Annotated in this window: 45 protein-coding genes, 1 pseudogene and 2 riboswitches (1 of these 48 running past the window's edge); of the genes and pseudogenes, 18 read left to right on the top strand and 28 right to left on the bottom strand. The window is 65.9% G+C overall.

Translation table 11 applies throughout. The features are described 5' to 3' along the window. The 11 genes from OXS31_RS11725 to OXS31_RS11675 all read right to left on the bottom strand — a co-directional run. Window positions 1-1,049 (bottom strand): universal stress protein (locus tag OXS31_RS11725; RefSeq protein ID WP_346674100.1); only part of this gene is annotated, 1,049 nt, incomplete at its 3' end. Further along, window positions 1,046-1,597, bottom strand: coding sequence for a potassium-transporting ATPase subunit KdpC (gene kdpC, locus OXS31_RS11720; RefSeq protein ID WP_074582564.1), 552 nt, complete (start codon window positions 1,595-1,597; stop codon window positions 1,046-1,048). The genes kdpC and OXS31_RS11725, both read right to left, overlap by 4 nt. A 10-nt stretch (window positions 1,598-1,607) precedes the next feature. Then, window positions 1,608-3,638, bottom strand: coding sequence for a potassium-transporting ATPase subunit KdpB (gene kdpB, locus OXS31_RS11715; RefSeq protein WP_267399114.1), 2,031 nt, complete (start codon window positions 3,636-3,638; stop codon window positions 1,608-1,610). Window position 3,639: 1 nt separating this feature from the next. Further along, window positions 3,640-5,337: a potassium-transporting ATPase subunit KdpA gene (kdpA, locus tag OXS31_RS11710; RefSeq protein WP_267399113.1), complete on the bottom strand. Its 1,698-nt coding sequence runs from the start codon at window positions 5,335-5,337 to the stop codon at window positions 3,640-3,642. Between the two features lie 9 nt (window positions 5,338-5,346). After that, window positions 5,347-5,436, bottom strand: a complete 90-nt coding sequence (locus OXS31_RS11705; protein ID WP_017640468.1) for a potassium-transporting ATPase subunit F — start codon at window positions 5,434-5,436, stop codon at window positions 5,347-5,349. Window positions 5,437-5,578: 142 nt separating this feature from the next. After that, a complete protein-coding gene (locus OXS31_RS11700) occupies window positions 5,579-5,797 on the bottom strand; it encodes a hypothetical protein (protein WP_007158508.1) in 219 nt (72 codons plus the stop codon). Window positions 5,798-5,924: 127 nt separating this feature from the next. Beyond that, complete coding sequence (locus OXS31_RS11695; RefSeq protein ID WP_267399111.1) at window positions 5,925-6,992, bottom strand: endo-1,4-beta-xylanase; 1,068 nt, start codon at window positions 6,990-6,992, stop codon at window positions 5,925-5,927. A 43-nt stretch (window positions 6,993-7,035) separates the two neighbouring features. After that, window positions 7,036-7,248 (bottom strand): hypothetical protein, encoded by a 213-nt coding sequence (locus OXS31_RS11690; RefSeq protein ID WP_267399110.1) that lies wholly within the window; start codon window positions 7,246-7,248, stop codon window positions 7,036-7,038. Between the two features lie 239 nt (window positions 7,249-7,487). Then, complete coding sequence (gene acnB, locus OXS31_RS11685) at window positions 7,488-10,088, bottom strand: bifunctional aconitate hydratase 2/2-methylisocitrate dehydratase (protein ID WP_267399108.1); 2,601 nt, start codon at window positions 10,086-10,088, stop codon at window positions 7,488-7,490. Between the two features lie 355 nt (window positions 10,089-10,443). Then, entirely contained in the window at window positions 10,444-11,175 is a 732-nt protein-coding gene (locus OXS31_RS11680; RefSeq protein ID WP_027599521.1) for an aspartate/glutamate racemase family protein, read from the bottom strand. A 7-nt stretch (window positions 11,176-11,182) separates the two neighbouring features. Continuing rightward, complete coding sequence (locus tag OXS31_RS11675; RefSeq protein ID WP_044342055.1) at window positions 11,183-11,887, bottom strand: GntR family transcriptional regulator; 705 nt, start codon at window positions 11,885-11,887, stop codon at window positions 11,183-11,185. A gap of 297 nt (window positions 11,888-12,184) precedes the next feature. Here OXS31_RS11675 and OXS31_RS11670 point away from each other — a divergent pair, with 297 nt between their 5' ends. The 3 genes from OXS31_RS11670 to miaE all read left to right on the top strand — a co-directional run bounded on the left by OXS31_RS11670 (window position 12,185) and on the right by miaE (window position 14,888). Beyond that, window positions 12,185-13,630, top strand: coding sequence for an NCS1 family nucleobase:cation symporter-1 (locus OXS31_RS11670; protein ID WP_027599520.1), 1,446 nt, complete (start codon window positions 12,185-12,187; stop codon window positions 13,628-13,630). A 96-nt stretch (window positions 13,631-13,726) separates the two neighbouring features. Continuing rightward, window positions 13,727-14,203: a DUF1289 domain-containing protein gene (locus OXS31_RS11665; RefSeq protein ID WP_027602188.1), complete on the top strand. Its 477-nt coding sequence runs from the start codon at window positions 13,727-13,729 to the stop codon at window positions 14,201-14,203. Window positions 14,204-14,276: 73 nt separating this feature from the next. Continuing rightward, a complete protein-coding gene (miaE, locus tag OXS31_RS11660; protein ID WP_169886934.1) occupies window positions 14,277-14,888 on the top strand; it encodes a tRNA isopentenyl-2-thiomethyl-A-37 hydroxylase MiaE in 612 nt (203 codons plus the stop codon). Window positions 14,889-14,894: 6 nt separating this feature from the next. Here the strand turns inward: miaE and OXS31_RS11655 are convergent, their stop codons facing one another. Continuing rightward, on the bottom strand, window positions 14,895-15,587 hold the full coding sequence (locus OXS31_RS11655; RefSeq protein ID WP_007158498.1) for an endonuclease I family protein: 693 nt from the start codon (window positions 15,585-15,587) through the stop codon (window positions 14,895-14,897). A 138-nt stretch (window positions 15,588-15,725) separates the two neighbouring features. Here OXS31_RS11655 and earP point away from each other — a divergent pair. From earP to OXS31_RS11640, 3 genes and pseudogenes are all read left to right on the top strand, one after another. Next, window positions 15,726-16,853: pseudogene (gene earP, locus OXS31_RS11650) on the top strand (elongation factor P maturation arginine rhamnosyltransferase EarP); the annotation flags it as partial. A 48-nt stretch (window positions 16,854-16,901) separates the two neighbouring features. After that, on the top strand, window positions 16,902-17,468 hold the full coding sequence (gene efp / locus OXS31_RS11645; protein ID WP_007158497.1) for an elongation factor P: 567 nt from the start codon (window positions 16,902-16,904) through the stop codon (window positions 17,466-17,468). Window positions 17,469-17,591: 123 nt separating this feature from the next. Beyond that, complete coding sequence (locus OXS31_RS11640) at window positions 17,592-18,332, top strand: sulfite exporter TauE/SafE family protein (protein ID WP_027599518.1); 741 nt, start codon at window positions 17,592-17,594, stop codon at window positions 18,330-18,332. Here OXS31_RS11640 and OXS31_RS11635 read toward each other — a convergent pair whose 3' ends face one another. Next, window positions 18,333-19,184 carry a LysR substrate-binding domain-containing protein gene (locus OXS31_RS11635; protein ID WP_007158495.1) on the bottom strand — a complete coding sequence of 284 codons (852 nt, stop codon included), beginning with the start codon at window positions 19,182-19,184 and terminating at the stop codon, window positions 18,333-18,335. Between the two features lie 101 nt (window positions 19,185-19,285). On the opposite strand from OXS31_RS11635, the gene OXS31_RS11630 reads away from it, so the two are divergent. Together OXS31_RS11630 and OXS31_RS11625 are read left to right on the top strand one after the other, a co-directional pair. After that, entirely contained in the window at window positions 19,286-19,537 is a 252-nt protein-coding gene (locus OXS31_RS11630; protein ID WP_027602191.1) for a DUF1127 domain-containing protein, read from the top strand. Window positions 19,538-19,570: 33 nt separating this feature from the next. Beyond that, window positions 19,571-20,770, top strand: a complete 1,200-nt coding sequence (locus OXS31_RS11625) for a crosslink repair DNA glycosylase YcaQ family protein (RefSeq protein WP_027599515.1) — start codon at window positions 19,571-19,573, stop codon at window positions 20,768-20,770. A gap of 22 nt (window positions 20,771-20,792) precedes the next feature. On the opposite strand, the gene OXS31_RS11620 is transcribed toward OXS31_RS11625, so the two are convergent. Next, complete coding sequence (locus tag OXS31_RS11620; protein WP_077172746.1) at window positions 20,793-22,139, bottom strand: 3-deoxy-7-phosphoheptulonate synthase class II; 1,347 nt, start codon at window positions 22,137-22,139, stop codon at window positions 20,793-20,795. A gap of 112 nt (window positions 22,140-22,251) precedes the next feature. Between OXS31_RS11620 and OXS31_RS11615 the strand changes: the two genes are divergently transcribed. Continuing rightward, a complete protein-coding gene (locus tag OXS31_RS11615; protein ID WP_267399094.1) occupies window positions 22,252-23,001 on the top strand; it encodes a spermidine synthase in 750 nt (249 codons plus the stop codon). A 282-nt stretch (window positions 23,002-23,283) separates the two neighbouring features. After that, complete coding sequence (locus OXS31_RS11610; protein WP_077172748.1) at window positions 23,284-24,978, top strand: DEAD/DEAH box helicase; 1,695 nt, start codon at window positions 23,284-23,286, stop codon at window positions 24,976-24,978. 220 nt (window positions 24,979-25,198) lie between these two features. Here the strand turns inward: OXS31_RS11610 and OXS31_RS11605 are convergent, their stop codons facing one another. From OXS31_RS11605 to OXS31_RS11590, 4 genes are all read right to left on the bottom strand, one after another. After that, on the bottom strand, window positions 25,199-26,443 hold the full coding sequence (locus tag OXS31_RS11605; RefSeq protein WP_267399091.1) for a serine kinase: 1,245 nt from the start codon (window positions 26,441-26,443) through the stop codon (window positions 25,199-25,201). A 60-nt stretch (window positions 26,444-26,503) separates the two neighbouring features. Further along, on the bottom strand, window positions 26,504-27,727 hold the full coding sequence (locus OXS31_RS11600; protein ID WP_267399090.1) for a serine kinase: 1,224 nt from the start codon (window positions 27,725-27,727) through the stop codon (window positions 26,504-26,506). Window positions 27,728-27,826: 99 nt separating this feature from the next. Continuing rightward, entirely contained in the window at window positions 27,827-28,927 is a 1,101-nt protein-coding gene (locus OXS31_RS11595; protein ID WP_267399089.1) for an amidinotransferase, read from the bottom strand. A 966-nt stretch (window positions 28,928-29,893) separates the two neighbouring features. After that, window positions 29,894-31,276: an adenylate/guanylate cyclase domain-containing protein gene (locus OXS31_RS11590; protein ID WP_007158489.1), complete on the bottom strand. Its 1,383-nt coding sequence runs from the start codon at window positions 31,274-31,276 to the stop codon at window positions 29,894-29,896. Window positions 31,277-31,476: 200 nt separating this feature from the next. Between OXS31_RS11590 and OXS31_RS11585 the strand changes: the two genes are divergently transcribed. Continuing rightward, window positions 31,477-32,043 (top strand): nitroreductase, encoded by a 567-nt coding sequence (locus tag OXS31_RS11585; RefSeq protein ID WP_267399087.1) that lies wholly within the window; start codon window positions 31,477-31,479, stop codon window positions 32,041-32,043. Here OXS31_RS11585 and OXS31_RS11580 read toward each other — a convergent pair. The 4 genes from OXS31_RS11580 to OXS31_RS11565 form a co-directional block, all read right to left on the bottom strand. Continuing rightward, window positions 32,018-33,391 carry a HAMP domain-containing sensor histidine kinase gene (locus OXS31_RS11580; RefSeq protein WP_267399085.1) on the bottom strand — a complete coding sequence of 458 codons (1,374 nt, stop codon included), beginning with the start codon at window positions 33,389-33,391 and terminating at the stop codon, window positions 32,018-32,020. The genes OXS31_RS11585 and OXS31_RS11580 overlap by 26 nt on opposite strands. A gap of 197 nt (window positions 33,392-33,588) precedes the next feature. Next, window positions 33,589-34,023 (bottom strand): LTXXQ domain protein, encoded by a 435-nt coding sequence (locus OXS31_RS11575; protein WP_267399083.1) that lies wholly within the window; start codon window positions 34,021-34,023, stop codon window positions 33,589-33,591. A gap of 111 nt (window positions 34,024-34,134) precedes the next feature. After that, window positions 34,135-34,812 (bottom strand): response regulator transcription factor, encoded by a 678-nt coding sequence (locus OXS31_RS11570; protein WP_027602201.1) that lies wholly within the window; start codon window positions 34,810-34,812, stop codon window positions 34,135-34,137. A 4-nt stretch (window positions 34,813-34,816) separates the two neighbouring features. Then, the gene (locus tag OXS31_RS11565) at window positions 34,817-35,401 is read right to left on the bottom strand and encodes a septation protein A (protein WP_027602202.1); all 585 of its coding nucleotides are present in this window, start codon (window positions 35,399-35,401) and stop codon (window positions 34,817-34,819) included. A 60-nt stretch (window positions 35,402-35,461) separates the two neighbouring features. Here OXS31_RS11565 and OXS31_RS11560 point away from each other — a divergent pair, with 60 nt between their 5' ends. From OXS31_RS11560 to OXS31_RS11550, 3 genes are all read left to right on the top strand, one after another. Further along, the gene (locus OXS31_RS11560) at window positions 35,462-36,334 is read left to right on the top strand and encodes a PHP domain-containing protein (protein WP_007158483.1); all 873 of its coding nucleotides are present in this window, start codon (window positions 35,462-35,464) and stop codon (window positions 36,332-36,334) included. Then, window positions 36,331-36,960, top strand: a complete 630-nt coding sequence (locus OXS31_RS11555) for an L-threonylcarbamoyladenylate synthase (RefSeq protein ID WP_027599504.1) — start codon at window positions 36,331-36,333, stop codon at window positions 36,958-36,960. The genes OXS31_RS11560 and OXS31_RS11555 overlap by 4 nt, the downstream gene beginning before the upstream one ends. Window positions 36,961-37,070: 110 nt before the next feature. Further along, window positions 37,071-37,799, top strand: coding sequence for a ScpA family protein (locus tag OXS31_RS11550; RefSeq protein WP_161796601.1), 729 nt, complete (start codon window positions 37,071-37,073; stop codon window positions 37,797-37,799). Here the strand turns inward: OXS31_RS11550 and OXS31_RS11545 are convergent. Genes OXS31_RS11545 through OXS31_RS11535 form a run of 3 tightly spaced genes read right to left on the bottom strand, consistent with a single transcriptional unit; the run spans window position 37,790 to window position 39,039 of the window. Beyond that, the gene (locus OXS31_RS11545; protein WP_027599502.1) at window positions 37,790-38,164 is read right to left on the bottom strand and encodes a cobalamin biosynthesis protein; all 375 of its coding nucleotides are present in this window, start codon (window positions 38,162-38,164) and stop codon (window positions 37,790-37,792) included. The two genes, OXS31_RS11550 and OXS31_RS11545, sit on opposite strands and share 10 nt — an antisense overlap. After that, on the bottom strand, window positions 38,164-38,841 hold the full coding sequence (locus tag OXS31_RS11540) for a CbtA family protein (protein WP_144953750.1): 678 nt from the start codon (window positions 38,839-38,841) through the stop codon (window positions 38,164-38,166). Before OXS31_RS11540 ends, OXS31_RS11545 begins: the two co-directional genes overlap by 1 nt. A 12-nt stretch (window positions 38,842-38,853) precedes the next feature. Then, complete coding sequence (locus OXS31_RS11535; RefSeq protein ID WP_007158478.1) at window positions 38,854-39,039, bottom strand: CbtB domain-containing protein; 186 nt, start codon at window positions 39,037-39,039, stop codon at window positions 38,854-38,856. Between the two features lie 85 nt (window positions 39,040-39,124). Further along, a riboswitch (cobalamin riboswitch) is annotated at window positions 39,125-39,331 on the bottom strand. A gap of 58 nt (window positions 39,332-39,389) precedes the next feature. Beyond that, window positions 39,390-39,573, top strand: a riboswitch (cobalamin riboswitch). A 102-nt stretch (window positions 39,574-39,675) separates the two neighbouring features. Here OXS31_RS11535 and cobW point away from each other — a divergent pair. The 4 genes from cobW to OXS31_RS11515 are packed head-to-tail and all read left to right on the top strand — an operon-like array spanning window position 39,676 to window position 46,194. Beyond that, the gene (cobW, locus tag OXS31_RS11530) at window positions 39,676-40,728 is read left to right on the top strand and encodes a cobalamin biosynthesis protein CobW (protein ID WP_027599500.1); all 1,053 of its coding nucleotides are present in this window, start codon (window positions 39,676-39,678) and stop codon (window positions 40,726-40,728) included. Window positions 40,729-40,734: 6 nt separating this feature from the next. Beyond that, the gene (gene cobN / locus OXS31_RS11525; protein ID WP_267399076.1) at window positions 40,735-44,484 is read left to right on the top strand and encodes a cobaltochelatase subunit CobN; all 3,750 of its coding nucleotides are present in this window, start codon (window positions 40,735-40,737) and stop codon (window positions 44,482-44,484) included. A gap of 1 nt (window position 44,485) precedes the next feature. Then, window positions 44,486-45,529 (top strand): AAA family ATPase, encoded by a 1,044-nt coding sequence (locus tag OXS31_RS11520; RefSeq protein ID WP_267399075.1) that lies wholly within the window; start codon window positions 44,486-44,488, stop codon window positions 45,527-45,529. Window positions 45,530-45,549: 20 nt separating this feature from the next. Then, the gene (locus OXS31_RS11515) at window positions 45,550-46,194 is read left to right on the top strand and encodes a VWA domain-containing protein (protein ID WP_219860260.1); all 645 of its coding nucleotides are present in this window, start codon (window positions 45,550-45,552) and stop codon (window positions 46,192-46,194) included. 116 nt (window positions 46,195-46,310) lie between these two features. Here the strand turns inward: OXS31_RS11515 and OXS31_RS11510 are convergent, their stop codons facing one another. The 3 genes in view from OXS31_RS11510 to aztA are tightly spaced (at most 11 nt apart) and all read right to left on the bottom strand, a layout consistent with a single transcriptional unit that may run on beyond the window. Further along, complete coding sequence (locus tag OXS31_RS11510; RefSeq protein WP_267399074.1) at window positions 46,311-47,231, bottom strand: metal ABC transporter substrate-binding protein; 921 nt, start codon at window positions 47,229-47,231, stop codon at window positions 46,311-46,313. Window positions 47,232-47,242: 11 nt separating this feature from the next. Continuing rightward, complete coding sequence (locus OXS31_RS11505; RefSeq protein ID WP_007158472.1) at window positions 47,243-48,112, bottom strand: metal ABC transporter permease; 870 nt, start codon at window positions 48,110-48,112, stop codon at window positions 47,243-47,245. After that, window positions 48,109-48,616, bottom strand: the 3' portion of a protein-coding gene (gene aztA / locus OXS31_RS11500) for a zinc ABC transporter ATP-binding protein AztA (RefSeq protein ID WP_042133963.1). The gene runs 227 nt beyond the window's last position; the window shows 508 of its 735 coding nt (coding positions 228-735); the start codon falls outside the window, past its right edge; the stop codon is at window positions 48,109-48,111. Before aztA ends, OXS31_RS11505 begins: the two co-directional genes overlap by 4 nt.

Raw genomic sequence — 48,616 nt, 5'->3', positions numbered from 1 at the left:
AGACGGCGCCGCAAGCTGAAGCCGCGCGGCCGGCCGCGGCCGATCAGCAGCACGCTGGCGCGCTGGTCGCGGGCATGGCGGACCAGGGCGCGGGCCGGATCGCTGTCGCGCAGGGTCAGCACCTCGCCGCCCAGGCGTTCGGCCAGGCGCTGGCTGGCCTGGAGGTTGGCGCGGGCGGCGTCGTCCAGCGGCTGGCCGGTGTCGACGTGGACCAGGGTCCAGGGCAGGTGGCGCTGGTCGGCGAGGCGACTGGCATGGCGCACCAGGCGCTCCGCCGAAGGCGCGGTGCCGGCGCCGACGATCAGGCGACCCAGTAGCGGCGGGGCGGCCTGGCCCTGCTGGCGGTATCTCAGGGCGAGCGCCGAATCCACCTGGGCGGCGGCGGTGCGCATGGCCAGCTCGCGCAGGGCGGTGAGATTGGTCTGGCTGAAAAAGGCATCGATGGCCGCGCGCGCCTGCTCGGGCACATAGACCTTGCCCTCGCGCAGGCGCTCCAGCAATTCCCGGGGTGGCAGGTCGATGAGCACCAGGTCATCGGCATCGAGCAGTACCTGGTCCGGCACGGTCTCGCGCACCTGGACGCCGGTGATGTCGCGCACCTCGTCATTGAGGCTTTCCAGGTGCTGGACATTGACCGTGGTGTAGACGTTGAGGCCGGCGGCGAGCAGGTCTTCGACGTCCTGCCAGCGCTTGGCATGGCGACTACCGGGGGCGTTGCTGTGGGCCAGTTCGTCGACCAGCACCAGTTCCGGCGGATCGGCCAGCAGGCCTTCCAGATCCAGTTCGCTGAGCTTGAGGCCGCGGTGCTCGACCCGCCGCAGCGGTTGCTGCGGCAGGCCGGCGAGGAGGGCGGCGGTCTCCCGGCGCCCATGGGTTTCGACGATCCCGGCGCGCACCCGGCGGCCCTGGCGCAGCGCGGTCTGGGCCGCCTGCAGCATGGCGTAGGTCTTGCCCACGCCGGGCGCCGCCCCCAGGAAGACCTTTAGACGGCCACGGCCTTCACGGTGTTCGGCGAGCAGCGCTTCGGCGCGCCCGGTGCTGTCGGTCATTTGCTCAGGTCTGCCAGGGCCAGGTTGAGGAGCAGGACATTAACCGTTGCCGGACCGAAGCGCGAGGTGCGCGTCTGTTCGCTCACCAGGGCATCCAGGCGTTCCGGGGCCAGGCCGCGCGCGGCCGCGACCCGGGCGATCTGATAGCGGGCGCCGGCCGGGGTGAGGTCCGGGTCGAGGCCGCTGGCGGAGGTGGTCACCAGCTCCTGGGGCACCGGGCCCTGGCCGGTCACCTGGACCTCGGGCAGCGCCTTCTCGATCCGCTCGCGCAGCGCCGGTGCCGACTGGGCCAGGTTGCTGGCGCTGCTGGAGACGGTGGCGTAGTCGCCAGCCGAGGGGCGCGGCTGGAACCACTCGGGGCCGCTGAATTTCTGCGCGATCAGGCGTGAGCCGACCACGCTGCCGTCGGCGCGCTGGATCAGGCTGCCGCCGGCCTGGTCGGCGAACAGCACCTGGCCGAGCACCGTCACCAGCAGGGGGTAGGCGCCCCCGGTCAGGGCGCTGAGCAACAGGAGCATCAGCACGGCGGAACGCAATTGCATGAGCATGGCGGTCTCCTCAGACCAGACCCAGGGCGCCGAGCGCCAGGTCGATAGCTTTGATGCCGACGAAGGGTACGACGATACCGCCCAGCCCATAGATCAGCAGGTTGCGGCGCAACAGGGCGGCGGCGCTGGCGGCCTTGACCCGCACTCCGCGCAGCGCCAGGGGAATCAGCGCGACGATGATCAGGGCGTTGAACACGATGGCCGACAGGATGGCGCTCTGCGGACTGGCCAGGTGCATTACGTTGAGCACGTTCAGCTGCGGATAGATGCCGGCGAACAGCGCGGGCAGGATGGCGAAGTACTTGGCCACGTCGTTGGCCACCGAAAAGGTGGTCAGGGCGCCGCGGGTCACCAGCAACTCCTTGCCCACCTGCACCACGTCGAGCAGCTTGGTGGGGTCGGAATCCAGGTCCACCAGGTTGGCGGCCTCGCGGGCGGCCTGGGTGCCGTCGTTCATCGCCATGCCGACATCGGCCTGGGCCAGCGCCGGGGCGTCGTTGGCGCCGTCACCGCACATGGCCACCAGCTTGCCCTCGGCCTGTTCGCTGCGGATGCGCTCCAGCTTCTTTTCCGGCGTGGCTTCGGCGATGACGTCGTCCACCCCGGCCTCGGCGGCGATGGCGGTGGCGGTCAGGGGGTTGTCGCCGGTCACCATCACGGTGCGGATGCCCAGGGTACGCAGCTCGGCGAAGCGCTCGCGGATGCCCGGCTTGACCACGTCCTTGAGGTGGATGGCGCCCAGCAGCCGGCCTTCGCCGCAGACCAGCAGCGGGGTGCCGCCACTCTTGGCGATGGTCTCGATCTCCCGGGCCAATACCTCCGGCAGGTCGGCGCGGGTCTGGCCGAGAAATATCAGCACGGCGTCCACCGCACCCTTGCGATACTCGCGGCCCTGCCAGTCGATGCCCGACAGGCGCGTCTCGGCGCTGAAGGGAATGGGGATAACCTGGGCGCGCGGCGGCTCTTCCAGCGGGTGCAGGTTGCGCAGGTACTCCACTATCGAGCGGCCTTCCGGGGTCTCGTCGGCCAGCGAGGCGTAGAGCGCACCCTCGGCCAAGCCCTTGGGCGTGATGCCGGGGGTAGCGTACAGGGCGCTGCAACGGCGGTTGCCGAAGGTGATGGTGCCGGTCTTGTCCAGCAGCAGGGTATGGACGTCACCGGCGGCTTCCACGGCGCGCCCCGAGGTGGCGATCACGTTCAGTCGGACCAGGCGATCCATCCCGGCGATACCGATGGCCGAGAGCAGGCCGCCGATGGTGGTGGGGATCAAGGTCACCAGCAGCGCCACCAGGAACAGCAGCGGCAACTCACCACCGGCCAGGGCAGCGAAAGGCTGCAGGGTCACCACCACCAGCAGGAAGATCAGCGTCAGGCCGATCAGCAGGATGTCCAGGGCGACCTCGTTGGGGGTCTTCTGCCGCTTGGCGCCTTCCACCAGGGCGATCATGCGGTCCAGGGTCGACTCGCCGGGGTTGGCGGTGATGCGCACCCGGATCCAGTCCGACACCACCCGGGTGTTGCCGGTGACCGCTGAGCGATCGCCACCGGATTCGCGGATCACCGGTGCCGATTCCCCGGTAATGGCCGCCTCGTTGACCGCGGCCACGCCTTCGATGATCTCGCCGTCACCGGGGATCAGTTCGCCGGCTTCCACCCGCACGATCTGGCCCTTGCGCAGCGAGCTGGCCGGCACCATCCGGTGCTCGCCGTTTTCCTCCAGGCGGGCGGCGAGATTCTGGCCGATGCCCTTGAGGCTGTCGGCGCGGGCCTTGCCACGCCCCTCGGCGAGGGCTTCGGCGAAGTTGGCGAACAGCAGGGTGAACCACAGCCAGAGGGTGATCTGCACCGCCACCCCGGTGCTCACGCCATTGTCCGGCGCCAGGCACAGCAGGGTGGAAAACAGCGCGGTGATCTCGACCACGAACATCACCGGCGAGCGGATCTGCTGGCGCGGGTCGAGCTTGACGAAGGCCTGCCGCAGCGCCTGGCGCCACAGGGTGCCAGGGGTAGGAGTGGGCAGGGTGTGGGTCTGGGCATCCATTTCAGCGGACTCCGAACAGTTGCAGATGGTCGGCGATCGGCCCCAGGGCGAGCGTCGGCAGGAAAGTCAGGCCGCCCACCAGCAGCAGGGTGATCACCAGCAGGGTGACGAACAGCGGGCCGTGGGTGGGAAAGCTGTTGGGGCCGAGCGGCACGGGTCGCTTGGCGGCCAGGCTGCCGGCGATGGCCAGGATCGGCAGGATGTAGCCGAAGCGACCGATCAGCAGGGCCAGGCTCAGCATCAGGTTGTGGAAGGGGGTGTTGGCGCTGAAGCCGCCAAAGGCCGAGCCGTTGTTGGCCGTGGCCGAGGTGTAGGCATAGAGCAGCTGGCTGAAGCCATGGGGGCCCGTCGCGCCGATCCCGGCCACGCCGGCCGGAACGCTGGCGGCGATGGCGCCCAGCACCAGTACGCCCAGCGGCATGACCAGCAGGGTCGCCACCAGCAGCCGTACCTCGGGGGCTTCCAGCTTCTTGCCCAGGTATTCCGGGGTACGACCCACCATCAAGCCGGCGATGAAGACGGCGATCAGCACATTGAGCAACATGCCGTAGAGGCCGGCGCCGACGCCGCCAAAGATCACCTCGCCGAGCATCATGTTGAACAGGGCGATCAGGCCGGTCAGGGGTGCCAGGCTGTCATGCATGGCGTTCACCGAGCCGTTCGATGCCGCCGTGGTCACCGTCGCCCAGAGCGCCGAGGCGGTACCGCTGAAGCGGGTTTCCAGACCCTCTAGAGACGCCCCCTGGGTGATCGACAGGCCGGCCAGCGCCGGGTTGGCGTGATTCTGGGCACCGATGGCCACGGCGCCTCCGACCACCAGCAGGCCGAACATGGCGGCGAAGATCGCCCAGCTCTGCCGCCGATCCTTGACGTAGTGGCCAAAGCTGAACACCAGAGCGGCCGGAATCATCAGGATGGCGGACAGCTCCAGTAGATCGCTCAGCGCCGTGGGGTTCTCGAAGGGGTGCGCCGAGTTGACGCCAAAGAAGCCGCCGCCGTTGGTACCCAGCTGCTTGATCGCGATCTGGCTGGCCGCCGGGCCCAGCGGCAGGGTCTGGCTGGCGCCTTGCAGGGTGGTGGCATCGACATAGGCGGCGAAGGTCTGGGGCACGCCCTGCCAGATCAGCAGCAGCGCCAGGGGCACGCACAGCGGCAGCAGCACATAGAAGGTGGCGCGAAACAGATCGACCCAGAAATTGCCGATCTCCTGGGCGCTGCGGCGGGTGATGCCGCGGGCCAGGGCGGCCAGCACGGCGACGCCCACCGCGGCGCTGACGAAGTTCTGCACGCCCAGGCCGACCATCTGGCTGAAGTAGCTCAGCGAGGCTTCGCCGCTGTAGGCCTGCCAGTTGGTGTTGGTGACGAAGCTGATGGCGGTGTTCAGCGCCAGGGTCCATTCCAGGCCGGGCAGGTGCTGCGGATTGAGCGGCAGTTCGCCCTGCAGCAGCAGGATGGCGAACAGCAGGATGATCCCCAGCAGGTTGAACAGCACCAGGGCAATGGCATAGGTGCGCCAGTCCTGGCCACGGCCATCGGTGCCCACCACCTTGAGGGTCAGGCGCTCCAGGGGCCCGCCGACAAAGGTCAGCCAGGTCCGCTCGCCTTCCAGCGCGCGGTAGAAGTAGCGCCCCAGGAAGGGCGCGGGAAGAAAGGTCAGGGCCAAGAAGGCCAGGATCAGGAACGCGGCTTGGCTGTCCATGCCGCCTCCCTAGGACCGGCCGGCGCGCAACAGCGCCGCCAGCAGATAGACGAACAGACCCAGTGCCAGGAGCAGGGCCAGAAGATTCCAGGGGGTCATCGCGAGTTCTCCAGAGACGGCCGTTGCCGCGTGGAGAAATTGTCGGGAGGAGGGGTGTAAAGAAGCGAGGCGGGGAGCGGTGGCGGGGCGTAAAGAAAGCGTTAAATCGGCCCCGCTCGCCAGTGCTGGCGGGGCCTTGCGACTATTGCTTGGGCGCGGCTTGCTGTTCTTCCTTGGCCTTCTTGTTGGCCTCGTGGTGACCGATGGCACAGCCCGCGGCGGCACCGGCGACGCCGTGACCACCGGCGACATGACCCGCGGCGCCGCCGACCACGGCGCCCTTGACGCAACCGGCGGCGAAGGTAACTTGGCTGGCGCCGAGCAGGAGAGCAGACAGGGCAAGGGTAGGCAGGAGCTTCATGGTGGCGACCTCTCGTGGGTGCGAAGTAATGTCCTGTAACAATTGACCTGGCGGCGCTCCGGGGGTTCGCCGCCTTGTGCAAATCTTCCGTGGACAAGCCGCATGCCAGAGCCTGCCAGCCGCCAGGCTACGGGTGGGGCGCCTGATGCAGGACGGCCCAGTAGGCTGGTTTCGGCCGTTGGTGGCGGTCGAACAGCAGCGGCTGGTCGTCTCCCGGTACGCCGGGCGGGTTGTTCAGATAGCTGTGGTCGTCGGCCACGCCCCACCAGGTCACGGCGCTCACCTCGGGGTGCCTCAGGACCATGGCCATGAAGTCGCGATAGCGTTCGGCCTGAAGGTCCAGCCGCTGCGGCAGACCGAGTACGGGGTGGTAGTCGTGGTGCTGATAGAGACTCATGTCCAACTCGGTGATCTGGTTTTCCAGCCCCAGCTTGGCGAAGGTGGTGAGCGACTGATCGATGGCCGCCAGGGACGGCCAGTAGATACTGATATGGGTCTGGTGGCCGATGCCCTGTACCGGCACGCCCTCGGCCAGCAGGCCCTTGACCACCCGCGCGAGGCAGTCGCGCTTGGCGGGCTCGTGGGTGTTGAATTCGTTGATGAACAGGCGCGCCTGGGGATCGGCGGCATGGGCGGCGCGAAAGGCCTCGGCCAGATAGTCCGGACCGACCACCTGCAGCCAGCGATCGTCACGCAGGCAACTGCGCTGATTGGGGTCTATGGCCTCGTTGACCACGTCCCAGGCATAGACTCGCCCGCGGTAGTGGCCGACCACCGTGGCGATATGCGCTCGCAGGCGCTGCAGCACCTGCTCTCGGGTGGCCGGCTGCCCATCGGCACCCTGCCAGAACCAGTCCGGGGTGTGGCTGCCCCAGAGCAGGGTATGGCCGCGCACCGCCAAGCCGTGCTGCTCGGCGAAGGCGACGATGGCATCGGCCGGCCCGAAGACATAGCGATCTTCCTGCGGATGGATGCGCAGGGGCTTCATGGCGTTCTCGGCCACCAGGCTGCCGAATTGCTGCGCCAGCAGCGCCCCGTCGGGGCCTGCCAGTTGATCGGGTTCGATGGCGGCGCCGATCTTCAGGCGCCCGCCATAGGCCGCCGCCAGGGAGCGGGTAGCGATCGGCTCCGCGGCCAGGGCAGCGGCACTCCAGAGACCCAGAGACACCAGCAGGGCGAGCAGAGTACGCGGCATCGGGATGACCTCCCAGCATCGGTAGTGGGTGGCTGGCGGCCGTTCAGCCATGGGTGTGCGGCGACTCTTCCTTGGCGTTCGCCGCCAGGTGATGGCCGATGAGGCACCCGGCCACCGCACCGGCGATGGCATGGTGACCGGCGACATGCCCGGCCACCCCGCCGACCACGGCACCCTTGATGCAACCCGCCGCCAGACTCGCCTGGCTGAGGGCGAGCAGGAAAAATGACAGGATGATGACCGCAAGACGTTTCATGGCAGGTATCCGAGGCGTGCTGGAGCGCCGAAGGTAACGGCACCCGGGTTAACAGGCGCTTAAGACCAGCGCCTATGCCGCTGCCCGCGTAGCGTGGAAAACGGCGCAGCCTTTTCCACCGACAGCCATCAAGGCCTCTCCCGACGGCTACGTGGACAAGCTTCGCGTTGTCGACCCTACGGCGAAATCCCCATAAAAAAACCGCCCCGAGGGGCGGTTTTTCAGTACCGAACGCTACGTCAGACTTCGACGGCGGCGATACGGGCCTTTTCCGCGCTTTCACGGAATTCGGCGATCTGATCGAAGCTCAGGTAGCGGTAGACGTCCGCGGCCATGCTGTCGATGCTCTTCGCGTATTGCATGTACTCCTCGACGGTGGGCAGCTTGCCCAGGATCGAGGCCACCGCTGCCAGCTCCGCCGACGCCAGGTAGACGTTGGCGCCGTCGCCCAGGCGGTTGGGGAAGTTGCGGGTGGAGGTGGAGACCACGGTGGCGTTGGCGGCAACGCGGGCCTGGTTGCCCATGCACAGCGAGCAGCCCGGCATTTCCATACGCGCGCCAGCCTTGCCGTAGATGCCGTAGTAGCCTTCCTCGGTCAGCTGGTGCTGGTCCATCTTGGTCGGCGGCGACAGCCACAGGCGGGTCGGGATCGAACCCTTGACCTTGTCCAGCAGCTTGCCGGCGGCGCGGAAGTGACCGATGTTGGTCATGCAGGAACCGATGAACACCTCGTCGATCTTGTCGCCGGCCACCTGGGACAACAGGCGGGCGTCGTCCGGATCGTTCGGGGCGCACAGCACCGGCTCGTTGACCTCGGACAGGTCGATCTCGATGACTTCACTGTATTCGGCGTCGGCATCGGCGGCGAGCAGTTCCGGGTTGGCGATCCAGGCTTCCATGGCGCGCGCGCGGCGCTCCAGGGTGCGCGGGTCACCGTAGCCTTCCTCGATCATCCAGCGCAGCAGGGTGATGTTGGACTGCAGGTACTCGGTGATGGACTCGGGCGACAGCTTGATGGTGCAACCGGCGGCGGAACGCTCGGCGGAGGCATCGGACAGCTCGAACGCCTGCTCCACGGTCAGGTCTTCCAGGCCTTCGATCTCGAGGATGCGGCCGGAGAAGATGTTCTTCTTGCCCTTCTTCTCGACGGTCAGCAGGCCCTTCTGGATGGCGTAGTAGGGGATGGCATGCACCAGATCACGCAGGGTGATCCCCGGCTGCATCTTGCCCTTGAAGCGCACCAGGACCGACTCCGGCATGTCCAGCGGCATGACGCCGGTGGCCGCGGCGAAGGCCACCAGGCCGGAACCGGCTGGGAAGGAGATGCCGATCGGGAAGCGGGTGTGGGAATCGCCACCGGTGCCGACGGTGTCGGGCAGCAGCATGCGGTTCAGCCAGCTGTGGATGATGCCGTCGCCCGGACGCAGGGAGACGCCGCCACGGGTGCGGATGAAATCCGGCAGGGTGTGGTGGGTCTTGACGTCGATGGGCTTGGGATAGGCCGCGGTGTGGCAGAAGGACTGCATCACCAGATCAGCCGAGAAGCCCAGGCAGGCCAGGTCCTTCAGCTCGTCGCGGGTCATCGGGCCAGTGGTGTCCTGGGAACCGACGGTGGTCATCTTCGGTTCGCAGTAGGTGCCGGGGCGCACGCCCTCGACGCCGCAGGCCTTGCCGACCATCTTCTGCGCCAGGGTGTAGCCCTTGCTGCTCTCGGCCGGCTGGTCCGGCTTGTTGAACAGGTCGGTCGGACCCATGCCCAGTTCGGCACGCGCCTTCTCGGTCAGGCCGCGGCCGACGATCAGCGGGATACGGCCGCCGGCGCGGACTTCGTCCAGCAGCACGGGGGTCTTGAGTTCGAAGGTGGCGAGCACCTCGTCACTGCCGTGGCGGGTGACCTTGCCGGCCTTGGGATAGACGTCAATGACGTCGCCCATTTCCAGCTCCGACACGTCGAATTCGATCGGCAGGGCGCCGGCGTCTTCCATGGTGTTGTAGAAGATCGGGGCGATCTTGGAGCCGAAGCAGAAACCACCGGCGCGCTTGTTGGGCACGTAGGGGATGTCGTCGCCAAAGAACCACAGCACCGAGTTGGTGGCGGACTTACGGGACGAACCGGTACCGACCACATCACCGACATAGGCGACCGGGAAGCCCTTGGCACGCACTTCCTCGATCTGCTTCAGCGGACCGATGCTGCCTTGCTGCTCGGGCACGATGCCGTCGCGAGCCATCTTCAGCATGGCCAGGGCGTGCAGCGGGATGTCCGGACGCGACCAGGCGTCAGGCGCAGGAGAGAGGTCGTCGGTGTTGGTTTCGCCCGGCACCTTGAACACGGTCAGGGTGTACTTCTCGGCGATTTCCGGACGCTTCTTGTACCACTCGCCCTCGGCCCAGGACTGCATGACGGCCTTGGCGTGGGCATTGCCCGCCTTGGCCTTCTCGGCCACGTCGTGGAAGGCGTCGAACATCAGCAGGGTGTGCTTGAGTTGTTCGGCGGCCACAGCGCCCAGTTCGGCGTCGTCCAGCAGCTCGACCAGGGTGGCGATGTTGTAGCCGCCCTGCATGGTGCCCAGCAGCTCGGTGGCGCGCTGCTTGGAGATCAGCGGGGACTGGGCTTCGCCCTTGGCGATGGCGGAGAGGAAACCGGCCTTGACGTAGGCGGCTTCGTCGACGCCCGGCGGCACGCGGTTGGTAATGAGGTCGACGAGGAATTCTTCTTCGCCGGCCGGGGGATTCTTCAGCAGTTCGACCAGACCGGCCGTTTGCTCGGCGTTCAGCGGCTGGGGCACGATGCCCTGGGCGGCACGCTCTTCTACGTGTTTACGATAGGCTTCAAGCACAGGTTGACCCTCATCAGTGGTCCAATATTGCGTCCGGGGGCTGGCGCCCCGAAATGCATTCGGCAGGGTAAGACGGGGGAGGCTGCGGGCAGGACCGCCGTCGCGCCGGACGCATTCCGCCGGAAGCTGTTTTCAAAGTTTTACGCCGGCTGCTGAAAAGCTGATCTGCAGCAGGGCGGTTGATGAGGCCGCCGCTGCCGGATCGCCGGATACTTTGCTCGTGACGCTTTGAAAACAGCTTCGTATCGGACATTGCGCCTATAAGGCTGCCTAATTCTACGCCAAGCCTCGAGCGAAGTTAAGCGCCGCGTTGTCGCATCGCTGCGTCGGCTGATTAGACCTTGGCCGCAGGCTGCTACCGGCCCAGGTGCGCGAAGCGCCCGCTGAAGGGTTTGGCGATGGGGTAGGCCAGGTCACCGTGCTTGCTGGTGCCCAGGCCCAGGTCGACCAGGGATTCGGCCAGCTTGACCGCGGCGCTGACGCCTTCGATCACCGGAATGCCGATGGCTTCGCTCAGGGCCTCGCGCAGATCGGCCATGCCGCCACAGCCGAGCACGATGGCGCCGGCGCCTTCCTCGTCACGGGCGCGGCGGCCCTCGGCGGCGATCAGTTCGATCAGGCTGTCGTCGGCGGCTTCCAGGGCCAGCACCGGCAGGTCGATGCAGCGCACCGAGGTGCACAGCTCGGCGAAGCCGTAACGCTGCAGCAGGTGCTCGGCGATGATGCGCGTGCGGGTGAGGGTGGTCACCACCGCGAAGCGGGTGGCCAGCAGGCTGGCCAGGTGAAAGCCGGCTTCGGCGATGCCCAGTACCGGCCCCTGGGCCATTTCCCGCGCGGCCAGCAGGCCCGGATCGCCAAAGCAGGCGATGACGTGGGCCGCGCAGCCTGCCTCGACGCCCTTGCGCATCTCTTCGATCACCCCTACCGCGGCCACGGCCTCGTCGTAGTGACTTTCGATGGACACCGGACCGGCGTCCGGATTGCTGGCGAGAATGGTGGTGCCCGGTCGGGCGATGGCCTGGGCCGCGCGACCGATCTTGGCGGTCATGCTGGCGCTGGTGTTGGGATTGATGACCTGAATCTGCATGGGAGCCTCAGCTGCGTTTGAAGATGCTGCGGAAATCGGGCTCGGCGGCCGTGGGCCGGTCGATCCGGAGGGATTCGCGGATGAGGCGCAGGTGCTGCGCCATCCACTCGCTGGCGGCCGTGCCGTCGCCGCGGGCGAGCAGGTCCAGCAGGTCTTCGTGCTGACCGCAATCGCAGCCCAGGCTGTGCCGCGAGCCATAGATGGCGATCAGCAGCGAAGAGCGACTGGCCAGTTGGGCCACCTGTTCGGTCAGCACCTGGTTGTCGGCCAGGGCGGCGAGTTCGACGTGAAAGCGCGCGGAGAGCTGGATCGCCAGGCTGTGGCGGCCGCCATGCTGCGCTTCGTGCTCTTCGAGGCACAGTTGCCGTAGGGGCGCGAGCTGGGCGCTGTCGACGCGGGCGGCCACCAGCGGCATCAGCGCCGGTTCGATCAGTTGGCGCGCAGCGAGGATGTCCTGGGCCTCCTTGGCGCTGGGTTGGGCGACCTGGGCGCCGCGATTGGCGCGCAGGGTCACCAGCCGCTCCAGGGCCAGCCGCTGCAGCACCTTGCGAATGCCGGTGCGGCTGATGCCGAAGGTTTCCGCCAGGGTGTCTTCCGGCAGCCGGGTGCCCGGGGTCAGACGATGCTCGACGATGGCTTCGAGAATGTCCTGGTAGATCCGTTCGTCCCGGGGCGAGGCGGCAACGGCGAGCGACGAGGGTACTGCACTCATGGGCTGACTCCGGCGATTTGCCTGAATTGTATACAAAGTCTCGGGCGACGACGATGGGCGAATGCGTTCCGCCTCGTGCGCCAAGGTAGCGCCTGTCTGCCACCAAACGCCCCAGAGAAGTGCATATGCGGTAACGCTTGCAAGCCTGGGTTAGAGCCTTTTTTCTCTAAAATTCTCTATCGAGCCAGGAGGTTAAGGACATTTTCCGGTAGCTGGCACGTTCTCTGCCTGATGGATTGTATACAAAACAAGGCGGGTGCCGTATGCAGGTGCCCGCTACCACGGAGGAGGCGATTCATGAACCAGCAGATTCCCCCGGGCTACAGCCCACGCCTGTACAACGAAGACCTCGGCCCGGTCGAGCAGAAATGGAGCTGGTACAACATCTTTGCCTTCTGGATGAGCGACGTGCACAGCGTTGGCGGCTATGTCTTCGCCGCCAGCCTGTTCGCCCTGGGGCTGGCCAGTTGGCAGGTACTGATCGCGCTGCTGGTGGGGATCTGCATCGTGCAGGTGGTCGCCAACCTGGTCGCCCGGCCCAGCCAGCAGGCCGGCGTTCCCTATCCGGTCATCTGCCGGCTGGCCTTCGGCGTCTTCGGCGCGAACATTCCGGCGGTGATCCGTGGCCTGATCGCGGTCGCCTGGTACGGCATCCAGACCTACCTGGCCTCCAGCGCCCTGGTCATCGTGGTGCTGCGCTTCTTTCCCGCGCTGGCGGTCTATGGCGACAGCAGCTTCCTGGGCCTTTCCTACCTGGGCTGGGGCGGCTTCCTCACCCTCTGGTTCCTCCAGGCCTGCGTCTTCTGGGCGGGCATGGAGTCCATCCGCCGCTTCATCGACTGGGCCGGCCCTGCCGTCTATGCGGTGATGTTCCTCCTCGCCGCCTGGATCGTCTGGCGCGCCGGCTGGAGCAACATCAGCTTCACCCTGGCGGAAAAGCAGCTGACCGGCTGGGCGGCCTTTGGCCAGGTGATCGTCGCCATCGCCCTGGTGGTGTCCTACTTCTCCGGGCCCACGCTTAATTTCGGTGACTTCAGTCGCTACTGCCGCTCCATGCAGGATGTCCGGCGCGGCAATTTCTGGGGCCTGCCGATCAACTTCCTGGCCTTCTCCCTGGTCACCGTGGTGATCGTCTCCGGCACCCTGCCGGTATTCGGCGAGATGATCCACGACCCCATCGCCACCGTGGCCCGTATCGACAACACCACCGCGGTGCTGCTGGGCGCTTTCACCTTCGTGACCGCCACCATCGGTATCAACATCGTCGCCAACTTCGTCTCGCCGGCCTTCGACTTCGCCAACGTGGCGCCGAGCAAGATCAGCTGGCGCGCCGGCGGCATGATCGCGGCCGTGGCCTCGATCTTCATCACCCCCTGGAACCTGTTCAACAACCCCGAGGTGATCCACTACACCCTGGATGTCCTGGCCGCCTGCATCGGCCCGCTGTTCGGTATCCTGCTGGTGGACTACTACCTGCTGCGCAAGGGCCGCATCGACGTCGATGCCCTGTTCGACGATTCCCCGCAGGGCGCCTACTGGTACAGCGGTGGCGTCAACTGGGTCGCGGTCCAGGCGCTGGTGGCCGCGGCCCTGATTGGGTTGTGCTTCACCTTCGTGCCCTGGTTCAAGCCGATCGCCAACTTCGCCTGGTTCACCGGCTGCTTCCTCGGCGGGCTGTTCTTCTATGCCCTGAGCCGGCGCAGCGCCAGCCCGCTGCCGAGCCGCGGCGTCGCCGCGGTGTGATTTGACCTGAGGTTCTGCACGACCGGCGCGGGCCACCCGCGCCGGTCGTTGCCGTTTCCGGCTAGACTAGGCGTTTTGCTCCAAGGCTTGCCGCCCATGCCCGCTCCTGTCATCAAGACGCCCTGCGTCGGCCTGTGCTCGACGATGTTCGGCGACCACGTCTGCCGTGGTTGCAAGAGATTCCACCACGAGGTGGTGAACTGGAATCTCTACGGCGAAGAGGAGCGTCGCGCCGTCTGGGCGCGCCTGGAGCTGCTGCTGGTGCAGGTGGTGTCGGCCAAGGTCGATGTCTTCGATGCTGCGCTGTTGCGCCAGCAGTTGCAGCAGCGCAGCATCCGCTTCCGGCCGGATCAGTCCGAGTATTGCTGGGCCTATCAGTTGCTGGCCCGGGGTGCGCGCCATATCCAGCAGCTGGACGCCTATGGGGTGCGCCTCCTGCCGGAATTTCGCGAGCGCCCGCTGGCCGAGTTGCGCGACGCCATCGACCGGGAATTCTTCCTGCTCTCCGAAGCCCACTACGACCGTTACATCGCCCCGCGCTTCCTGCTCGAAGGGGTCGACAGCCGCGTCTGAGCGTCAGCAGGCGAGCGGCGCTGCCCAGGCGCGCGCCTTTCTCTATAATGCGCGGCTTTTGCACGGGATTACGCTGATGTCCTTGCCCGAGATGAACGAATTCCTCGGTTGCCGTACGCCGGATGCCTGGGTCGAGGCCGCGCTGCAGGATCTGCCGACGCTGCTGCAGGACCACGCCAACAACGAGAAGAAAGCCGCCGGCGCCGCCTTTCACTACCTGTTCACCTATTCCAATCGCGCCGAACTGTCCTGGAAGATGTCGCGCATCGCCCGCGAAGAGTTGCGCCACTTCGAACAGGTGCTGCAGATCATGAAGCGCCGCGGCATCGAGCACCGCAACGTCAGCTCGGCGCGCTATGCCGGCGCCCTGCGCAAGCTCTGCCGCAACCATGAGCCGCTGAAGCTGACCGACAGCCTGGTGATCGGTGCCTTCATCGAATGCCGCTCCTGCGAGCGCTTCGGCGCGGTGGCGCCCCATCTGGACGCGGAGCTGGGCAAGTTCTATAGCGGCCTGCTGGCCTCCGAAGCCCGGCATTTCCAGGACTATCTCAAGCTCGCCTATCTCTATGGCGAGCGCGACGACGTCGACGCCAAGATCGCCGAGGTCCGCGCCCTGGAGGTGGAACTGATCACCTCCAGCGATGGCGAGCTGAGATTCCACAGCGGTATTCCAACCGCTGCCTGAGTCGCGCTACTTGCAGGCCTTGGTCTGGCCCACGTAGGGATTGCCATGGCCCATGATGCAGGCCAGGCGCTGATTGCGCTGGCGCTCCCAGGCCTCGGGCGGGTACTGCTTGGTCCAGGCGGTGTAGAGCTGGCTGTCCTGCTTGGACAGCCGCAGGCCGTAGCGGTCGCTCATGTAGAAATAGGTGCGGGCGACCATGCCGCGGATCTCAGGACGCGGCATGGCGGTCTTGGCCTTGAAGTCCACCACCATCTGGCAGGCGCCGTACTGGCTGGGTTTTTGCGGCAGCCAGCCAAAGGCGAAGTTGCTGCGATCGCCATTGACCTCGCCGACCACCGGCACCAGATTGAAGAGATCGGCTTCGGCCTTCTGGTACACCGGATCGCTGGCCGTGCAGTTCTTGCGACCGCCTTTCTGCCAGCACTGGCGCTGGTGACCGATCACCCACGCCGGCACGATGTGCTCCCACTCGATGCGGCTGGCGCGCTGGGCGCTCTTGCGCGGGACATAGCCGCAGCTCTTCAGATCCACGGTCTTGCCGCTGTAGTGGCAGCCGCAATAGAAGTCCACGCCCTGCTTGGCATAGACCTTGGTCGCGACCACCTTGGCTTCGCTGAAGGTGCGGGGTGGCTGGGGTGTCGCCAGGGCGCTCAGGGAAGCCAGGCTCAGGCAGAACAGCAGGGCAGGGCGCAACGACATGGAGAATCCGTCCGAAAAAGCGCGGATACTACCGACCCGCCTGGGGTCGCGGTGTGACTGGGTTCACTGGAATCCGCCGCGCATTACCCGCTGGCTGAAGCGAAACACGATTCGATATCAATGACTTAGAGGTATGGCATGGCAGCCTGGGACATCTTCTGCACAGTGGTGGACAACTATGGGGACGCGGGTATCACCTGGCGTCTGGCCCATCAGCTGGTCGCCGAGCATGGACAGCAGGTCCGCCTCTGGATCGACGACCTCTATCCCCTGGCGCGGATCCAGCCGGGGGTCGATGGCACGGCCGAGCAGCAATGGCATCGCGGGGTCGAGGTACGCCTCTGGCGTGCCGACTGGACGCCGGCCGAGCCGGGCGACGTGGTGGTCGAGGCCTTCGCCTGCCAGTTGCCGGAAGGCTTCATCACCGCCATGGCGGGGCGCGCCGAGCGACCGCTCTGGCTCAATCTGGAATACCTGAGCGCCGAGGAGTGGATCGAAGGCTGTCATGCTCTGCCGTCGCTGCAGCCCACCGGCCTGAACAAGTACTTCTTCTTTCCCGGCTTTACCGCCAAGGTCGGTGGTCTGCTGCGCGAGCGTGACCTGCTCGAGCAGCGGGACGGCGTCCAGCAGGCGGCCGCGACGCGGGACGACTTTCTCGCCGGGTTGGGCGTCCGCCGGCAGCCGGGCGAGCGCCTGTTCTCGCTGTTCGCCTACGAGAATCCGGCGCTGATCGACTGGCTCGACGCCCTGAGCGCCGCTAACCGGCCGACCTGCCTGCTGGTGCCGGAGGGGCGGGTACTGGCCAACGTCGCCGCCTGGCTGGGCGTCGACTGGCTCAAGGCCGGCGACAGCCACGGCCGTGGCGCCCTGCGGGTGCAGGTGCTGCCCTTCGTCTCCCAGCAGCAATACGACCGCCTGCTGTGGTGCTGCGACTTCAATGCCATCCGCGGCGAGGACTCCTTCGTCCGCGCGCAATGGGCCGCGCATCCCTTCGTCTGGCACATCTATCCGCAGGAAGAGGACGCCCACTTCGTCAAGCTCGAGGCCTTCCTGGCGCGCTATGTGGCGTCCGGCACCCCTGAACTGGGCGCCGCGGTCAGTGCCCTGTGGCTGGCCTGGAACGGTCGTGGCGACCTGGCTGCGGCCTGGTCGGCGCTGGACGCACAGGTCGAAAACTGGCGTCTGCTGGCGCGTGACTGGAGCGATCGGATGGCTTCTCACAGCGATCTTGCCGCCAGCCTGGTGCATTTCCATACAGATTGGCTATCATATGGCGCCTCGAAATCCCGTTCTTCCATCCATACGGATAACCGCATGAAAACCGCACAAGAGTTCCGTGCCGGCCAAGTGGCCATGATCGACAACGCTCCCTGGGTCATCCAGAAAGCTGAATACAACAAGTCCGGCCGTAACGCTGCAGTGGTCAAGATGAAGCTGAAGAGCCTGCTCTCCGGCAGCGCGACCGAGACCGTCTTCCGCGCCGATGACAAGCTCGAGCCGGTGATTCTGGATCGCAAGGAAGTAACCTATTCCTACTTCGCCGATCCCCTGTACGTCTTCGTCGACGCCGACTACAACCAGTACGAAGTGGAGAAGGACGACCTGGGCGAAGCCATCGCCTTCATCGAAGACGGCATGACCGACGTCTGCGAAGCGGTGTTCTACAACGACCGCGTCATCTCCATCGAATTGCCCACCACCATCGTGCGCCAGATCGCCTACACCGAGCCGGCCGTTCGCGGCGACACCTCGGGCAAGGTCATGAAGACCGCTCGCCTGAACAACGGCTACGAGCTGAAGGTCTCCGAGTTCTGCGATATCGGTGACCACATCGAGATCGACACCCGTACCAACGAGTACAAGTCGCGCGCCAAGGTCTAAACCAGGCGTCTCGATCAGAAAGCCCGGCTTGCCGGGCTTTTTGCTGTCTGGGCTTTCGTCGCGGGCCGGTCTGGCCGGTCTCTCCAAATCCCTTTGCCGCTGGATAGAATTGCCGTGGAATCGCTGTTTACCTTGTTGATCGATGTCGTCCTTGGGGCGGTGCTGGGCGTGGTGGGTGGGCTGTTCGGCATCGGCGGTGGCCTCATCGCCATTCCGGTGTTGGCGCTGCTGTTCGGCCTCGACCAGCAACTGGCCCAGGGCACCGCCCTGGTGATGGTGGTGCCCAACGTGCTGCTGTCGGTCTACAAGTACAATCAGCGCAACCGCATCGACTGGCAGCGCGCCGCCTTGCTCGCGGCTGCCGGCATGGTCTCGGCTTTGGTGGGCACGGCACTGGCGGTGTCGCTGGATGCCCGCTCGATGCGCCACGGCTTCGTCGGCTTCCTGCTGCTCCTTGTGCTCTACAACCTCTGGCAGCTCTATCGCCGTGGCCAGCCACCGCTGACCACGCCGAGCCGTCTCGGCCTTGGCGTGCTGGGGCTGGTGGCGGGACTGGTCGGCGGGCTGTTCGGCGTCGGCGGGGCGGTGATCGCCACGCCCATCCTGGCGGGCGTGATGGGACTGACCCAGGTCGCGGCCCAGGGCATGTCCCTGGCCATGGCCTTGCCCACCACGGGCGTCACCCTGGCCAGCTATGCCTGGCATGGCGAAGTGGATTGGAGCGTCGGCATTCCCCTTGCCATCGGCGGCCTGCTCAGCGTGAGCTGGGGCGTGAAGCTGGCCCACCAGCTGCCCGAACGGCTGCTGCGCCTGCTGTTCTGCGGTTTTCTGCTGCTTTGCGCGGTGCTGCTGGCGCTGCGCTGACTACTGCCGAAAGCCCTCGGCGATATGCTCGGCGAGGGTGTCGATGATCGGCGAGGCGCTGCGTGGATTGCGCAGCAGTTCGATGGAACAGGAGGGCAGGTCGGGCATGCCGTCGGCTTCTCCCAGCCGGCGCAGCTCGCTCGGCAGCAGGCTCTCCAGCTGCGCGGTGACCGCCAGGCCTGCCTTGACGATGCCCAGCAGCGCGGCAAGGCTGGGGCTGCTGTAGGCCAGGCGATAGCCACGGTCGCGATTGTCCAGGGCGCGCCGGGCCCATTCGCTGAGAAAGCAGGAGGTATTGAACATCGCCAGCGGCAGCGGATCGCGCTGGTGGATGTCGAAACCAGGCGCCTCGGCCCAGACGAAGCGTTCCCGCCGCAACGGCAGACCGATCTCGTTGCCCGGTTCGCGGGTGACGATGGTCAGATCCAGATCCTGGCGCTGCAGCAGACCCGCGGTGGGCTCGCAGTGGACATCCACCTGCACCAGCGGGTAGGCCTTGGCGAAGCCCGCGAGGATGCCCGGAATGAACCTCATGACGTAGTCGTCAGGGGTGCCGATGCGCACCGTCCCCACCATGTGCGGCTCGCGCAGGGTGGTCATCACCTCCCCATGCAGCTTGAGGATCCGCCGAGCGAAGCCCAGCAGGACCTGGCCTTCCGCGGTCAGACGCACCTGGCGGCCGTCACGCTCGAACAGTCGCCGCTGCAGCACGTCCTCTTCCAGCTTGCGCATCTGCATGCTCACCGCCGACTGGGTGCGGTTGACCACCTCGGCCGCGCGGGTGAAGCCGCCCTGATCGGCGATGGCGACAAAGGTGCGCAGCAGATCGGTCTCTATGCTGGGGTAGTTCATGGCATCAGCTCGGTGAATGGATCGCATCAGAAAGATTCGTTGGATTGATGTTAAGCCGGCTTCCAGACTTGAGCCATACCCTCTGGAGAAGGAGATGCACCATGGCTCAGCTCATAGCTCACCGAGATTCGTCCGGGCGTTCCCCTGGTGTTGCGGGCGTCACCTCTCGTCTGCGGCAGGTCTGGGCCTGGTTGCGGCGGGCGATAGAGCTTTCCCGCCAACGCCGAGCGCTCTATCGGCTGGATGAAAACGCGCTGCACGACCTCGGCCTGAGTCGCGCCGATGCCTGGCAGGAGGCCGACAAGCCGTTCTGGCAGCAGCCCGCGGAGGAGCGCCGCCGCCGATCCTGCTAGGGTGAAAGATCCCTTCCTCTTTCAGGAGCTCGGATGGACAGCCTTTCCCTGCGCGAGGCCCGGCGTCTGGCCTTGCGCGCCCAGGGTTTCGGTAATCAACCCAAGGGTGGCGCGGGTCCCGCCGCCCTGTATCGCCAGGCCGCACGCCTGAACGTGCTGCAGATCGATTCGGTCAATGCGCTGGTGCGCTCCCATTACCTGCCGCTGTTCAGCCGTCTCGGCCACTATGCCTTCGCCGATTTCGATGCCCTGGCCTGGGGCCAGGGGCGCAAGCGCCAGCTCTATGAATGCTGGGCCCACGAGGCTTCGCTGGTGCCGGCCGAGGTCTGGGCCGAGCTGCGCTGGCGGCGCGATCAGGCGCGCCAGGGCATCGGCATCTATCGGCAGCTGGCGCGTTTCGCCGTCGAACAGCCGCAGGTCGTCGCCCAGACCCTGGAGGCGGTGGTGCAGCGCGGTGCCCTGGGCGCCGGCAGCCTGGCTCGGCGGGTCGAGCAGGCCGGTCCCTGGTGGGACTGGAGTCCGGGCAAGCTGGCGCTGGAGTGGCTGTTCGCCGCCGGTGAGGTGACGGTGGCCGGGCGGCGCGGCTTCGAGCGTCTCTATGACCTGCCCGAGCGGGTGCTGCCGGCGGAAATCCTTGCGGCGCCGGCCGTTGCGCCCGGAGCCGCCCGCCGCGCCTTGCTGCTGCGCAGCGCCCGTGCCCTGGGCGTGGCTAGCGAGGTCCAGCTGCGTGACTATTTTCGTCTCAGTCCGGCCGAAGCCCGCCAGGGCCTCGCCGAATTGCTGGAGGAGGGCAGTCTGCAGCCCCTCCAGGTGCAGGGCTGGTCGAAGCCGGCCTATGTCGCCGAGACGCCCAATCCCGGGCGCCCCGTGCGCGCCGCGGCGCTGCTGTCGCCCTTCGATTCGCTGGTTTGGGAGCGTGAGCGCACCGAGCAGCTGTTCGGCTTTCGCTATCGACTGGAGATATACACGCCGGCGGCCAAACGGGTCTATGGCTACTATGTGCTGCCCTTTCTCTACCGGGAGCGGCTGGCGGCGCGGGTGGATCTGCGCGCCGAGCGGGCGCAGTCACGGCTGGCGGTGCATGCCGTGCATCTGGAGGCGGCGGGGCTCGATGACGAGGGGTTGGATGCCCTGGCGGGGCGGTTGCGCGCCCTGGCCGACTGGCTCGGCCTCGCCGACCTGCAGTTGCACGGGCCGGCGGACGTCTTGCGCGAGGCGGTGGCGCGGCACTAGGGCGCGCCGCGCCCTCTCTGCCTTAGCGGCGAATGCCCTTGAGCGTCTCGGCGATCATGAAGGCCAGTTCCAGGGACTGGTCGGCATTCAGGCGCGGGTCGCAATGGGTGTGGTAGCGATCGGACAGGGCGTCTTCGGTGACCGGGCGGGCGCCACCGATGCATTCGGTGACGTTCTGGCCGGTCATCTCGATATGGATGCCGCCCGCGTAGGTGCCCTCGGCCTGGTGCACGCCGAAGAATTCCTTGACCTCGCCCAGCACGCTGGCGAAATCCCGGGTCTTGTAGCCGGTGGACGCCTTGATGGTGTTGCCGTGCATGGGGTCGGAGCTCCACAGCACCTGGCGACCCTCGCGCTCGACGGTCTGGATCAGGCGCGGCAGGTGATCGCCGACCTTGCCCGCGCCCATCCGCACGATGAGGTTGAGGCGACCCGGATCGTTCTCGGGGTTGAGGGTGTCGATCAGGCGGATCAGGTCTTCGCTGGTAGTGGAAGGACCGACCTTGACGCCGATGGGGTTGTTCACGCCGCGCAGGAATTCGACGTGGGCACCGTCGGGCTGGCGGGTGCGGTCACCGATCCAGAGCATGTGCGCCGAGCAGTCGTACCAGTCACCGGTCAGGCTGTCGCGGCGGACGAAGGCTTCTTCGTAGTTGAGCAGCAGCGCCTCGTGGGCGGTGAAGAAGTTGGTTTCCTTGACCTGGGGCGCGGTGTCCAGGCCGCAGGCGCGCATGAAGGCGAGGGTCTCGTCGATGCGGTCCGCCAGCTGGTGGTAGCGGTCGGCCAATGCCGAGTTGGCGATGAAGTCCAGATTCCAGCGATGCACCTGGTGCAGGTCGGCGAAACCGCCCTGGGCGAAGGCGCGCAGCAGATTGAGGGTCGCGGTGGACTGGTTGTAGGCCTGGATCAGGCGCTGCGGGTCGGGGATGCGGCTGCCTTCGGTGAAGTCGATGCCGTTGACGATGTCGCCACGGTAGGCTGGCAGGGAGACACCGTCCTGGACCTCGTCGCCGGACGAGCGCGGCTTGGCGAACTGGCCGGCCATGCGGCCAACCTTGACCACCGGGCAGCCCGCGGCGAAGGTCATGACCACCGCCATCTGCAGCAGCACCTTGAAAGTGTCGCGAATCTTGCCGGCGGAGAATTCGAAGAAGCTTTCCGCGCAATCACCGCCCTGCAAAAGGAAGGCCCGACCCTGGGTCACCTCGGCGAACTGCCGGCGCAATTCGCGGGCTTCGCCGGCAAACACCAGCGGCGGATAGCCGGCCAGGGTGCGCTCGACCTCGGCGAGACGGGCTTGATCGGGGTATTCGGGCTGCTGCTGGATGGGCAGGCTTCTCCAGCTGGTGGGGCTCCAGGGCGCGGACATGATTCTCTCTGAGTGGTGCGACGAAGCCTTCCATACTAACCGATGACGGGCGCAACGCTCGATAGACAGTGCCCATCGCGGCTACCATGGGCGGCTATAGAGGAGGGTGGTGATGGTCGAGACGGAAGTGTTGCTGGAAGAGGTCGTCGATGACCATGGCCGGATCCGGGTGGTGGAGGTGGGGCCCTATCGTTTCCTGGAGTTTGGCGAGGAGGTGGAACAGAGCTGCGTCTTCACCGCGGACCCCGCCTGGCTGGAATACGACTACAACCGCGCCATGCTGCTGGGCGCGCTCTGCCACCCGCAGCCGCGGCGAGCGCTCTTTCTCGGCCTGGGCGCCGGCACCCTGACCCAGGCCTGCCTCAAGTGGCTGCCCCTGGAGGCGGTGGAAGCCCTGGAGCTGCGCCCCGCGGTACCGCGCCTGGCACGCCAGCATCTGGGCCTCGACGAGGACCCGCGCCTGGCCATCCGCATCGGCGATGCCCTGGACCTGCTCGAAAGCGCGGCGCCTGCCGATCTGATCTTTGTCGATCTCTATACCGATGTCGGCCCCTCCAGTGCGCACCTGGCCTGGCGCTTCCTGGAAAACTGCCAGGCCAAGCTCAACCCCGGCGGCTGGCTGATGATCAACCAGTGGAGCGCCACCGATGGCAAGCCCCTGGGCGCCGCACTGCTGCGCGGCCTGTTCCGCCATCATTACTGGGAGTGCCCGGTGGTCGAGGGCAATGTCATCCTGCTGGTGCCGGCCAGTCTGGAGCAGGAGCTGGACGAGGCGGGCACGCGGCAGCGCGCCCGGGAGTTGACCCCGCGGATAGGGTTCGATGTGGAGGCATATCTGGACAACCTGCGTGCGGCAACCTGACCACAAAAGTAGACCAAGGTTCTCTGGAGAAATGTCCAGGGTTCGGGTATCATTCGCCCCGGTCTTTTTGACCTTCCGTTCAGGAACTGCATCTTCCCGGTCCGCCGCCATGGCCACACCGGTCGTGCGTTCGCCCGACGGCGAACAATCCTAGACGCTTCACCCCTTTTTCATCCGCTATTTCGCAAAAAGCTCACACCTTGGCTGCCTGGGCGACTTCGGTCATTCGGATAAGCGCAGCTCTTGGCTTTGGGGTCTTTGCGAAGCACACGAGGCAAGACAATGACCCAGGACACCAGCGGTTTCGCTGCGCTCAATCTCAATCCCGCCATCCTCGCCGCCATCAAGGCCGTCGGCTACGAAGAGCCGTCGCCCATCCAGTCGCAGTCCATCCCGGTGATTCTCTCCGGCCACGACATGATCGGCCAGGCCCAGACCGGTACCGGCAAGACCGCAGCCTTCGCTCTGCCGCTGCTCTCCAAGCTCGACCCGTCCCGCCGCGAACCCCAGATTCTGGTGCTGGTTCCCACCCGTGAACTGGCCCTGCAGGTGGCTACCGCCTGCGAAACCTATTCCACCGAGATGCCCGGCGTGAAGGTCGTGGCCCTCTACGGCGGCGCGCCCATGGGCCCGCAGCTGAAGTCCCTGCGCATGGGCGCCCAGGTTCTGGTCGCCACCCCCGGTCGTCTGTGCGACCACCTGCGTCGCGACGACAACCTGCTGGCCACCGTCCAGCACCTGGTGCTCGACGAAGCCGACGAGATGCTCAAGCTGGGCTTCATGGATGACCTCGAATTCATCTTCGAAGCCATGCCGGAATCCCGCCAGACCGTGCTGTTCTCGGCGACTCTGCCGCCGTCGATCCGCGCCATCGCCGAGCGTCACCTCAAGGAGCCGCAACACGTCCGCATCGCGGCCAAGACCCAGACCGTCGCCCGCATCGAGCAGGCGCACCTGATGGTCCACGCCGACCAGAAGCCGGCCTCGGTGCTGCGCCTGCTGGAAGTGGAGAACTTCGACGCCCTGATCGCCTTCGTGCGCACCAAGCAGGCGACCCTGGACCTGGCCGAGCTGCTGGAACGCCAGGGCTATCGCGTCAGCGCCCTGAACGGCGATATGCCCCAGGCCCAGCGCGAGAAGACCATCGAGTCGCTGAAGGATGGTTCGCTGGACATCGTGGTCGCCACCGACGTCGCCGCTCGCGGCCTGGACGTGGCGCGCATCACCCACGTCCTGAACGTGGACATGCCCTACGATCCGGAATCCTACGTGCACCGTATCGGTCGTACCGGCCGTGCCGGTCGTGAAGGTCGCGCGCTGCTGCTGGTCACCCCGCGCGAGCGCCGCATGCTGCAGGTCATCGAGCGCGTCACCGGTCAGCGCGTCGGCGAGATCCGCCTGCCCGACGCCGAAGCCGTGCTGGAAGCCCGTATCTCCCGCCTGGCCGATGGCGTGGGTTCGCTGCTGGCCGATGCCGACACCACCCATGGCGCCCTGCGTCAGGAGCTGTGCGAGCGTCTGCAGTGCGATCCCTCGACCCTGGCCGCGGCCCTGCTGGCCAAGCTGACCAGCGGCCGCGCCCTGGACATCGAGTCGGTCCGTCGCGAGCAGCCGCTCACCCCCGGCGCCGGCCGTAGCGAGCGTCCCCGTGGCGAGCGCAGCGAACGGGGCGATCGTCCCGAGCGTGGTGAGCGTCCGGACCGTGGCGAGCGTCGTCCGATGCAGCCGTTGCCGGAAGGCCGCGTGCGCTGCCGCACCGCCCTGGGCGCCCGTGATGGCGTCGCCGCCAAGAACCTGCTGGGTGCCATCATCAACGAAGGTGGCATGGATCGCGAGGCCATCGGCCGCATCCAGATCCGTGACTCGTTCAGCCTGGTGGAGCTGCCCGAGGAAGGCCTGGAGCGTCTGCTGACCAAGCTCAAGGACACCCGTGTAGCCGGCAAGGCCCTGCGCCTGCGTCGCTATCGCGAGGATTGATCCCCAGGCTTTTGCTTGGCGATAAGAGGCCCCGGCGCTGTAAGGCGTCGGGGCCTTTTTGTTGCGCAGGACGTCTGGTACGACCAACCTGTGCTCACGCGCGTATACGCTACGGGTCGCCGTTTTCCCCCTTGCGAAGGGACTGGTAGGCCGCGAAATCCACGGGAACGGTCTCAGGCAAGAACCGTGGGAGGAGTGGGATTGCGAGCGCTGCTAAGGGCTAGCTGCCTCTGACAGCGAGATGTACCTGGTAATGTTCCAGAACGTACTGGACGTCTTCGGCGACTCTTCGCCGCTCCCCACAGAATACGAAAGTACCCAGGCCATCCTTGTGGCAGAAAAAGGCGCCCGACGCTATGTCTCCCGGACGCGGTAGGGTCTTCATGCTCAATGTCGAAAGGCTTTCGATCGCTGCGAGCGTCAGGTGGGAGACATGGAGCGTTTCGCGGGACAGGTGCTTTTTCGGAAACATCATATAGGCCCAGGCTTCGCAGCGGCGGCTGGTCTGCAGGGATTCACAGAGGCCGAGTTGCAGGGCGAGGTGAAGCAGGCGCAGGTCCAGGCCATGAGCGAACGCTATCATCTCGGTCGTATGTCCGCCGCCCGGGCGGAAGGCGATTTCCAGCAGTTCCAAACCAGCGCCTGCGTCGCCGAAGGCTTCGATGTGATAGACCCCGTCAGGGCAATCGAACGCAGCTATCACCCGTTCGACGAAGGGACGCCAGAGCGCCTCGAGATCCTCCTGGGGAACTGAGAGATACCCCAGTGGTTGCTCGGCAAGGTAGTCGATGGGTTTCCCCAGGTATTTACCGGCACTGAGGAACGCCAGTTGCTTGCCGAGAACGATGGCATCGAGTTGATACAGAGGCTGGCTGTTATAGGTTTCGATGATGTACTGGTGTTCGCTCATGTCCTGGTAGCTGTCACCCGTATCGCGGGGGAGGCCGGAGAGCTCGCGGGCATCGGTGATGATCCTGACCCCCACGGCGCCCGCCAGCGATCGGGGTTTCAGAATGACCGGAAGGGTCGCGGCGCCGCTTTTCAGCTCGTCGAGGGTAACTTCCTTGGCGGTGGGTATGTTGAACAGCTGGGCGATCTGTTTCATCCGCTTCTTGTCGCGAAAGCGCACAGCCATATCGAGCGTAAGCCCTGGCAAGCCCCAGCGTTCGTTGGCCCACGCCGCGACGTGCACCGCGAATTCGTCATTGGGAAGGACTGCGGTAATGGCGTAGGTGTCGGCGATTCGATCAAGGACGCTGTCAATTTCGCCATGGACGGCGAAGTCCCGGACCAGGAAGGTGTCGCTCCGCACCAGTTCCGCTCCAGCCTGGCCCAGCAGGTCCTCCAGGAGGTAGACGAATGTCCATCGCGCTAGCTCATAGGTGTCCCTGAGTCTGGCGACCACCTCATCGACATCCAGTTCGGAGGAAATGATCAATAGGGTGTTGGGCTGGTCAATTCTCATGATAAACGGGGCCTTTGGTCGTGGCGGATATCTGTGGGAGCAGCGGTCCCAGGCCGCTATCTACGGTTCAGCGTCAACAGCGACGCTGTAATGCCTGTTCAGGTAGTCGATGTCCTGAAGCACGAGATCGCGATCGCCGCAAAAGATGAATGAGCCCAGCGAGTCCTTGTAGCAGTAGAATTCTCCCGAAGCGACGTCGCCGGCCTTGGGTATCGAATGGGTACTAAGCGTTGGCAGATTTTCCAGGGGTGGTAAGGCCACCTCTGTGACGTAAAGCGGTGTGAGGGAAAGGTGCTTTTTAGGAAAGGTCATATAGCCAAAGGCTTGGGCCCTCCGCTGGATATCGACTGAAGGATCCAGGCCCAGTTGTGCCGCGAGATGGATTAGCTTCAGGTCCAGCCCGTAGACCATCTCTATCATCTCGACAATGGCCGCGCCGCCAGGTCGATAGGCGATTTCCAGCAGTTCTGCGCCAGCAAAGGCCTCTATGTGATAGACCCCGTCAGGCGCATCGAAGGCGGTTATCACGGCTTCGGTAAAATGGCGCCAGATATTCTCGATCATCTCCTCGGGAACCGCTATCACGCCGACCGGTTTTTCCTGCAGGAAATCCATGGGTTTGCCTAGATATTCGCCGGCCGATAGGAAGGCCAGTGTTCCTTTACGGACGATACAATCAATATGGTAGATGCAGGCTGGATTATAGGTTTCGATAAGATACTGATGTTTGCTCATATCCTGATATTCAGGGTTCGAATCGATATCGATGGACGACATTTCGTCTGCTTCGTTAATGATCCGGACGCCTTGAGCGCCCGCTAGTGAGCGCGGTTTGACGATGATGGGAAACTGCACCTGCCCAAGCTTGATTTCATCGAGCGTTATTTCTCTGGCGGTCCTGATTCCTGCGCGCTGAGCGATCTCTTTCATTTTTTTCTTGTCGCGAAACCTTTGCGCCTCTTCTCGGGTGATGCCTGGAAGTTGCCAGCGCTCATTTGCTGAAGCGGCTACGTAGAGCGAAAATTCGTCGAAAGCCACCGCGGTAGAAATGCTGTAGTGGCGAGCTATCTTATCAAGGGCTGCCTCTACCTCGGTGGCGATGGCGAAGTCAGAGACGAGAAAGTTTTCCGGGCGTTTCAATTCCTCTCGCGCCTCGCCCAGATAATCCTCCAGCAGGAAGACGAACCTCCAGGTCTGCAGGTCATACTTCGCCTTGAGCGCCGCTACGTTCAAGGCGACATCCAGGTCGGAAGAAACGATCAGTACCGTATGTTCGAGCTGCATTTCCAAATCCTGTTATGCTTGCGGCTATTGGTGCGCGCAGGGCCTCGGGCCCTGCGCGCCTAGAGCGCCCCACTATTTCCAGATGGGCGCCGGAAGTCTTCAGATATAACTTTTCAGGCTTCCGCGCCGTTTGACATCCAGCGTGGCACAGTGGAAGGAGCCACCGAAGGTCTGAAAGTGCTTGAAGGGACAGAGGATGGTCTTGAAACCCCACTGGCGGAAGGCGTTGATCAGAGCCTCCTCGTCCTGCTCGACGACCACCGTTCTTTCGTCCAGCATCAGCACATTGATGTGAATCCACTTGGAAGTGATGTAAAGAGGATGGTCGTCGGGCAGGTTGGACGGCGGCGGAGTCAGGATTTCCCAATCTTTGAAGATGTCAGGAATTTGCGGTACCCAGCCCTTGTTGACGAGTACGCGGCCTGGCGCCAGCGGCAGTATCGTCGTGTCGATGTGGATGGGTCCTGGCTCTTCGAACTCATAGATATGGATGCGATAATCCGATCCGAGGGTTCTGCGCAGCCATTCGATGCCCTTGTTATTCGTTACATGGCTACGCTGGCCGATGATGTCGCGGCCCATCTTCATGAAGTCGGCCGCGTCAAATAGCGGTTCCACCTCGGTGATTATGGAGTTGAATGGAATCTCCTGGTCGAAGTCATAATCCTTTTTCCAGATGTTGTCTTTCAGCATCGGCTTGGGGGCTGAGATCCAGTCAGCACCTCTGCTGAAGTAATCGTTCAGGATGTCACGAAAAGCGAAGGTCTCGAAGTAACGGCTGCGCCAGGCCATGGGCACTTCAATGATCTTTTTGCCGATTGCGAAAAGGCAGTCCCTTGGCATGGCGGAGTAGAAGGTGCCACCTGTAGTGAAATGGGGAGTCACTATGGGCTGATGGTGATTGAACTCGTTTGGCCGTTTTACTCTTATGCCCTCGGCTTCCAGGATCCTGGCCAGCGTATTGACTTCCTGCCTGGCCTTGATGACCAGTTCTTCCGGAAATCGCTGTCCAGAGTATGTCTGGAAAAAGTCGCTCGACTCTCTGGGTATGATGGCTCTCAGACCGGTATCCCATTCAGGTACGCGGATGTCATCCATTATGCCAACTATGACCTCCTCCAGGGGATCCCACTCCGTATAGACTTCTACGGGGCTTTCCAGGTTGGAAAAGGATGACGGCTCTTCTGTTTGGAATTCCATGATAAATGGCCTTTGGCAGTAAATGAAGAGTATATGTTTGGCGAAAAAATAGTGGGTGGCAAGAGAGGCGGTTAGGAAGTTATATATTGTCGGATTATAAGATGACGGTATTCGTATGTGGTGGTCGGGTGCCGGTGCTAAGGGTGCGGGTGAGTGTACGCGCCTTCTGCTTAATTGATAGTTCTTGCTTGGGTGGTGATTTGTAGTGGATGTTCCTGATTACTGCTGCGTTTTTCTGAAATACCTGTGGTTGGCGGCTTGGCCTGGTTAGGCTAGTTCATATAACGAAGATACGCCGGTCCGCGCGATAGGTATTGGCATGCATATAATAAGTAGGCCGAAAATTGATATGCTGATAGTATTTCTTTGGAAATCATGCTGCTGGCATGTTCATGGCTTATTAAAGTCGCTTCGGGAGATTCCACGTTGCGGGGAGGGGCTACGGGGCGCTATCGAAGGCCCACTGTGGAAGTTGCCCAGGAGGTTGGGCTGTACCTTGCCAGCATCGGTACCCTGTGACGCGAAGATACGCTGGTCAAGGCTGATCGCCGCCCGGCTGTGCCTTTCCTGCAAATCGGGATAGGCCGGTTCGCCAGCGGCACAAAGGGAGATGCCTCATCACTGGGGGTGCTCGTCCTGGAGTCACAGATAAGTCTTCGGCGTCGAATGCTCCCGGAAGGGGCAGGGCAGCCTGGGTATCGAAGGCCTGGGCCTTTCCAGCGGGGCCGCAGCAGCACGTTCGCTTCAGCTCAGACCGCCGTCTCTTTGCCGAGTCAAGATGCGATCTGGTGGGCGGCAATGAGTATTGCCAAGGGAGGGCAGGCTTGGCTGTGCTTGGTGGCTGTCAGCGATATATCAGCATCCTACCGAGCAGCAGTCCGAATGCCGCCTGCGCTGGCGGTCTGGTTGCGCCCAGCCAAGGGCGCCGAGGTACGTCCAGATGCGGCCGCAGGGTCTGCGGTCGCTTTAAAGAATTACCTTGTCCTTGAGCTTTTCCGCTGCCAGCTGCAGCGCCTGGATGACCCGCTCCTTGTCGTAGTTCTGGATGTTGTTGGTATCCAGGTACATGGAGAAGCCCGGCAGTTCGTGCTCGACATAGCTGGGAGAGGCGCCCAGGTCGCGACGGAAGTCCACCACCTGATAGATCTGCACCGGCTTGCTGAAGCCCTTGACGGTGATCCAGCTCTTGTCGCGGCACATGATGGTTTCCTTGACCAGCGAGTAGGTCTCGTGGCTGATCAGGATCTCGCCGGCATCGGCGGCATTCTCCAGGCGGCTGGCCAGGTTCACTTCGCGACCGATGATGGTGTAGTCCATGCGCGTGCTGGAGCCGAAGTTGCCGACCGTGCAGTAACCGGTGTTCAGGCCCATGCGGATCTCCAGCGGCTTGTTGATGCCCTGGCTGCGCCACTGCTGGCGCAGGACCTTCATGTGCTTGCGCATGGCGATGGCCATGGAGACCGCGGCCACGGCGTCCTTCTTGGCGCCCTGGCTGTTGGCGTCGCCAAAGAACACCATCACGCAGTCACCGACGAACTTGTCGATGGTGCCACCGTATTTGACGGCGATCTTCGACATCTCGTTGAGGTAGTTGTTGAGCATGTCGGTGAGGGCTTCGGCCTCGAGTTCTTCGGACAGCTCGGTGAAGCCCTTGATGTCGGAGAAGAACACCGTGATCTTCTTGCGCTGGGTGCCCAGGGCGATGTGTTGCTTGCCGGTGAAGATGGACTCCCAGACCTGGGGCGAGAGGTATTTGGCCAGGTTGTGCGCCAGGATCGCCGACTTTTCCTGCTCGCGCTTGAGATCGTCGTTGATCTGGATGAGGCGCTTGCGCTGGCGATGCAGGAAGTAGCCGGTGCCCCAGAGGTGCAGCATGGTGCCCACCACGCTGGTGACCGCCACCAGCAGCGGACTGGTGAGGTCGACACCCTGGAAGAAGGTGGCGCTGCCCAGCGCCGCGGCGCTGGTGGCGAACAGCAGGCACAGGCCGAGCAGGCGCGGGCCACCGCGCAGCATGCTGGTATAGCCGAGCATGAACAGCAGCATCAGGGTGGGCATCAGCGGGAAGCGCAACACCACCGCGGCCATGCCGACATGGATGGCGTCCAGGGCGGCGAGGATGATATCGGTCTGGGCGCCGCGATCGCGTCTGAGCTTGAGACTCAGGGTCTGGGCCACATGGGGGTAGAGCAGGGCATAGGGGATCAGCCACAGGCCCACCGCATCGGCCTGGGTGTAGTACCCGGCGGTGACGCTGGCGGCGGCGATCAGATAGGCGAATACCCGGGCGTAGTAGACGCCCAGGCTGTCACCGGACGCAGCGAGGAACCGGTTGAGCGCAAACTTCATCTGTCGGGTCCGTTTCGAAAAAGGCGAGAGGTCGGGATAACTCCGTTCGCGACGATGAAAGCGGCCGGGTTTTCTAGCATTCGCGATCTTAGCCGACCGCCCCGGTAGCGGCCAAGAATGTCAGCCATTCCGCTGCTGTGACAGCCAAATTCGGCAGTCGTCCCTGGGGTACACTGCGGCATCTTTACAGGAGAGACGCTATGGATGCCCTCGAAGCCCTTTGCAATCGCGCCTCGGTCGGTCGCCTGACCGAACCGGGCCCAACGCCCGCGCAACTCGAGACCCTGCTGCGCGCCGCGGACCGGGCGCCGGACCACAAGCTGCTGCGCCCCTGGCGGCTGATCCTGGTGAGCGGCGCCGGCCGCACGGCGCTCGGCGAGCTCTATGCCGATGCCCTGCGCCGGCGCGAGCCCGACGCAGATGCGGCGGCCCTGGACAAGGCGCGGCGCATGCCGCTGCGGGCCCCCCTGGTGATCGCCGTCGTCGCCACGCCCCAGGAACACCCCAAGGTGCCGGTCCAGGAGCAGATCATCACCGCCGGCTGCGTCGCCCACGGCCTGGTCAACGCGGCCTTCGCCCTGGGCCTGGGTGCGGTCTGGCGTTCCGGTGAGTTCAGCTACGATCCCTGGGTGCTGCAGGCGCTGGGACTGGCCGAGGACGAACAACTGGTGGGCTACATCTACCTGGGCACGCCGGAGATGGCGCCGCGGATCCCGGCGCCGCGTGATCTGAGCGGCCAGGTCAGCCATTGGTCAGGACCGGTCTGAGCGGCAGGGTGACGGTGGCGAGAAAACCACCGTCCGGGTGATTGCTCAGGTGCAGCTCGCCACCATGGCGCTGGATGGCGCGGCGGGCGATGGCCAGCCCCAGGCCATAGCCGGTGGCCTGCTGCTGATCCGAGCGGAAGAAGGGCTCACCCAGCCGGGGCAGGTCGTCGACCTTGACTCCGGGGCCATGGTCACGCACCTGGATGCGCACCTCGCCCGCGGCGGCGGTCGCCGAGATGACGATCGGCAAGGCGGGCGGGTTGAAGCGCAGCGCATTGCGCAACAGATTGTCCAGGGCCCGTTCCAACACATCGGGCCAGCCGTCCAGCCGCAGGGCGGCGGGAACGTCCAGTTCCACCCGCTGCTGGGGGGCGCTAAGTTGGGCATCCTCGACCAGGCCTTCCAGCAGCGGGTGCAATTCCAGCTGCTCGGGCGGACCGGGATCCGCTTCCTGGCGGGCCAGGGCGAGAATCTCGCCGATCAGGGTTTCCAGGCGATCGCATTCCAGGGTCAGGCGCGGCCACATGTTGCCCAGGTCATGGGGGTCGGAGCGTTCGGCCAGCGCCAGGGCGATGCGCAGGCGAGCCAGCGGGGAGCGTAGCTCGTGGGACACGTCGCGCAGCAGCTGCCGCTGGCTGTCGATCAGCCGCTGCAGATGGGCGCCCATGCGATTGAAGTCTTCGGCCAGCACGCCCAGTTCGTCCTTGCGGCGGGCGAGGCGGGCGAGGGTGTCCTGCTGATAGGCGGTCTGCCCGAGATCATGGACCGCACGCCTGAGATGATTGAGCGGGCGGGTCAGGCTGAGGGTCAGCAGCAGGCTGAACAGGGTCAGTACCACCGTGGCGATGGCCAGCATGCCGACCGGCCAGAACAGGCTCTGGCGGCGCCAGGCGCCCAGTTCGGGGGTGGGCAGGTGGTAGATGAACAGGTAGGTCTGGCCGCTCGGGCTGGTGTATTCGTCGGTCAGGCGTCGCCAGGGCAGCGGCCGGTTGGGGTCGCGGGCGCCAGGACCGGGGCGCTGCTGACGCTGCGGCTGGTCGAGATCCTGGTCGAAGATGCGCGGTGGCAGGGTGCCGCGCACCAGGGGCGAGCCGTTCTCGCCCAGCACCAGCACATCGATGCCGTAGCGGCCCTTGCGCTGTTCGAGCAGGCCTTGGGCGGCGGCGGGACCGTCGTTTTCATAACGTTGCACCCACTGTTCGGGGAGGTCGCGCAGGCCGGGATGCTGCGCGAGGATCCAGGAATCCTGGTCGGCCAGGTGGCCGAGCAGCATGGTCAGGCCGACCGCGGACAGGATGGCCAGCCAGAAGGTGGCGAAGATGCGCCAGAAGAGGGAACGAAAAACCATGCAGTCGCCTTAGAAGCTGCTCAAAGTCTGCTGCGCGTCGGCCAAACGGCGTTGAAAATGCCTTCGGAATGCTCATTTACCACTCGTAAACTCCGCTTCCTCAGGCATTTTCGCCTTGTTTGTCTCTAGCTCGCGAGATTTTGGGCAGGTTCTTGGTCAGACGCTGCGCCGAGGACCATCGGCGCAGCGATCGGGGATCAGGAGGACTTGTGGTCCTGCTTCCATTGCTGGAACTCGGCCCACTCCTTGGCGCGATCCTCACGCTTCTTTTCCATTTCGTCGAAGCGCTTCTGCTGATCGGGCTTGAGCAGGGCGCGAATGGACTGACGGGTCTTGTCGCGACTGCCATCCAGCTGATCGTGCAGGGCCTTGCGCTGATCCTCGGGCAGCTTGTCGAGGTAGCTCTTGACGATCTCGCGCTGCTGCTGGCGCTCCTCGCCCATCAGCTTGCCGACCTGCTCGCGTTGCTCGGGGGTCAGCTTGAGGCCGCGCAGGGGGCCATCGCCACGCGGACTGCCATCCATCAGCTTGCCGTGGGGCGGCGGGGTGATGTCGGTGCTGTCCTGGGTAGCGGCCAGGGTCAGGGTCGGCAGCAGGGCGGCGAACAGCACGGCGGGCATGAGTTTGCGCATCGGGAAATCTCCTTGGGATGACCGGTGCAACACCGGATGAGCCCAGTCTAGGAGCGGGGGAGTCAGTGGCGGTCAGCGGGGGTAAAGAGGGGGTAAAGGCTGCGCGGTGGGCTAGACGCTGTAGTAGTAGCCGCGGCCCCGCAGCGCCAGGATGCGCGGACGACCGTCGGCATGGCTGCCGAGCTTGCGGCGCAGATTGCTGACATGCATGTCCAGGCTGCGATCGTAGAGGGTCAGCTTGCGGCCCAGGGCCGCCTGGGCCAGGGCCTGCTTTTCCAGGGGTTCGCCCGGTTGCCGCAGCAGGGCTTCGAGGATGCGGCTCTCGGTGAGGGTCAGGGTGATCTCGGTTTCGCCGATGTTGGCGACGCCGCGCGCCAGACTCAGCGACAGGTCGCCCAGCTGCAGGCGGGCCGCGGGCTGGGCCGGATGACTGCGTCTGAGGATGGCTCGGAGGCGCGCGGTGAGTTCGCGCGGATCGCAGGGTTTGGCCAGGTAGTCGTCGGCACCTAGCTCCAGGCCGAGGATCCGGTCGAGGGGTTCGCCCCGTCCCGATAGCATGAGTACGGGCAGTTGCGGATGATCGCTGCGCAGCTGCTTGAGCAATTCCAGGCCACTGCCGTCAGGCAGCATCACGTCCAGCACCACCACGTCCGGCGTCGCCTCGCGCAACTGGTTGCGGGCGTCGCTACCGGCATGACAGGCGGTGACCTCGAAGCCTTCCTGTTTCAGCCAGGCACCGAGCAGGTCGCACAGTTCCTGGTCGTCATCGATCAGCAGTATCTGACTCATGAGATCAGTCTCGCGGTTCATCCATGGGTTGCAGATGGCGCGCCAGATAGAGGCCCTGACCGAGCATGAACACCAGGGTCATCGCCAGACTGCCAAAGACCTTGAAGTCGACCCAGAAGCTTTCGTAGGTGAAGGCCACGTAGAGATTCGCGCAGCCGCAGACGATGAAGAAGACGATCCAGGCGACGTTCAGCCGCGTCCAGATAGGGGCTGGCAGGCGCACCGCGTGGCCCAGCATGCGCTGGATCAGCGGCTTTTCGCCGATGAAATGGCTGCCCAGGAAGGCCAGGGCGAACAGCCAGTTCACCACCGGCGCCTTCCACTTCAGGAAGGTCTCGCTATGGAAGGCCAGGGTCATGCCACCAAACACCAGGCAGGCGATCAGCGTCAGCCACTGACTCTTCTCCAGCCGGCGCTGGGTCGCGAAGATCGCGCCGTAGACCACCAGGGAAGCGACGATCAGCACCGCGGTGGCGCTGAAGATGCCGCCCAGGGTAAAGGCGTGCCCGGCGAACTCCAGCGGACGCGGATCGAGCTTGTAGACCAGGAAGAACAGGAGCAGGGGGATGAAATCGATGAATTGTTTCATTAACGCAGCCGATAGCAGTGCATCGCGGCATAATACCTGATGAAGCCGGAGGAGAAAGCCATGCGTATCGACCTGCACTGTCATACCACCGCGTCGGACGGCGCCTTCGCGCCCGCCGAGGTGGTCAGACGCGCCCACGAGCGCGGGGTGCAACTGCTGGCCATCACCGATCACGACACCCTGGATGGCTATGCCGAAGCCCTGGAAGCCGCGGACGGCCTGGGTCTGCGCCTGCTGCCCGGGATCGAGATGTCCTGTACCTGGGGTGGGGCGACCCTGCATGTGCTGGGCTACAACTTCGCCCCCGAGGCGCCCGAATTGAACGCTGCGCTGGAAGCCCTGCACGAGGGACGCTGGGAACGCGCCCGGGAAATCGACCGGCGGCTGGCGGCCAAGGGCATGCCCGGCACCCTGGACGGCGCCCGGGCGGTGCAGCTGGCCCTGGGCGACAGTCGCAATGCGCCGGCCCGGCCGCATTTCGCCGAATACCTGGTGCAGGCGGGCTTCGTCGAAGACCGCGGCGATGCCTTTCGCAAGTGGCTGGGCGGCGGCAAGCTCGGCGACGTCAAGCAGCACTGGCCGACCCTGGCCGAGACCCTGGCGACCCTGAAGGGCGCCAAGGCATGGATCAGTCTGGCCCACCCGCTGGCCTATGGCTTCACCCGCACCAAGCTGCGCAAGCTGATCGGAGAATTCGTCACCGGCGGTGGCCACGCCATCGAGGTGGTCAATGGCGTGCAGCCGGCGGAGCAGGTCGGCACCCTGGCAATTCTGGCGCGGGAATTCGGTCTGATGGTCAGTGCGGGCAGCGATTTCCATGCGCCGGCCGACTGGTCGGAGCTGGGGATGTACCGCCCGTTGCCCGAAGATCTGCCGCCCCTCTGGGCGCGCTTCAGTCAACCGCTGTACCCTCAGAATCGGGAACCCCAATGAGCCAGTTCATCGAGATTCATCCGCAGAATCCCCAGCCGCGGCTGATTCGTCAGGCCGTGGAAATCATCCAGTCCGGCGGTGTCATCGCCTATCCCACCGATTCGTCCTATGCCCTGGGCTGCCGTATCGGTGAGAAGAGCGCGGTGGAGCGTATCCGCCGCATCCGCCAGCTCGACGACAAGCACAACTTCACCCTGGTGTGCTGCGATCTGTCCGAGCTGGGCATCTATGCCAAGGTGGATACCAGCGCCTTTCGCCTGCTCAAGGCCTACACACCAGGACCCTATACCTTCATCCTCAACGCCACCCGCGAGGTGCCGCGCATGCTGCTGCATCCCAAGCGGCGCACCATCGGCGTGCGGGTGCCCCAGCATCCCATCACCCTGGCGCTGCTGGAGGCGCTGGGCGAGCCGCTGATGAGCGTGAGCCTGATCCTGCCGGGGGATGATGAGGCCCTGGGCGATGCCTGGGAGATCCGCGAGCGTCTCGAGCATTTCGTCGACCTGGTGATCGAGGGCGGTCCGGGTGGCCTGCAGCCCTCCACCGTGATCAGCCTGGCCGACGACGAGCCGGAAGTGATCCGCGTCGGTGCCGGTGATCCCACGCCCTTCATGATCGAAGCATGAGCGAAGCCCTGGACCCCCAGCTGCTCGAACCCGAGCAGCTGCGCCTGGCGCTGGTCTATGGCGAGGCCTTCACCGAACTGCCCCAGGACCTCTACATTCCGCCGGATGCGCTGGAGGTCTTTCTCGAAGCCTTCGAGGGGCCTCTCGACCTGCTGCTCTATCTGATCCGCAAGCAGAACATCGACATCCTCGACATTCCTGTCGCCGAGATCACCCGGCAGTACATGAGCTACGTCGAGCTGATGAAGGCGGTGCAACTGGAGCTGGCCGCCGAATACCTGCTGATGGCCGCCATGCTGGCGGAGATCAAGTCGCGCATGCTGCTGCCGCGCGCCGAAGGCCTGGAGGCCGAAGAGGAAGATCCGCGCGCCGAACTGATCCGCCGGCTGCAGGAATACGAGCGCTTCAAGAAGGCCGCCGAGGACCTCGACGACCTGCCGCGGGAGGGACGCAACTTCGTGGTGCCCAGCTTGCCGGCGCCCGAGGCGCGGGCGCGCAAGCTCCTGCCCGAGGTGGAGCTGGGCGAGTTGCTGCTGGCCATGGGCGAGGTCCTGCGCCGCGCCGACCTGTTCGAGAGTCACCAGGTGACCCGCGAGGTGCTGTCCACCCGCGAGCGCATGAGTCAGGTGCTGGAGCGCCTCAAGGATGGCGCCTTCGTACCCTTCGTGGCGCTGTTCACCCTGGATGAAGGCCGGCTCGGGGTGGTGGTGACCTTCATGGCCATCCTCGAGCTGGTCAAGGAATCCCTGGTGGAGCTGGTGCAGAACGAGCCCTTCAGCCCCATCCACGTCCGCGCCCGGGTCAGAGACACCGACGCGGAAGAGGTCGCTCAGGCGTAAGCCAGCGCTGCCGTCGCGGCCGCGCTCTTGCGCTTGCCGACCCGCAACCGGGCGCCTTCACCGGCCGCGGCCAGGGCCGCGGCTTCAGCCACGCTGGGACTGCCGGTGTGTTGCAAGGCGACCGCACTCGGCGCGGCGATGCCCTCCTGTTGCGCCAGACGTTCGGCGGAGAAGCCCTGCAAGGGCAGTTGCCAGCGCTGGGCCAGGTGTTGCAGTGCGTTTTCCTCCACACGGCGGTCCACCGTCGCCAGCGCCGTGAGGGCGTTGGGGTCGCAGCCGGCCTCCTGCAGCACCGCCAGCGCCAGCGCGGTCAGCTCCTCCACCGAACAGCCCCGGCGGCAACCCAGGCCCAGGACCAGCGCCATCAGGCCTGAGGCGCCTGGCGATGGAACAGCCAGCTGCAGGCGAGTCCCAGGAGCAGCCAGAACGGCAGGTTGCTGGCCAGCACGGCGATCTGGAAGTGCCGTTGCAAGGCCTCCGGTGCCAGGCTCGCCTGAGCGACGGGTTGGGGCGCACCCAGCAGATGGGGAATGAGCAGCAGCCCGAGGGCGGCGATCTTGAAGCCGGGATGGCGAGTGAACGCCAGGAGCGCGAGCGCCGCGGCAGTGGCACCGGCAGTGCCCAGCCACCAGGCTTGACGCAGGGTGAGATCCGCCGCGGCCGTGCCGGGTAGCTCCGGCGGCAGGCCGAGGCTGGGCGCCAGGCAAAAGGTGGCATAGCCGGCCAGGCCCCACAGCAGGCCCTGGTGCAGGCGGGTCGGGCGTCTTAGATTGAACAGGCCCGCCAGGATCAGGCCGAAGCCTACCGCCACCACCAGGTTGCCGCCAAAGGTCGACAGGGTTCGCGGCCAGCCATCCGCCGGCGTCCAGGCTGCTTCTTCACCATGATGATGCTGTCCGGCCATGGCGGGCGCCTCGGTCTGGACCTCGTAGGTTTCCGCCTGGAGGATGAGCGGGGTCAGCCACAGGCTTTGCAGGGCACTCAGCAACAGGGCCGCAAGGAGGCCGGCCACGCCGGCACTGAAGGCAATACGCTGGAACATGGCGAACTCCTTTTAGTGGCAGGGGAAGCCTTCGCTATGGCGGGTATCGTGAGCGCCGTTGTGCAGCGCCTCGACATGGGAGAAACCGGCCAGAAGCACCAGGCCCAGGCCGAGCAGGCAGGCGAGCAGGGTGGCGGTCAGACGCTGGGTGCGGGTACTGGTCTGGGGCAGGGCGGTGGTCGAGCGGGTGGCAGTCATGGCAGGGCCTCGGAGTCGAAGCGGCAGGGACGCGCCGAGGCAGCGAGCCGCAGGCGGCCGCCGTCCAGCACGACCGCCCACCGCGGGTTGCTTGAAAGCAGCAGGCCGGTCTCCGGACTCACGAGGGTTGCAGGCTGCAACTACCAGGATCGCCTTCCCCAGACTTGCCGGCCGGGTGGCTCTGTGATCCTGCGCTCGTCTACCGTTGCGGGGGCAGTGCCGGACTCGGACCGGCTTCCCGTTTCACCGCGACCCATGGCGGAGTCGCGACACCTGAAGCAGCGGCGAGCAGACCACGCGCCTCGTCCGCCGGTCAAGTCTGGCCGATTGACACCCCGGCGGGGCGCTCGTAGCCTGTCGCGTTCCGAGGTGCTCTTGTCGGCAAGAGCTTGAAAGGGAACGCGGTGCGACACCGCGGCTGCCCCCGCAACTGTAAGCGGCGTTTTTAGCCTCTCCACCAGGCCACTGCTCACGCGGGAAGGCCGGAGCCGGGCGCCGCGAGCCAGGAGACCTGCCTCGCCACGTTTCGAACACGCAACCGGGCGGGGTGATCCGGGCTGCCATTGGGGCCTCGCCGCGGCGCGAGCGCCTGGCATGCCTGCCCGTCTTCTTTCGCTTTCTCTCTAAGGGCAGCCCATGAAAACCCTGGCCAAGACCCCCGTCACCATCGTCACCGGCTTCCTCGGTTCCGGCAAGACCACCCTGCTGCGACACATGCTCGACCACGCCGAAGGCCGCCGCATCGCGGTGATCGTCAACGAATTCGGCGAGCTGGGCATCGACGGTGAAATCCTGCGCCAGTGCAGCATCGGCTGTACCGAGGAAGAGGCCCAGGGCCGCGTCTTCGAACTGGCCAACGGCTGCCTGTGCTGCACCGTGCAGGAAGAATTCTTCCCGGTGATGAAGGAGCTGGTGGCCCGCCGCGGCGACATCGACCATATCCTCATCGAGACCAGTGGCCTGGCCCTGCCCAAGCCCCTGGTGCAGGCCTTCCAGTGGCCGGAGATCCGCAACGCCTGCACGGTGGATGCGGTGATCACCGTGGTCGACAGCCCCGCGGTGGCGGCCGGCACCTTCGCCGCCCATCCCGAGCAGGTGGACGTCCAGCGCCGCCAGGACCCCAACCTCGACCATGAATCGCCGCTCCACGAGTTGTTCGAAGACCAGCTCGCCAGCGCCGATCTGGTGATCCTCAACAAGGCCGATGGCCTGGATGCCGAGGCCCTGGCGCGGGTACGTGCCGAGGTCACCGAGGAGTTGCCGCCGGCGGTCAAGGTGGTGGAAGCCAGTCGCGGCGTGCTGCCGCTGTCGGTTCTGCTGGGGCTGCAGGCCGAATCCGAGGCCCATATCGACAGCCGTCCCACCCACCATGACCTCGAAGGTCATGAAGACCACGATCACGACGAATTCGACTCCTTCGGCGTCCAGCTGCCCGAGGTGGCCGAGGCGACCCTGCTGGCGGCCCTGGCCGAGGTGGTCAAGACCCATGGTGTGCTGCGGGTGAAGGGCTTCGCGGCCATCGCCGGCAAGCCGCTGCGACTGCTGGTCCAGGGGGTCGGCACCCGCTTCGACAAGCACTTCGACCGCCCCTGGAAGACCGATGAGACTCGCAGCACCCAGCTGGTGCTGATCGGCCAGGAGTTGGACCAGGCGGCTATCACCGCCCAGTTGCGCGCCGCGGTCGCCTGACGCCAGATGCATCTGCTGCGTACCCAGCCGGGCGGCTTCGTCCCCGACGACGGCATCGCCCACCTGGCGCAGACGCCCAGTGAGATCGTCGTACTCTGCAGTGGCGATTCGCACCTGGCGCTGCTGGCGGAGGCGACCCGTAGCCTGGACGAAGACTATCCGAGTCTGCGCCTGGCCAATCCCATGCAGTTGCAGAACCACGCCTCGGTGGACCTCTATGTCGAGGAGGTGCTGAGCCAGGCTCGGGTGGTGTTCATCTCCCTGCACGGCGGCCAGGGTTACTGGCGTTATGGCATGGAACGGCTGGCCGAGTTGGCCGCGCGGGGGCTGACCCTGATCGCGGTACCCGGCTGCGATCGGCCTGATCCGGAGCTGATGGCCCTGGGTACGGTGGCCCCGGAGCTGGCCGAACGGCTGTGGCGCTATCTGCGCCAGGGAGGGCTGGGCAATGCCCGGGATTTCCTGCATTGCCTGGCGGCCGAATGCCTGGGTGCCCCGTACACCTACCAGCCGCCACGGGAATTGCCGCGGGTGGCGGTCTATCAGCCGGAAGGCCTGGGTCTGGACGGCTGGCGCCAGCACTGGCGACCGGATTGGCCGACCGCGGCGCTGCTGTTCTATCGCACCCATCTGCAGTCGGCCAACACCGCCTTCGTCGACGTCTTCTGCCAACAGCTGGCCGCCGAAGGGCTGAATCCGTTGCCTATCGCCGTGGCCAGTCTCAAGGAGCCGGCCTGTCTGGAGGAGGTGGAGCGGCTGCTGGACGAGACCAACGCCGCGCTGATCCTCAATACCACCGGCTTCGCCCAATCCAGTCCGGAGCGGCCGAATCTCACGCCGTTCCGTCGCCCGGTGCCGGTGCTCCAGGCCATCTGCGCCCAGGACAATCGCGAGCGCTGGCTGGAGAATCCCCAGGGTCTGGGTGCCCGCGATCTGGCCATGCATATCGCCCTGCCGGAATTGGACGGGCGCATCATTACCCGGCCGATCAGCTTCAAGGGCCTGGCCTGGCGCTGCGAGCGCAGCCAGAGCGACGTGGTCAACTACCAGGCCGATGGCGAGCGCATGGCCTTCGTCGCCCGCCTGGCGCGCAACTGGATCGAGCTGGCGCGGCGTCCCGCGGCGGACAAGCGCATCGCCCTGATCCTGGCCAACTATCCGACCCGTGACGGCCGCATCGGCAATGGCGTGGGCCTGGATACCCCGGCGGCAGCGCTCGGGGTACTGCGCGCCTTGCAGACGGCCGGCTATCCGGTCGCCAATCTGCCGGACAGCGGCACCGCCCTGATCGAGCGTCTGCTCGGTGGGGTGACCAACGACAGCGCCCTGCGCGATCTGCGCCCGGCGTTGCAGAGCCTGGCGCTGCAGGACTACCACGCTTTGTTCGCCGGGTTGCCGCTCAGCCTGCAGCAGGCGGTGATCGAGCGCTGGGGCGGACCCGAGACCGATCCCATGCACCGTCGCGGTCGGCTCATGGTGGCCGGGGTGCGCTTCGGCCTGACCTTTGTCGGCATCCAGCCGGCGCGTGGCTATGACGTCGATCCGGCGGCGGTCTACCACGATCCTGCGCTGGTGCCGCCCCATGGCTACCTGGCCTTCTATTTCTGGCTGCGCGAGGCATATGGCGCCCAGGCCGTGGTGCATCTGGGCAAGCACGGCAACCTGGAATGGCTGCCGGGCAAGGGCGTCGGGCTGTCGGCGGAGTGTTGGCCGGACGCCATTCTCGGACCGCTGCCCAACGTCTATCCCTTCATCGTCAACGACCCGGGCGAGGGCGCCCAGGCCAAGCGGCGCACCCAGGCGGTGATCATCGACCACCTGATGCCGCCGCTGACCCGAGCCGAGAGCTACGGGCCGCTGCGCGATCTGGAGCGGCTGGCCGACGAATACTATGACGCCAGCCTGCTGGATCTGCGGCGCGCCACCGAGTTGCGCGGCGAGATCCTGCAACTGGTGCGCGAGACCGCCCTGGATCGCGAGCTGGGGCTGGTGATCACCGACGATCCGGACAGCTGGCTGCCGCAGCTGGACGCCTACCTGTGCGACCTCAAGGAGTCCCAGATCCGCGATGGCCTGCATGTGTTCGGTGAATCCCCGACCGGGCAATTGCGTCGCGATACCCTGGTGGCGCTCTTGCGCATCCCCCGTGGCGATGCCCAGGGCGGCAATGCGAGTCTCTTGCGGGCGCTGGCCAAGGATCTGCAGCTGGAGTTCGATCCCCTGGCCGCCGACCTGGGCGAGCCCTGGCAAGGGGCGCGCCCGGCTTGCCTGGCGGCGCTGTCCGCCGAACCCTGGCGCACCCTGGGTGATACCCGGGAGCGCCTGGAATTGCTGGCCCTGGCGCTGGTCGCCGCGATGGTCGATGCCGAGCCCTTGCCGTTGGCGCTGGTCGAATTGCCGGCGACCCGTCCGGTGCTGGAACACCTGGTCACCCAGGTGGCGCCGGCACTGGACGGCTGTGGCCCCGCTGAAATCGGCGGCCTCCTGGCGGCCCTGGACGGGCGCTTCGTGCCGGCCGGCCCCAGCGGCGCGCCCAGTCGCGGGCGGCTGGATGTCCTGCCCACCGGGCGCAACTTCTTTTCCGTGGACGTGCGCAACCTGCCGAGCATGACCGCCTGGCGGCTCGGTTGGCAGTCGGCCAATCTGCTGCTGGAGCGTCATCTGCAGGAGGAGGGCGACCACCTGCGCCAGTTGGGTCTTTCGGTCTGGGGCACGGCGACCATGAGGACCGGCGGCGACGACATCGCCCAGGCCATGGCGCTGTTGGGTGTGCGCCCGGTGTGGCAGACCGGCAGCGCCCGGGTCGAAGACTTCGAGATCCTGCCGCTGTCGCTGCTGGATCGTCCGCGGGTGGACGTCACCCTGCGCATCTCCGGTTTCTTTCGCGATGCCTTCGGCGGTCTGGTACGGCTGTTCGATGCCGCGGTCCAGGCGGTGGCCGCTCTGGACGAGCCGGACGATCTCAACCCCCTGGCCGCCCAGGTTCGCCGCGAGCGCGCTGCCCTGGAAGCGGCCGGTACCGCTGCTGACCTCGCCCGGCGTCAGGCCGGCTGGCGCATCTTCGGCGCCCAGCCCAGTGCCTACGGCGCCGGTGTGCAGGGCGCGGTGGAAGAACGCCAGTGGCAGGATCGCAGCGAACTGGCCACGGCCTACCTCAACTGGGGCGGCTATGCCTATGGTGCCGAGGATGAGGGCACCGCCGCCCGTGACGACTTCTCCCGCCGCCTCGGTCGGCTGCAGGCCGTACTGCAGAACCAGGACAACCGCGAGCACGACCTGCTCGATTCCAACGACTACTACCAGTTCCAGGGCGGCATGCTGGCCGCCGCTGAGACCCTAAGCGGCCAACGGCGCGCCAGCTACTTCGGCGACCATGCCCAGGCCGATCTGCCGAAGATCCGCACCCTGAAGGAAGAGCTGGGCCGCGTGGTGCGCTCCCGGGCAGCCAATCCCAAGTGGATCGCCGGCATGAAGCGCCATGGCTACAAGGGGGCCTTCGAGATGGCCGCCACCGTGGACTACCTGTTCGGCTTCGGCGCCACTACCGAACTGGTGGAGGATCACCAGTACCGGCAACTGGCCGATGCCTATCTGCTCGACGCCGATACCCGTGACTTCGTCGAGCGCCATAACCCCGAGGCCCTGCGCGACATGACCGAGCGCCTGCTGGAGGCCCAGCAGCGCGGTCTCTGGCAACAGCCGGGCGACTACCGCGAAGCCCTCGAACAGCTGCTGATGGATATGGATGAAGCCTGAGATGACCGCCCCCGTCTTTCCCCTGGCCGCCGTGGTCGGCGCAGACAGCCTCAAGTTGGCGCTGTGCCTGAATGCCATCGATCCCCGTATCGGCGGTGTGCTGATCGAAGGTCCCCGGGGCATGGCCAAGTCGACCCTGGCCCGGGGCCTGGCCGATCTGCTCGGCGGCGGTCCCTTCGTCACCCTGCCTCTGGGCGCCAGCGAAGAGCGCATCGTCGGCACCCTGGATCTGGATGCGGCGCTGGGCGAAGGCCGGGCGCGCTTCGCGCCGGGCGTACTGGCGGCGGCCCATGGCGGCGTGCTCTATGTCGACGAGGTCAATCTGCTGCCGGATCACCTGGTCGACCTGCTGCTGGATGTGGCGGCCAGCGGGGTCAACCGGGTGGAGCGCGACGGCATCTCCCATGAGCACGCCGCGCGCTTTTTGCTGGTGGGCACCATGAATCCGGAGGAGGGCGAGTTGCGTCCGCAGTTGCTGGACAGGTTCGGCTTCGCCCTGGCGCTGGACAGCCGGCCGGCCCCCCGTGAACGGGCGGAGATCCTGCGCCGGCGGCTGGCCTTCGACAGCGATCCGCCAGCCTTCATTGCGCAGTGGGAAGCGGCGCAGGCGGAACTGCGTCAGCGCTGCGCCGTGGCCCGTACACGGCTGGCCGACATTCCCCTGGACGATGCCGCCCTGGAGGCCATCACTGCAGGCTGCCACCAGGCCGGTGTCGATGGCCTGCGCGCCGACCTGGTCTGGCTACGCGCGGCGCGCACCCATGCGGCCTGGCGCGGCGCCACGGCGATCGAAAACGCCGATATCGCCGCCGTGGCCGAATTCGCCTTGCGCCATCGGCGCCGCGAACTGGCGGATGGTCCCTCATTAATACCACCCCTACAGGATGATTTGACTCCCACTACTCCGGAGCGAGAGCCTGGCGATCAACAGGAGCAGGGGGATGCCGAGACCGCGCAGGGCGAGGGCGATAGCTGGGGTGCCCTGGCGCCGGAGCCCACTGCAACGGGTCCCAGACGCCGATTGGGTGGGGCAAAAAAGCCCTAGGCATCCGATCGTCCAGCACCCTGGATCGCGATGCCCGAAGCGGGACGGGCAAGGCCGCAGGCGGTCGCCAGGGCGCGCGTTCGCCGGGTACGAAAGGCCCTGTCGCCTGGGTGCCGACGCTGCTACGCGGGCGTCCCCGTCGCGCGGGTGATCTCCTGCGGCAACCGCGCCGGCAGCGTCCGGCCCAGCTTTGGCTGGTGATCCTCGATCACTCCGCGTCCACCCGCCGCCACGGTGCCCTGGCCCAGGCCAAGGGGCTGCTGGCCGACTGGTTCGAGCAGGCCTATCGCCAGCGGGTCAGGGTCGCGGTCCTGCAGACGGCGGGGGCGCGACCCGAATGGTCTTTCCAGGGCCAGCGTAGCGGGCAGGCCCTTCAGGCATGGCTGGAGCAGCTGGGCGCGGGAGGCGGAACGCCTTTGCTGGCGGGACTGGTGGAAGCTCAGGCCTGGTTGACGAGCCGTCGGCGGCAACACCCCGGCGAGGAATGCCAGCTGCTGCTGGTCACCGATGGACGTCTGCGTGAGCTGGAGGGGTTGGCCCTACCGGACTGTCCCATCCGGGTGCTGGATATCGAATTGGGACCACTGCGCCTGGGACGGGCAGGGGAACTGGCTCGGCGCCTGGGCGCGGAATACCTTCACCTCGAGGAGGTACCGGTGGTCTAGCCACCGGTGCGGCGTAGGTCGGGTTGAGGCGGTCCCATCATCGAAGCCCGACATCGGGGAACTCGAGCCTCGTTCTGTTGGGCTTCGCTGCGCTCAACCCAACCTACCAGAGAGCCTCAATGCCCGCCCTTCATCGTCTTGACCAGGGTATCCACGTTGTAGCGGAACATGGCGGCATAGGTGGGCGCCGGGCCGTCCGCCGGAGACAGGGCTTCGACGTACAGCTCGCCACCCGGCTGGGCGCCGCTGGCCTTGGCGATCTGCTGTACCAGGCGCGGATCGTTGGAGTTCTCGAAGAAGTAGGTGGCGACATGCTCCTGCTTGATCTGGCGGATCAGCTTGGCGACGTCCTGGGCGGACGCCTCGGCTTCGGTCGATAGCCCCAGCGGCGAGATGAAGGTCACGCCATAGGCGTCGGCGAAGTAGCCGAAGGCATCATGGGAGGTCAGTACCTTGCGTTTGGCCTTGGGTACCTGGCCGATCTGCTCGCGGGCATAGCGATCCAGGGCTTCCAGTTCGGCGATGTAGCGATCGCCGTTGGCCTTGAAGGTGGCCGCGTCCGCCGGATCCACCGCGGACAGCGCCTTCACCACGTTGCGGGTGTAGACGACTACGTTCAGCGGGTTGTTCCAGACATGGGGATCGATACCGCCATGGTCGTGATCATGGTCCGCGTTGCCATGTTCATCCTCGTCTTCCGCCATCTCGCGGGTCTTGATCCCCTCACTGAGCACCACCGGCGGGCGCGCCTGGCCGGAGGCCTTGATCAGGCGGTCCATCCAGCCTTCCAGGTGCAGGCCGCTCATGAACACCACATCGGCCTGCTTCAGCGCCTGGGCATCGGTGGGCGTCGGTTCATAGGCATGGGGATCGCCATTGGGACCGACCAGGGAGGAGACCTGCACCTGATCGCCACCGACCTGTTTGACCACGTCGGCGATCACGCTAAAGGTGGCGACGGCCTTGACCGGTGCGGCCTGGGCCTGGCCGGCAGCGGCGAGCAGGAGGGCAGCGCCCAGGGAGAACAGGGATTTCATGGTGACTCCTTTCAGTGGGTGAGGTGGGGGCGGGGGCGCAGTCGCCGGTAGAGACCCAGGCGACCGAACAGCAGGGACAGGAGGTAGCAGCCACCCGCAGTGAGGACGATGGCCGGACCCGAGGCGCAGCCAAGGTGGTAGGACAGCACCAGGCCGATCAGGCCGCTGAGGCTGGCGATCAGGCTGGCTACCGCCATCAGCCCGGGCAGGCTGTTGGCCCAGAAGCGCGCCGCGGTGGCCGGCAGCATCATCAGACCCACCGCCATCAGGGTGCCCAAGGCCTGGAAGCCGGCGACCAGGTTGAGCACCACCAGCAGCAAAAACAGCAGGTGATAGAGCGAACCGCGACCACCCACGGCGCGCAGGAAGCCCGGATCGAAGCACTCCAGCGCCAGCGGCCGGTAGATCACCGCAAGCACCAGCAGCGACAGGGTGGCGATGCCGGCGACCAGATAGAGCGCCGTGGCGTCGATGGCCAGGATGGTGCCGAACAGCACGTGCAGCAGGTCCACGCTGGAGCCGTGCAGTGACACGATCAGTACCCCGGCGGCCAGGGACATCAGATAGAAGCTGGCGAAGCTGGCATCCTCGCGCTGGCTGGTGAAGCGGCTGACCAGGCCGGCGAGACCGGCCACCAGCAGGCCGGCGAGCATCCCGCCGATGCCCATGGCCGGCAGCGACAGCCCGGCGACCATGAAGCCCAGGGCTGCGCCTGGCAGCACGGCATGACTCATGGCATCGCCCACCAGACTCATGCGCCTGAGCATCAGCAGGACACCCACCGGACCGGCGCCCAGCGCCAGGGCCAGGCAGGCCACCAGGGCGCGGCGCATGAAGCCGAATTCGACGAAGGGTTCGACGAGGAATTGATAGAGAGTCATGCGCGTTCACAGACCGCCGCGTTGGCGTCCCAGCGTTCGGCGAGATTGCGCGCGCGGGCCAGATGCTCGCTGACCAGCACCTGATCGGTGTCGCCCCAAGCGATGGCCTCCCGGGCCAGCAGCAGGGTCTCGGGAAAGTGCTGGCGAACCTGCTCCAGGTCGTGCAGCACGGCGATTACCGTGCGGCCCTGGCCATGCCAGCGGCGGACGATGGTCAGCAGGTCCGCGGTGGTGCGCGCATCGATGGCGGTGAAAGGCTCGTCCAGCAGCAGCACGGGAGCGTCCTGCAACAGCAGGCGGGCGAACAGTACCCGCTGGAATTGCCCGGACGAGAGGGCGCCGACCAGGCGGTCCTCCAGGCCTTCGAGACCCACCGCCTGCAGCGCTCTGGCCGCTTCCTCCCGGTGGGCGGCGGTTACCCCGCGCCAGAGGCCCAGGCCGCGCCAGGCGCCCAGCACCACGGTTTCCAGCACGCTGAGGGGAAAGCTGCGGTCGATCTCGGCG

Source organism: Pseudomonas sp. GM_Psu_1, assembly GCF_026544185.1.
Taxonomy (GTDB): domain Bacteria; phylum Pseudomonadota; class Gammaproteobacteria; order Pseudomonadales; family Pseudomonadaceae; genus Chryseomonas; species Chryseomonas oryzihabitans.
Note: the sequence above shows the minus strand (reverse complement) of the source record. Positions and strands in the feature narration are given on the sequence as shown.

Coding starts and splice junctions, on each gene's coding strand:
- kdpC (WP_074582564.1), bottom strand. CDS start 1,597: ATGCTCATGCAATTGCGTTCCGCCGTGCTGATGCTCCTGTTGCTCAGC.
- kdpB (WP_267399114.1), bottom strand. CDS start 3,638: ATGGATGCCCAGACCCACACCCTGCCCACTCCTACCCCTGGCACCCTG.
- kdpA (WP_267399113.1), bottom strand. CDS start 5,337: ATGGACAGCCAAGCCGCGTTCCTGATCCTGGCCTTCTTGGCCCTGACC.
- OXS31_RS11705 (WP_017640468.1), bottom strand. CDS start 5,436: ATGACCCCCTGGAATCTTCTGGCCCTGCTCCTGGCACTGGGTCTGTTC.
- OXS31_RS11700 (WP_007158508.1), bottom strand. CDS start 5,797: ATGAAGCTCCTGCCTACCCTTGCCCTGTCTGCTCTCCTGCTCGGCGCC.
- OXS31_RS11695 (WP_267399111.1), bottom strand. CDS start 6,992: ATGCCGCGTACTCTGCTCGCCCTGCTGGTGTCTCTGGGTCTCTGGAGT.
- OXS31_RS11690 (WP_267399110.1), bottom strand. CDS start 7,248: ATGAAACGTCTTGCGGTCATCATCCTGTCATTTTTCCTGCTCGCCCTC.
- OXS31_RS11680 (WP_027599521.1), bottom strand. CDS start 11,175: ATGCAGATTCAGGTCATCAATCCCAACACCAGCGCCAGCATGACCGCC.
- OXS31_RS11675 (WP_044342055.1), bottom strand. CDS start 11,887: ATGAGTGCAGTACCCTCGTCGCTCGCCGTTGCCGCCTCGCCCCGGGAC.
- OXS31_RS11670 (WP_027599520.1), top strand. CDS start 12,185: ATGAACCAGCAGATTCCCCCGGGCTACAGCCCACGCCTGTACAACGAA.
- OXS31_RS11665 (WP_027602188.1), top strand. CDS start 13,727: ATGCCCGCTCCTGTCATCAAGACGCCCTGCGTCGGCCTGTGCTCGACG.
- OXS31_RS11655 (WP_007158498.1), bottom strand. CDS start 15,587: ATGTCGTTGCGCCCTGCCCTGCTGTTCTGCCTGAGCCTGGCTTCCCTG.
- efp (WP_007158497.1), top strand. CDS start 16,902: ATGAAAACCGCACAAGAGTTCCGTGCCGGCCAAGTGGCCATGATCGAC.
- OXS31_RS11635 (WP_007158495.1), bottom strand. CDS start 19,184: ATGAACTACCCCAGCATAGAGACCGATCTGCTGCGCACCTTTGTCGCC.
- OXS31_RS11630 (WP_027602191.1), top strand. CDS start 19,286: ATGGCTCAGCTCATAGCTCACCGAGATTCGTCCGGGCGTTCCCCTGGT.
- OXS31_RS11625 (WP_027599515.1), top strand. CDS start 19,571: ATGGACAGCCTTTCCCTGCGCGAGGCCCGGCGTCTGGCCTTGCGCGCC.
- OXS31_RS11620 (WP_077172746.1), bottom strand. CDS start 22,139: ATGTCCGCGCCCTGGAGCCCCACCAGCTGGAGAAGCCTGCCCATCCAG.
- OXS31_RS11615 (WP_267399094.1), top strand. CDS start 22,252: ATGGTCGAGACGGAAGTGTTGCTGGAAGAGGTCGTCGATGACCATGGC.
- OXS31_RS11610 (WP_077172748.1), top strand. CDS start 23,284: ATGACCCAGGACACCAGCGGTTTCGCTGCGCTCAATCTCAATCCCGCC.
- OXS31_RS11605 (WP_267399091.1), bottom strand. CDS start 26,443: ATGAGAATTGACCAGCCCAACACCCTATTGATCATTTCCTCCGAACTG.
- OXS31_RS11600 (WP_267399090.1), bottom strand. CDS start 27,727: ATGCAGCTCGAACATACGGTACTGATCGTTTCTTCCGACCTGGATGTC.
- OXS31_RS11595 (WP_267399089.1), bottom strand. CDS start 28,927: ATGGAATTCCAAACAGAAGAGCCGTCATCCTTTTCCAACCTGGAAAGC.
- OXS31_RS11590 (WP_007158489.1), bottom strand. CDS start 31,276: ATGAAGTTTGCGCTCAACCGGTTCCTCGCTGCGTCCGGTGACAGCCTG.
- OXS31_RS11585 (WP_267399087.1), top strand. CDS start 31,477: ATGGATGCCCTCGAAGCCCTTTGCAATCGCGCCTCGGTCGGTCGCCTG.
- OXS31_RS11580 (WP_267399085.1), bottom strand. CDS start 33,391: ATGGTTTTTCGTTCCCTCTTCTGGCGCATCTTCGCCACCTTCTGGCTG.
- OXS31_RS11575 (WP_267399083.1), bottom strand. CDS start 34,023: ATGCGCAAACTCATGCCCGCCGTGCTGTTCGCCGCCCTGCTGCCGACC.
- OXS31_RS11570 (WP_027602201.1), bottom strand. CDS start 34,812: ATGAGTCAGATACTGCTGATCGATGACGACCAGGAACTGTGCGACCTG.
- OXS31_RS11565 (WP_027602202.1), bottom strand. CDS start 35,401: ATGAAACAATTCATCGATTTCATCCCCCTGCTCCTGTTCTTCCTGGTC.
- OXS31_RS11560 (WP_007158483.1), top strand. CDS start 35,462: ATGCGTATCGACCTGCACTGTCATACCACCGCGTCGGACGGCGCCTTC.
- OXS31_RS11555 (WP_027599504.1), top strand. CDS start 36,331: ATGAGCCAGTTCATCGAGATTCATCCGCAGAATCCCCAGCCGCGGCTG.
- OXS31_RS11545 (WP_027599502.1), bottom strand. CDS start 38,164: ATGGCGCTGGTCCTGGGCCTGGGTTGCCGCCGGGGCTGTTCGGTGGAG.
- OXS31_RS11540 (WP_144953750.1), bottom strand. CDS start 38,841: ATGTTCCAGCGTATTGCCTTCAGTGCCGGCGTGGCCGGCCTCCTTGCG.
- OXS31_RS11535 (WP_007158478.1), bottom strand. CDS start 39,039: ATGACTGCCACCCGCTCGACCACCGCCCTGCCCCAGACCAGTACCCGC.
- cobW (WP_027599500.1), top strand. CDS start 39,676: ATGAAAACCCTGGCCAAGACCCCCGTCACCATCGTCACCGGCTTCCTC.
- cobN (WP_267399076.1), top strand. CDS start 40,735: ATGCATCTGCTGCGTACCCAGCCGGGCGGCTTCGTCCCCGACGACGGC.
- OXS31_RS11520 (WP_267399075.1), top strand. CDS start 44,486: ATGACCGCCCCCGTCTTTCCCCTGGCCGCCGTGGTCGGCGCAGACAGC.
- OXS31_RS11510 (WP_267399074.1), bottom strand. CDS start 47,231: ATGAAATCCCTGTTCTCCCTGGGCGCTGCCCTCCTGCTCGCCGCTGCC.
- OXS31_RS11505 (WP_007158472.1), bottom strand. CDS start 48,112: ATGACTCTCTATCAATTCCTCGTCGAACCCTTCGTCGAATTCGGCTTC.